49 protein-coding genes, 4 tRNA genes and 1 pseudogene (1 of these 54 running past the window's edge) are annotated in these 56,098 nt (G+C 64.4%); 28 read left to right on the forward strand and 26 right to left on the reverse strand.

Going from position 1 to position 56,098, the window contains the following annotated elements; all coding sequences use genetic code 11:
• A protein-coding gene (locus QWL29_RS13720) for a hybrid sensor histidine kinase/response regulator (protein ID WP_305823441.1) crosses the window boundary here: on the forward strand, positions 1–2,556 show its final stretch. It extends 3,147 nt beyond the left edge of the window; 2,556 of the gene's 5,703 nt are visible here — the last part of the coding sequence; its start codon lies off the left edge, out of view; the stop codon is at positions 2,554–2,556.
• A gap of 95 nt (positions 2,557–2,651) precedes the next feature.
• On the opposite strand, the gene QWL29_RS13725 is transcribed toward QWL29_RS13720, so the two are convergent.
• A complete protein-coding gene (locus QWL29_RS13725; RefSeq protein WP_305823442.1) occupies positions 2,652–4,136 on the reverse strand; it encodes a cryptochrome/photolyase family protein in 1,485 nt (494 codons plus the stop codon).
• Positions 4,137–4,359: 223 nt separating this feature from the next.
• On the opposite strand from QWL29_RS13725, the gene QWL29_RS13730 reads away from it, so the two are divergent.
• From QWL29_RS13730 to QWL29_RS13755, 6 genes and pseudogenes are all read left to right on the forward strand, one after another.
• Complete coding sequence (locus QWL29_RS13730) at positions 4,360–5,013, forward strand: YqgE/AlgH family protein (RefSeq protein WP_305823443.1); 654 nt, start codon at positions 4,360–4,362, stop codon at positions 5,011–5,013.
• A gap of 2 nt (positions 5,014–5,015) precedes the next feature.
• The gene (gene ruvX / locus QWL29_RS13735; protein WP_305823444.1) at positions 5,016–5,408 is read left to right on the forward strand and encodes a Holliday junction resolvase RuvX; all 393 of its coding nucleotides are present in this window, start codon (positions 5,016–5,018) and stop codon (positions 5,406–5,408) included.
• Positions 5,395–5,922 carry a bifunctional pyr operon transcriptional regulator/uracil phosphoribosyltransferase PyrR gene (gene pyrR, locus QWL29_RS13740; protein ID WP_305823445.1) on the forward strand — a complete coding sequence of 176 codons (528 nt, stop codon included), beginning with the start codon at positions 5,395–5,397 and terminating at the stop codon, positions 5,920–5,922. Before ruvX ends, pyrR begins: the two co-directional genes overlap by 14 nt.
• Positions 5,921–6,883 (forward strand): annotated as a pseudogene (locus tag QWL29_RS13745) (aspartate carbamoyltransferase catalytic subunit); the annotation flags it as partial. The gene pyrR and the pseudogene QWL29_RS13745, both read left to right, overlap by 2 nt.
• An 11-nt stretch (positions 6,884–6,894) precedes the next feature.
• Positions 6,895–8,175: a dihydroorotase gene (locus QWL29_RS13750; protein ID WP_305823447.1), complete on the forward strand. Its 1,281-nt coding sequence runs from the start codon at positions 6,895–6,897 to the stop codon at positions 8,173–8,175.
• Positions 8,176–8,239: 64 nt separating this feature from the next.
• Positions 8,240–8,986: a lysophospholipid acyltransferase family protein gene (locus QWL29_RS13755; protein ID WP_370663699.1), complete on the forward strand. Its 747-nt coding sequence runs from the start codon at positions 8,240–8,242 to the stop codon at positions 8,984–8,986.
• Between the two features lie 173 nt (positions 8,987–9,159).
• On the opposite strand, the gene QWL29_RS13760 is transcribed toward QWL29_RS13755, so the two are convergent.
• Positions 9,160–10,005, reverse strand: a complete 846-nt coding sequence (locus QWL29_RS13760) for a symmetrical bis(5'-nucleosyl)-tetraphosphatase (RefSeq protein ID WP_305823449.1) — start codon at positions 10,003–10,005, stop codon at positions 9,160–9,162.
• Between the two features lie 47 nt (positions 10,006–10,052).
• Between QWL29_RS13760 and rfbC the strand changes: the two genes are divergently transcribed.
• From rfbC to QWL29_RS13795, 7 genes are all read left to right on the forward strand, one after another.
• Entirely contained in the window at positions 10,053–10,784 is a 732-nt protein-coding gene (gene rfbC, locus QWL29_RS13765) for a dTDP-4-dehydrorhamnose 3,5-epimerase (protein WP_308635418.1), read from the forward strand.
• A 318-nt stretch (positions 10,785–11,102) separates the two neighbouring features.
• Positions 11,103–12,200 (forward strand): glycosyltransferase family 4 protein, encoded by a 1,098-nt coding sequence (locus QWL29_RS13770; RefSeq protein WP_305823491.1) that lies wholly within the window; start codon positions 11,103–11,105, stop codon positions 12,198–12,200.
• Between the two features lie 76 nt (positions 12,201–12,276).
• Positions 12,277–12,588 (forward strand): H-NS histone family protein, encoded by a 312-nt coding sequence (locus QWL29_RS13775; protein WP_305823450.1) that lies wholly within the window; start codon positions 12,277–12,279, stop codon positions 12,586–12,588.
• Positions 12,589–12,871: 283 nt separating this feature from the next.
• Entirely contained in the window at positions 12,872–14,257 is a 1,386-nt protein-coding gene (locus QWL29_RS13780) for a phosphomannomutase/phosphoglucomutase (RefSeq protein ID WP_305823451.1), read from the forward strand.
• A gap of 11 nt (positions 14,258–14,268) precedes the next feature.
• Positions 14,269–15,249 carry a lipopolysaccharide heptosyltransferase I gene (gene waaC / locus QWL29_RS13785; protein ID WP_305823452.1) on the forward strand — a complete coding sequence of 327 codons (981 nt, stop codon included), beginning with the start codon at positions 14,269–14,271 and terminating at the stop codon, positions 15,247–15,249.
• The gene (waaA, locus tag QWL29_RS13790) at positions 15,246–16,529 is read left to right on the forward strand and encodes a lipid IV(A) 3-deoxy-D-manno-octulosonic acid transferase (protein WP_305823453.1); all 1,284 of its coding nucleotides are present in this window, start codon (positions 15,246–15,248) and stop codon (positions 16,527–16,529) included. The genes waaC and waaA overlap by 4 nt, the downstream gene beginning before the upstream one ends.
• A gap of 91 nt (positions 16,530–16,620) precedes the next feature.
• On the forward strand, positions 16,621–17,121 hold the full coding sequence (locus QWL29_RS13795) for a YcxB family protein (RefSeq protein ID WP_305823454.1): 501 nt from the start codon (positions 16,621–16,623) through the stop codon (positions 17,119–17,121).
• A gap of 216 nt (positions 17,122–17,337) precedes the next feature.
• On the opposite strand, the gene QWL29_RS13800 is transcribed toward QWL29_RS13795, so the two are convergent.
• The 7 genes from QWL29_RS13800 to QWL29_RS13830 form a co-directional block, all read right to left on the reverse strand.
• The gene (locus tag QWL29_RS13800; RefSeq protein WP_305823455.1) at positions 17,338–18,261 is read right to left on the reverse strand and encodes a M48 family metallopeptidase; all 924 of its coding nucleotides are present in this window, start codon (positions 18,259–18,261) and stop codon (positions 17,338–17,340) included.
• A gap of 44 nt (positions 18,262–18,305) precedes the next feature.
• Positions 18,306–18,998: a lysophospholipid acyltransferase family protein gene (locus QWL29_RS13805; protein WP_305823492.1), complete on the reverse strand. Its 693-nt coding sequence runs from the start codon at positions 18,996–18,998 to the stop codon at positions 18,306–18,308.
• A gap of 67 nt (positions 18,999–19,065) precedes the next feature.
• On the reverse strand, positions 19,066–19,623 hold the full coding sequence (gmhB, locus tag QWL29_RS13810; RefSeq protein WP_305823456.1) for a D-glycero-beta-D-manno-heptose 1,7-bisphosphate 7-phosphatase: 558 nt from the start codon (positions 19,621–19,623) through the stop codon (positions 19,066–19,068).
• A gap of 13 nt (positions 19,624–19,636) precedes the next feature.
• Positions 19,637–21,733: a glycine--tRNA ligase subunit beta gene (gene glyS, locus QWL29_RS13815; protein WP_305823457.1), complete on the reverse strand. Its 2,097-nt coding sequence runs from the start codon at positions 21,731–21,733 to the stop codon at positions 19,637–19,639.
• A gap of 18 nt (positions 21,734–21,751) precedes the next feature.
• Positions 21,752–22,678, reverse strand: a complete 927-nt coding sequence (gene glyQ / locus QWL29_RS13820; RefSeq protein WP_305823458.1) for a glycine--tRNA ligase subunit alpha — start codon at positions 22,676–22,678, stop codon at positions 21,752–21,754.
• 103 nt (positions 22,679–22,781) lie between these two features.
• Positions 22,782–24,362: an apolipoprotein N-acyltransferase gene (lnt, locus tag QWL29_RS13825; protein ID WP_305823459.1), complete on the reverse strand. Its 1,581-nt coding sequence runs from the start codon at positions 24,360–24,362 to the stop codon at positions 22,782–22,784.
• Positions 24,362–25,246: a CorC family transporter gene (locus QWL29_RS13830; protein ID WP_305823460.1), complete on the reverse strand. Its 885-nt coding sequence runs from the start codon at positions 25,244–25,246 to the stop codon at positions 24,362–24,364. Before QWL29_RS13830 ends, lnt begins: the two co-directional genes overlap by 1 nt.
• Before the next feature lie 160 nt (positions 25,247–25,406).
• Between QWL29_RS13830 and QWL29_RS13835 the strand changes: the two genes are divergently transcribed.
• Positions 25,407–25,859 (forward strand): (2Fe-2S)-binding protein, encoded by a 453-nt coding sequence (locus tag QWL29_RS13835; RefSeq protein ID WP_305823461.1) that lies wholly within the window; start codon positions 25,407–25,409, stop codon positions 25,857–25,859.
• Positions 25,860–25,868: 9 nt separating this feature from the next.
• The gene (locus tag QWL29_RS13840; RefSeq protein WP_305823462.1) at positions 25,869–28,103 is read left to right on the forward strand and encodes a xanthine dehydrogenase family protein molybdopterin-binding subunit; all 2,235 of its coding nucleotides are present in this window, start codon (positions 25,869–25,871) and stop codon (positions 28,101–28,103) included.
• Between the two features lie 157 nt (positions 28,104–28,260).
• Here the strand turns inward: QWL29_RS13840 and ybeY are convergent, their stop codons facing one another.
• Genes ybeY through miaB form a run of 3 tightly spaced genes read right to left on the reverse strand, consistent with a single transcriptional unit; the run spans position 28,261 to position 31,164 of the window.
• Positions 28,261–28,731 carry an rRNA maturation RNase YbeY gene (ybeY, locus tag QWL29_RS13845; RefSeq protein WP_305823463.1) on the reverse strand — a complete coding sequence of 157 codons (471 nt, stop codon included), beginning with the start codon at positions 28,729–28,731 and terminating at the stop codon, positions 28,261–28,263.
• Complete coding sequence (locus QWL29_RS13850; protein ID WP_305823464.1) at positions 28,712–29,797, reverse strand: PhoH family protein; 1,086 nt, start codon at positions 29,795–29,797, stop codon at positions 28,712–28,714. Before QWL29_RS13850 ends, ybeY begins: the two co-directional genes overlap by 20 nt.
• Entirely contained in the window at positions 29,794–31,164 is a 1,371-nt protein-coding gene (gene miaB, locus QWL29_RS13855) for a tRNA (N6-isopentenyl adenosine(37)-C2)-methylthiotransferase MiaB (RefSeq protein ID WP_305823465.1), read from the reverse strand. The genes QWL29_RS13850 and miaB overlap by 4 nt, the downstream gene beginning before the upstream one ends.
• Positions 31,165–31,790: 626 nt before the next feature.
• Here miaB and QWL29_RS13860 point away from each other — a divergent pair.
• The 3 genes from QWL29_RS13860 (at position 31,791) to QWL29_RS13870 (ending at position 33,719) form a co-directional block, all read left to right on the forward strand.
• The gene (locus QWL29_RS13860; protein WP_305823466.1) at positions 31,791–32,177 is read left to right on the forward strand and encodes a hypothetical protein; all 387 of its coding nucleotides are present in this window, start codon (positions 31,791–31,793) and stop codon (positions 32,175–32,177) included.
• Positions 32,178–32,494: 317 nt separating this feature from the next.
• Positions 32,495–33,103 (forward strand): glutathione transferase GstA, encoded by a 609-nt coding sequence (gene gstA, locus QWL29_RS13865; protein ID WP_305823467.1) that lies wholly within the window; start codon positions 32,495–32,497, stop codon positions 33,101–33,103.
• Between the two features lie 52 nt (positions 33,104–33,155).
• Positions 33,156–33,719: a DUF1697 domain-containing protein gene (locus QWL29_RS13870; RefSeq protein WP_305823468.1), complete on the forward strand. Its 564-nt coding sequence runs from the start codon at positions 33,156–33,158 to the stop codon at positions 33,717–33,719.
• Positions 33,720–33,833: 114 nt separating this feature from the next.
• Here the strand turns inward: QWL29_RS13870 and QWL29_RS13875 are convergent, their stop codons facing one another.
• Complete coding sequence (locus QWL29_RS13875) at positions 33,834–33,938, reverse strand: PEP-CTERM sorting domain-containing protein (protein ID WP_305823469.1); 105 nt, start codon at positions 33,936–33,938, stop codon at positions 33,834–33,836.
• A 24-nt stretch (positions 33,939–33,962) separates the two neighbouring features.
• Positions 33,963–34,226, reverse strand: a complete 264-nt coding sequence (locus QWL29_RS13880) for a PEP-CTERM sorting domain-containing protein (RefSeq protein WP_305823470.1) — start codon at positions 34,224–34,226, stop codon at positions 33,963–33,965.
• Between the two features lie 584 nt (positions 34,227–34,810).
• Between QWL29_RS13880 and QWL29_RS13885 the strand changes: the two genes are divergently transcribed.
• On the forward strand, positions 34,811–36,769 hold the full coding sequence (locus tag QWL29_RS13885; RefSeq protein WP_305823471.1) for an AAA family ATPase: 1,959 nt from the start codon (positions 34,811–34,813) through the stop codon (positions 36,767–36,769).
• 297 nt (positions 36,770–37,066) lie between these two features.
• Here the strand turns inward: QWL29_RS13885 and QWL29_RS13890 are convergent, their stop codons facing one another.
• On the reverse strand, positions 37,067–38,767 hold the full coding sequence (locus tag QWL29_RS13890) for a cation:proton antiporter domain-containing protein (protein WP_305823472.1): 1,701 nt from the start codon (positions 38,765–38,767) through the stop codon (positions 37,067–37,069).
• 173 nt (positions 38,768–38,940) lie between these two features.
• Here QWL29_RS13890 and QWL29_RS13895 point away from each other — a divergent pair, with 173 nt between their 5' ends.
• From QWL29_RS13895 to QWL29_RS13915, 5 genes are all read left to right on the forward strand, one after another.
• Positions 38,941–40,122, forward strand: a complete 1,182-nt coding sequence (locus tag QWL29_RS13895) for a lipid-transfer protein (protein ID WP_305823473.1) — start codon at positions 38,941–38,943, stop codon at positions 40,120–40,122.
• 2 nt (positions 40,123–40,124) lie between these two features.
• Positions 40,125–41,279, forward strand: a complete 1,155-nt coding sequence (locus QWL29_RS13900) for an acyl-CoA dehydrogenase family protein (RefSeq protein ID WP_305823474.1) — start codon at positions 40,125–40,127, stop codon at positions 41,277–41,279.
• A gap of 46 nt (positions 41,280–41,325) precedes the next feature.
• Entirely contained in the window at positions 41,326–42,477 is a 1,152-nt protein-coding gene (locus QWL29_RS13905) for a CaiB/BaiF CoA transferase family protein (RefSeq protein WP_305823475.1), read from the forward strand.
• A 31-nt stretch (positions 42,478–42,508) separates the two neighbouring features.
• Positions 42,509–43,777: a DUF445 domain-containing protein gene (locus QWL29_RS13910; protein WP_305823476.1), complete on the forward strand. Its 1,269-nt coding sequence runs from the start codon at positions 42,509–42,511 to the stop codon at positions 43,775–43,777.
• Between the two features lie 74 nt (positions 43,778–43,851).
• Entirely contained in the window at positions 43,852–44,160 is a 309-nt protein-coding gene (locus QWL29_RS13915; protein ID WP_305823477.1) for a putative signal transducing protein, read from the forward strand.
• Positions 44,161–44,447: 287 nt separating this feature from the next.
• Here the strand turns inward: QWL29_RS13915 and QWL29_RS13920 are convergent.
• The 7 genes from QWL29_RS13920 to QWL29_RS13950 all read right to left on the reverse strand — a co-directional run bounded on the left by QWL29_RS13920 (position 44,448) and on the right by QWL29_RS13950 (position 48,939).
• A tRNA-Met gene (locus QWL29_RS13920) sits at positions 44,448–44,524 on the reverse strand.
• A gap of 85 nt (positions 44,525–44,609) precedes the next feature.
• Positions 44,610–44,686: transfer RNA gene (locus tag QWL29_RS13925), tRNA-Met, on the reverse strand.
• 85 nt (positions 44,687–44,771) lie between these two features.
• A tRNA-Met gene (locus QWL29_RS13930) sits at positions 44,772–44,848 on the reverse strand.
• An 85-nt stretch (positions 44,849–44,933) separates the two neighbouring features.
• Positions 44,934–45,010, reverse strand: a tRNA-Met gene (locus QWL29_RS13935).
• 81 nt (positions 45,011–45,091) lie between these two features.
• Positions 45,092–46,054, reverse strand: a complete 963-nt coding sequence (gene miaA / locus QWL29_RS13940) for a tRNA (adenosine(37)-N6)-dimethylallyltransferase MiaA (RefSeq protein ID WP_305823478.1) — start codon at positions 46,052–46,054, stop codon at positions 45,092–45,094.
• A 1-nt stretch (position 46,055) separates the two neighbouring features.
• On the reverse strand, positions 46,056–47,963 hold the full coding sequence (mutL, locus tag QWL29_RS13945) for a DNA mismatch repair endonuclease MutL (RefSeq protein WP_305823479.1): 1,908 nt from the start codon (positions 47,961–47,963) through the stop codon (positions 46,056–46,058).
• A 58-nt stretch (positions 47,964–48,021) separates the two neighbouring features.
• Entirely contained in the window at positions 48,022–48,939 is a 918-nt protein-coding gene (locus QWL29_RS13950) for a peptidylprolyl isomerase (RefSeq protein WP_305823480.1), read from the reverse strand.
• 183 nt (positions 48,940–49,122) lie between these two features.
• Between QWL29_RS13950 and QWL29_RS13955 the strand changes: the two genes are divergently transcribed.
• Positions 49,123–49,767: a VTT domain-containing protein gene (locus QWL29_RS13955; protein WP_229437262.1), complete on the forward strand. Its 645-nt coding sequence runs from the start codon at positions 49,123–49,125 to the stop codon at positions 49,765–49,767.
• Between the two features lie 188 nt (positions 49,768–49,955).
• Positions 49,956–51,128 (forward strand): carbonic anhydrase, encoded by a 1,173-nt coding sequence (locus QWL29_RS13960; RefSeq protein WP_308635424.1) that lies wholly within the window; start codon positions 49,956–49,958, stop codon positions 51,126–51,128.
• A gap of 157 nt (positions 51,129–51,285) precedes the next feature.
• Here the strand turns inward: QWL29_RS13960 and QWL29_RS13965 are convergent, their stop codons facing one another.
• From QWL29_RS13965 to tsaE, 3 genes are all read right to left on the reverse strand, one after another.
• Positions 51,286–52,080, reverse strand: coding sequence for a D-hexose-6-phosphate mutarotase (locus QWL29_RS13965; RefSeq protein ID WP_305823481.1), 795 nt, complete (start codon positions 52,078–52,080; stop codon positions 51,286–51,288).
• Between the two features lie 335 nt (positions 52,081–52,415).
• Positions 52,416–53,804 (reverse strand): N-acetylmuramoyl-L-alanine amidase, encoded by a 1,389-nt coding sequence (locus tag QWL29_RS13970; RefSeq protein ID WP_305823482.1) that lies wholly within the window; start codon positions 53,802–53,804, stop codon positions 52,416–52,418.
• Complete coding sequence (gene tsaE / locus QWL29_RS13975) at positions 53,771–54,253, reverse strand: tRNA (adenosine(37)-N6)-threonylcarbamoyltransferase complex ATPase subunit type 1 TsaE (RefSeq protein WP_305823483.1); 483 nt, start codon at positions 54,251–54,253, stop codon at positions 53,771–53,773. The genes QWL29_RS13970 and tsaE overlap by 34 nt, the downstream gene beginning before the upstream one ends.
• Positions 54,254–54,310: 57 nt before the next feature.
• Here tsaE and queG point away from each other — a divergent pair, with 57 nt between their 5' ends.
• Positions 54,311–55,396, forward strand: a complete 1,086-nt coding sequence (queG, locus tag QWL29_RS13980) for a tRNA epoxyqueuosine(34) reductase QueG (protein ID WP_305823484.1) — start codon at positions 54,311–54,313, stop codon at positions 55,394–55,396.
• Between the two features lie 6 nt (positions 55,397–55,402).
• Here the strand turns inward: queG and QWL29_RS13985 are convergent, their stop codons facing one another.
• On the reverse strand, positions 55,403–55,756 hold the full coding sequence (locus QWL29_RS13985) for a DUF3052 domain-containing protein (protein WP_305823485.1): 354 nt from the start codon (positions 55,754–55,756) through the stop codon (positions 55,403–55,405).
• Between the last annotated feature and the right edge of the window lie 342 nt (positions 55,757–56,098).

Below are 56,098 nucleotides of genomic sequence, written 5' to 3' on the forward strand. Positions count from 1 at the left end.
GTCAGCGACACCGACACGCTGGCCGCGGCCGAAGCCGACTTCGCCGACAGCATCGAACTGGCCGAACCCGAGCCGATCGAGCTGCCGATCGAATTCGATATCGCTGCGCCGGAGGAACCCGAACCTGCATACGAACCGGAACCGGAACCGGAACCCGCAGTCCAGCCCGAGGCCGAAACCGCCGGTGCACCGGAAACCGCCGCCGACAACCTGGCCGCGCCGGAACTCGAAGCCGTCGCGCTGCCGGTGACCCTGGACGCAGCGGTCGCTGCGCCCCTGGCCGGCGAGCCCGTCCTGCACGACGAACTCGACCCCGACCTGCTGCCGGTCTTCCTGGAAGAAGCCGCCGACTTGCTGCCGCAGATCGGCAATGGCCTGCGCCAGTGGCAGCAGGATCCGAGCGACACGGGGCCGGCGCAAGGACTGCTGCGCACCCTGCACACGGTCAAGGGCAGTGCGCGCATGGCCGGCGCAATGCGCATCGGCCAGCACACCCACGAACTGGAAACCCAGATCGAGAACATGGTCCACGCCGGGACCACGGCGCCGGGCGCCTTCGACGAACTGATGGCCAGCTACGACCAGGTGCTGGTGCTGTTCGAGCAGCTGGTCAAGCCGGCCGCGCTCGAGGCCGAAGGCGCCGAGCCAGCCGCGGCGGCACCTGGCGCCGCGGCCGACGCCCCCATCCTGCCAGCCTTGCCCGCCGCGCCGGCCGACGCCCAGGGCGAGGCGCGCACGCCGCTGGTGCGGGTGCGCGCCGACATCCTCGACCGCCTGGTGACCCAGGCCGGCGAAGTCTCAATCACGCGCTCGCGCCTGGAAAACCAGATGGGCGTGCTGAAGACCGCGCTGAACGACTTCTCGGACAACCTGGGCCGCCTGCGGCGCCAGCTGCGCGAAGTCGAGATGCAGGCCGAATCGCAGATCGCCTCGCGCATGTCGATTGCCGGCGAGCGCGAATTCGATCCGCTCGAATTCGACCGCTTCACGCGCCTGCAGGAACTCACGCGCATGATGGCCGAGAGCGTGAACGACGTCGCCTCGTTCCAGGAGTCGCTGGCGCGCAGTGTCGACGGCGCCAACGAGGAACTGGCGGCGCAGTCGCGCATGACACGCGATCTGCAGCGCGATTTGATGCGGGTGCGCATGGTGCCGTTTGCCAGCCTGTCGGAACGCCTGTTCCGCGTGGCGCGCCAGACCGCCAAGGAAACCGACAAGCGCGTCAACCTGGATATCCGCGGCGGCGGCGTGGAAATCGACCGCAGCGTGCTGGAACAGATGGCCGCGCCTTTCGAACACCTGCTGCGCAACGCCATCGTGCACGGCATCGAGCCGCGCGCCGCGCGCACGGCCGCCGGCAAGAACGAGACCGGCGAGGTGCTGGTGCAGGTCAGCCAGCAGGGCAACGAGGTCGTGCTGCAGTTCAGCGACGACGGCGCCGGCCTCGACCTGGAGCGCATCCGCGCCAAGGCGCGCGCGCAAGGGCTGGCCGAGCCGGATGCCGAGCTGTCGGACAAGGACGCCGCGGAGCTGATCTTCGCGCCGGGCTTCTCGACCGCCGATACCCTGACCGAGCTGGCCGGACGCGGCGTCGGCATGGACGTGGTGCGCTCGGAAGCCCAGGCGCTGGGCGGACGCGTGGTGATCGCATCAAGTGCGGGGCAGGGCACGCGCTTCACCATCCACCTGCCGCTGACCCTGGCGGTAACGCAGGTGGTGCTGGTGGCCAGCGCCGGCAAGACCTACGCCTTGCCCTCGACCCTGGTCGAGCAGGTGATGCCGGTGCGCGAACCCGACCTGCAGGCCGCCGCCGCGGCCGGCGTGCTGGAGGTGCAGGGCCAGGTGCTGCCTTTCCATTACCTGCCGGCGCTGCTGGGCGAAGGCGGGACCTTCGAACCCGGCATGCGTTCGCGCCCGGTGATGCTGCTGCACAGCGGCGGCGAACGCATCGCACTGCAGGTCGACGAGGTGCTGGGCAACCGCGAGGTGGTGATCAAGAATTTGGGTCCGCAGCTGGCGCGCGTGCCGGGCATCGCCGGCGCCACGGTGCTGGGCTCGGGCGACATCGTGCTGATCCTGAACCCGCTGGCGCTGGGCCGCAACGCCGGCACCGCCGTGCCGATGGTCGACGTACCGCAGCACCCGGTGCCGGCGGTGCACAAGCCGATGGTGATGGTGGTCGACGATTCGCTGACCGTGCGCCGCGTGACCCAGCGCCTGCTGGAACGCGAAGGCTACCGCGTGGCCCTGGCCAAGGACGGCGTCGACGCGCTCGAGCAGCTGCCAGAAGTGCGGCCCGACCTGATGCTGGTGGATATCGAGATGCCGCGCATGGACGGCTTCGACCTGGTGCGCCACGTGCGCGGCGATGCGGCAACGCACGCCATCCCGGTCATCATGATCACCTCGCGCACGGCGGACAAGCACCGCAACTACGCGATGGGGCTGGGGGTGAATGCCTACTTCGGCAAGCCGTTCCAGGAGCCGGTGTTATTGGGAGCGATTGCGGGCTTGCTGGGTGGGGAGATGCCGCCGGCGGAAGGCGGCGTGTCGTAACCGCGTGGGCACGAGTGCCTACGCCGGCCGCGCCCACCCTACGGAACCCCGCTCTTGTAGGGTGGGCACTTGTGCCCACGCGGTACTACGGCCGATCAATCGTCCGGCTGCGCGAGAGCCTTCACCACCGCAAACCGCGCCAGCGTCTTCTCGCGCGCCTCATCATGCTTCACCAACCGCTCCGGATAATCCCTCCCCAGCACCACACCGCACGCCGCCAATTCGTCCGCCGGCACCAGCCACGGCGCATGCACATCGCGCGCATCGAGCTTGCCCAACTGCGGCAGATACTGCCGGATGAACTCCCCGCGCGCATCGAACTTCTCCGATTGCCGCACCGGATTGAAGATCCTGAACCAAGGCTGCGCGTCGCACCCCGTCGACGCCGCCCACTGCCAGCCCCCGACATTCGACGCCATGTCGTAATCGTTCAGCTTCAGCGCAAAGTAACGCTCGCCCCAGCGCCAGTCGATCCCCAGGTCCTTCACCAAAAAGCTCGCCGTCACCATGCGCAACCGGTTGTGCATGAAGCCCGTCCGGTTCAGCTGCAGCATGGCCGCATCGACCAGCGGATAGCCGGTCCGTCCCTCGCACCAGGCCGCAAACAGCGCGTCGGCTTCCGCCCCCGCCTCCCACGCCACCGCGTCAAACGCCGGCTTGAACGAGCGCTCCGCCAGGTGCGGATGGTGCGACAGGATCATCGCGTAGAAATCGCGCCACACCAGTTCCGACAGCCACACCGGCGCACCGGCGCCGCCGGCCCCCATCGCCATCATCTGCTGCAGCGTGCGCACCAGGTGGCGCACCGAGGTGGTGCCGAAGCGCAGGTGGATCGACAGCTGCGAGGTGCCGGCCTGCGCCGGGAAATCGCGCGCCGTGCCGTAGTCGGCCAGGCGCGGCAGGAAGCTTTCGAACAGCGCAGTGGCGCCGGACATGCCGGCCGGAGCGGGCAGGGGGCCGTCCTCGAAGCCCAGTTCCGCCAGGCTCGGGATGGCCACCTCGGGCAGCGCTGCCAGGGCCGCCGCATGCGGTTCGATCATCCACGGCGCCACCGCGTCCGGCTCGGCCGCCAGGCGCTTGAGCCAAGCGTTTTTATACGGCGTGAACACGCCATATACCTTGCCCATCTGCGTCAGCACTTCGCTCTTCTCGAACACCACCTGGTCCTTGAAGCCCAGTAGCGTGCGGCCGTTTGCCGCCAGCGCCTCGGCAACGACAGCATCGCGCGCCACCGCACCCGGCTCGTAGTCGGCGTTCGCATACACCGCATCCACCCCCAGCTCGGCCGCCAGGGCGGGAATGATGTCCTGCGCCAGCCCCTGCCTGACGATCAGGCCGCCGCCCAGCCGGCGCAGTTCGGCATCGAGTTCGTGCAGGCTGGCGTGGATGAAACGCACGCGCCGGTCGTCGCGCGGCAGGCCGTCGAGGATGGCGCGATCGAAGACGAACACGCAGTAGACAGACCGTGAATCGGACCGTGAGGCGGCCTGCGAGGCGCGCAGCGCGTGGTGCAGCGCGGCATGGTCGAAAGCGCGCAGGTCGCGCCGGAACCAGACCAAGGACTTGCTTATTGGAATCATTGTGTGTTCAGTCAACGCGGCGTAGAAGGCGACGCGCTATTTTACTGGCTTGTATCCTTCCTCTTGTATCCATCGTCCAGGGCCGCTGTGTTGGCAATCCTGCCGCGCGCAAACCACGCTGCCGGGTGGCTGCCCGGCGTTTCAGTGTAAACTAATGAAAACCTAATGTTGTGGTCTGGATACTAATGGACAATCAGCGCGTCAGCCAAGAGAGAGTCAGCGTATGAAAAAGAGTAAAGTCGTCACCACTCTGCCCATGGCCGGCCTGTCGCAGGGAAGCGAAACCCTGGGAATCATCGGTCCGGCCGCTTCTGGGTTGAATTTAGCTAATCATTTCCTCATTGCCATGCCGTCCATGGAAGATCCGATCTTCGGCGGCGCGGTGGTGTACATCTGCGAACACAACGAAAAAGGCGTGCTCGGGGTCGTCATCAACAAGCCGACCGACATGACCATGGACGTGCTGTTCGACCGCATCGACCTGAAGGTGGCCGATGGCCTGCGTTCCGGCGTGGTGGACGAGCCGATCATGTTCGGCGGCCCGGTCCAGGACGACCGCGGCTTCGTGCTGCACAGCCCGGGCGGCCGCTATTCGTCCTCGCTCAACGTCACCGAGGAAGTGGCGTTCACCACCTCGATCGACGTGCTCGAGGCGGTCGCCGGCGGCACCGGCCCGGAGCGCATGCTGGTCTCGATCGGCTATGCCGGCTGGAGCCCGGGTCAACTGGAAGAAGAGCTCTTGCGCAACGGCTGGCTGACGGTGGGCGCCGACGCCCACGTGCTGTTCGACCTGCCGATCGAGGAGCGCTACAATGCCGCCATCAAACTGCTTGGCATCGACCCGATGATGCTCGCCACCGAGGCCGGCCATGCGTGACAATGCCTGACATCGTTTTTGGATTCGACTTCGGCGTCAAACGCATCGGCATTGCGATGGGCAACACCCTTACCGGGCAAGCCCAGCCGCTTTCCATTGTCGATGCGATCGACAACGCCACCCGCTTCAAGCTGATCGGCGCCCTGATCGACGAATGGCGCCCGGCGCGCCTGGTCGTCGGCGAGCCGCGCCATCCCGACGGCGCCGAGCACGACATGACCCTGCGCGCACGCCGCTTCGCCAACCAATTGCACGGCCGCTTCAACCTGCCCGTCGAGCTGGTCGACGAGCGCTATTCTTCCGTTGTCATTCCCGCCAAGCGCGGCGAGCGCATCGACGCGAAAGCGGCCGCCATTATTTTGCAACAGTACTTTGACGACCATGCCAACAACTAACATCGACTTCGATGCCGAGGCGCTGTACCGCACCTTGCTCGAACAGGTACGCACGGGCCTTGCCGGCGTAACGGATGCCGCCATCGTCGGCATCCATTCGGGCGGCGCCTGGCTGGCCGAACGCCTGGCCGGAGACCTGGATTTGAAGGACCGACTCGGCTTCATCGACGTCTCGTTCTACCGCGACGATTATGCGAAAAAGGGCCTGCATCCCGACGTGAAGCCGACCCACATCGGCTTCAACGTCGACGGCGCCACCATCGTGCTGGTCGACGACGTGCTGTACACCGGCCGCACCACGCGCGCCGCGATCAACGTGCTGTTCGACTACGGCCGCCCGCAGTGCATCCGGCTGGCGGCGCTGGCCGACCGCGGCGGACGCGAACTGCCGGTGGCGCCGGATTTCGTGGGCGTGCGCACCGCGCTGCAAAGCGGCCAATCGCTGTCGCTGGCGCGCGACGGCGCCGGCCAACTCTCGCTCACCATCGAAGACGACAATGCCGAAACTGCATAATCATCCGCAACTCAACAAGAACGGCGAGCTGCAGCACCTGCTGACGATCGAGGGTTTGCCGAAGGCGATCATCCACCACATCCTCGATACGGCCCAGAGTTTTGTGGGCATCTCCGACCGCGAAGTCAAGAAGGTGCCGCTGATGCGCGGCAAAAGCGTGTTCAACCTGTTTTTTGAAAACAGCACACGCACCCGCACCACGTTCGAGATCGCCTCCAAGCGCCTGTCGGCCGACGTCATCAACCTGAACATCCAGGCCTCGTCGACCAGCAAGGGCGAGTCGCTGCTCGACACCATCGACAACCTGGCGGCCATGCATGCCGACATGTTCGTGGTGCGCCACGCGCAGTCCGGCGCGCCCTACCTGATCGCCCAGCACCTGAACCGCATGGGCCAGAACGACATCCACGTCGTGAACGCCGGCGACGGGCGCCATGCGCACCCGACCCAGGGCCTGCTCGACATGTACACGATCCGCCACTACAAGCAGGACTTCACCAAGCTGCGCGTGGCGATCGTCGGCGACATTTTGCATAGCCGCGTGGCGCGCTCGGACATCCATGCGCTGACCACCCTGGGCGTGCCGGAAGTGCGCGCCATCGGCCCGCAGACCCTGCTGCCGGGCGGCCTGGAACACATGGGCGTGCGCGTATTCAACAACATCGAGGAAGGCCTGAAGGACGTCGACGTGATCATTACGCTGCGCCTGCAGAACGAACGCATGTCGGGCGCGCTGCTGCCCTCGGCCCAGGAATACTTCAAGAGCTACGGCCTGACGCCGGAGCGACTGGCGCTGGCGAAACCGGACGCCATCGTGATGCACCCGGGCCCGATGAACCGCGGCGTGGAAATCGATTCGGCGGTGGCCGACGGCAAGCAGGCCGTGATCCTGCCGCAGGTGACCTTCGGCATCGCGGTGCGCATGGCAGTGATGAGTATTTTGGCGGGAGGCAGGGCTTGAACTTCGCACGCATGAAACTTCATATCCAGAACGGGCGCCTGATCGACCCGGCAAACGGCATCGACAAGCTCGCCGACCTGTTCATTGCCGATGGCAAGGTCGCCGCGGTGGGCGAGGCCCCTGGCGGCTTCGTGGCCGACAGCGTCATCGACGCCACCGGCATGGTGGTCGCCCCCGGCCTGGTCGAACTCTCGGCGCGCCTGCGCGAGCCGGGCTACGAATACAAGGCCACGCTCGAATCCGAGATGCAGGCGGCGGTGCAGGGCGGCGTGACCACGCTGGTCTGCCCGCCCGACACCGACCCGGTGCTCGACGAGCCGGGCCTGGTGGAGATGCTCAAGCACCGCGCGCGCAACCTCGATTTGGCCAACGTGCATCCGCTGGGCGCGCTGACCATGGGCCTGAAGGGCCAGGCCCTGACCGAGATGGCGGAACTGACCGAGGCCGGCTGCATCGGCTTTGCCCAGGCCGAGGTGCCGATCCTCGACACCAACGTGCTGCTGCGCGCGCTGCAGTATGCGAAAACCTTCGGTTATACGGTGTGGCTGCGTCCGCAGGATGCGCATATCGGCCGCGGCGGCGTGGCCCACAGCGGCCCGCTGGCCTCGCGCCTCGGCCTGTCGGGCGTGCCGGTGATGGCCGAGACCATCGCCCTGCATACCATCTTCGAGCTGGTGCGCTCGACCGGCGCGCGCGTGCACCTGTGCCGCATCTCGTCGGCCGCCGGCCTGGAGCTGGTGCGTGCCGCGAAAGCCGAGGGCTTGCCGGTCACCTGCGACGTCGGCGTGCACCACCTGCACATGACCGACGCCGACATCGGCTTCTTCGACTCCAACGCGCGCCTGACGCCGCCGCTGCGCACCCAGCGCGACCGCGACGCCATCCGCGCCGCCCTGGTCGACGGCACGGTCGATGCGATCTGCTCGGACCACACGCCGGTCGACGACGACGAGAAGCTGTTGCCGTTCGCCGAGGCCTCGCCCGGCGCCACCGGCCTCGAGCTGCTGCTGTCGCTGACCCTGAAGTGGGCCGAGGAGCTGCACGGCAGCGAGGCGCTGCTGCGCGCGCTGGCCAAGATCACCTCGCAGCCCGCACGCACGGCAGGCCTGGCGGCCGGCCAGCTGGCGATTGGTGCGGCGGCCGACGTGGTCGTGTTCGATCCGGATGCGCGCTGGACGGTCGATGGCGCGGCGCTGGCCAGCCAGGGCAAGCACACGCCTTTCCTCGGCTTCGAAGTCACCGGGCAGGTGCGCGCCACGGTGGTGGGCGGACGCATTGCCTATCAGCGTTGATGACGCCGGCAGGCGCTGCGGCGCCGGGTTCCCGGCGCCGCGTTGAACCTCGGTCGATCCGATGATCCGCCTGCGGCTAGCCTGGCGCCTGATGCGCGTGGTCCTGCACCTGCTGGTGGGGCTGGGCGCCTGCGCGCTCGTCTTCCCGTGGGCGCGGCGCGGCCTGCGCGACGCCATCACGCGGCGCTGGTCGCGCCGCATGCTGGCGATCTGCGGCGTGCGGGTGGAGCAGGCGGCCGGCAGCCCGGTGCTGGAACACGCGCTGCTGGTGTCGAACCATATCTCCTGGCTCGACATCTTCGTCATCAATTCGCTGTATCCCTGCCGGTTTGTCGCCAAGGCCGAGATCCGCGCCTGGCCGGTGCTCGGCTGGCTGGCGGCGGGCGCCGGCACCGTGTTCATCGCACGCGGCAACCGGCGCGAGCTGCGCCACATCTTCAAGGGCATCGTCAGCGTGCTGGAGCAGGGCGAGCGGGTCGGCCTGTTCCCGGAAGGGACGGTGGCGCAGCAGGGCACCGTGCTGCCTTTCCACGCGAATTTGTTCGAGGCGGCGATCGACGCCGGGGTGGCGGTGCAGCCTTGCGCCGTCGCTTACCTGGACGCCGCCGGCGGCTGGCATCCGAACGTCGACTACGTCGGCGATATCAGCTTTGTCGACAGCCTGCTGACCATCCTGCGCGGCGGCCCGATCCGCGCCCGCCTGCAGCTGCTGGCACCGCTCGACGCCGTTGGTGCGCACCGGCGCGAGCTGGCGCAGGCGGCGCATGATGCGGTGGCCACGGCCCTCGGCAGCGGAACGACGGTTTTGTAGGGTGGGCATTTGCAGTGCTGGCATTTAGCCAGCCCTGCTGCCCACGCGGTACGGCACTCGCCAGTCGATACGTCACCGAAGATCACGCGCTGTACCGCGTGGGCACAAGTGCCCACCCTACGAAAATCCAATCATCGGCCGAGTTTCGACATGCATGCGCGGCCCGGTCCGCCCTACGCCTTGCCTGCGTGCGGCCGATACTCCGGACAATCCACCTGCAACAAGGTCCGGTCATCCAGGCACACCGCGGTCAGCTTCCCGCCCCACACGCAGCCGCTGTCCAGTCCCACCAGGTTCGGCCTGAGCACCAGCCCCAGCGCCGACCAGTGACCGAACACCACCGTCACATCGGCAGTGCGCCGCCCCGGCAGATCGAACCAGGGCACCAGTCCCGAACCCTCCGGCCCGCTCTCGCTTTCCTTGTGCGCGAAGTCCATGGTCCCATCCGGCAGGCAGAGGCGCATGCGGGTGAGGGCGTTGACGATGCAGCGCAGGCGCGGAATGCCTTCCAGTTCGTCGTCCCAGCGGTCCGGCTGGTTGCCGTACATCTGGGCCAGGAAATCGATCCAGTGCCCGCTGCGCAGCATCGCCTCGACTTCGCCGGCCAGGGCCATGGTCTGGGCCGCGTCCCATTGCGGGGCGACGCCGGCGTGCACCATCAAATGGGCGTCGACGAACATCGCCAGTGGCCGCTCGCGCAGCCAGGCGATCAACGCATCGCGGTCGGGAGCGGCCAGGATCTCGTCCAGGGTGTCGGACTTGCTCGCCTTCTGGGCGCCGACGGCCACCGCCAGCAAATGCAGGTCGTGGTTGCCGAGCAGGGCCTCGACCCGGCCTTCGCTCGCTTCGGACAGTGCCTTCATGCGCCGCAGCGCCATCAAGGACTCTGGACCGCGGTTGATCAGGTCGCCGACAAACAGGATGCGGGCCTCGCCCCCGGCATCGTCGGCGATCTTGTCGAGCAGGGCCTGGGCCTCGTGGGCGCAACCCTGCAGGTCGCCTATGACATATGTTTTCATCGTGTGTGCTGGTTCCGCGCGGCGGCTGCGCGCCACCGCGCCTGTTCTTGTTCGATAATGCCGGCAGGTGCCGTGCCTGCATACTAAATCATATCAGCGATGGGCGGCTTGCAGCGGTGGCCGAACGCCCCGACAATGACGGCCCCGCCCAATCCGAAAAACCTGTTTCCACATGCCAGACACCCTATCGAATTCCCGCTGCAACCGCCGAATGGATTGGTGCTGACATGAAGGTGCTGGCCACTGCATTTCCTGGCGTCCTGCTGATCGAGCCGGCCGTGCATGCGGACGAACGCGGCGTGTTTTTCGAAACCTTCAATGCGCGCGCCTTTGCGCAGGCCACCGGCTTGCGCGTGGAATTTGTCCAGGATAACCAGTCGGTGTCGCGGCCGAATACCGTACGCGGCCTGCATTACCAGGTCGGACAGGCGCAGGGCAAACTGGTGCGAGTGGTAAAGGGTGCGATATTCGATGTGGTGGTCGACATGCGCCGTGGTTCGCCGCATTTCGGGCAGGCGATGTCGGCCGTGCTCAGCGAGGAAAACCGGCGCCAGTTATGGATACCGCCCGGTTTTGCCCATGGTTTCCTGGCGATGGAAGAAGGCGCCGAATGCGCCTACAAGATTACCGAATACTGGTCGACCGCACATGAGCGGATTCTGTTATGGAATGACCCGGCATTGGGAATCGACTGGCCACTGGCAGGCGCGCCGGTCATCTCGGAAAAAGACCGCAAGGGCCAGCTTTTGCGGGACGCCGACACATATGATTTTTCCTGAGGTTTGCTCCTCGGGCCGAATATTGCTCCCGGAAGCCATTTCCCGTGGCTTCTTTCTGTAATCCACATCTTTCGGCATTTCCGCCACACCCGATCTTGCTCAATCGTGCTTGCTTGCTGCGCGATAAACTGATGTGTTCGGGGATGAGAAAGCTTATCCGGTTACAATGTCAATACGCTTTCTGCAGGAACGACGCAATGCCGCCGCAGGGTGTCCGGCATTGCGGCAGGTGTCCACATGTGTTTTGCATTGCCTTACAACCCGGCCATATTGCGCGCCGCAGGCCGCTGCCTGCCGAGTCGGAACCGCAGGATAACCATGTTCTCTTTCCTGGTGAGCTTTGTCTGTTCCACCCTGCTGACCCTGCTTGTCATCAAGCAGGCGAAATTGTACGAACCTGCGCTCGACAGCGATTTCCAGGGCGTGCAGCGCGCGCATACGCACCTGGTGGCGCGTATCGGCGGCTTGCCGATTTATCTCGGGGTCGTGGTCAGTGCGTCGATTTCGATCTGGCGCGAACCGTCGCTGCTGCACACGATGGCGGCGCTCCTGTTATGCGCCTTTGTCGCTTTCAGCGGCGGCATCGTCGAGGATTACACCGGCACCGTGCGCGCCTCGCGCCGGCTGCTGCTGACCATGGCGGGAGCCTGGCTGGCTTACCTGCTGCTCGACGCGAAGATCGCGCGCCTCGACCTGCCATTCGGCGTGTATGTGCTGTCGGCCTGGATCGTCCTGCCGCTTACGGTATTGGCCGTGGCCGGCATTGCCAACGCAGTGAATATCATCGACGGCTTCAATGGCCTGGCCAGCATGGTCACCATCTGCATGCTGCTCTCGCTCGCCTACGTGGCCTTGCAGGTAGGCGACGTATTCGTGCTGGTGGCGGCATTGACGGTGGCCGGCGCCACTGCCGGCTTCCTGGTCTGGAATTACCCGGTGGGCCTGATATTCCTTGGCGATGGCGGCGCTTACTTTATCGGATTCATGCTCGGCGAGCTGGCTTTGCTGCTGGTGATGCGTAATCCCGAGGTATCGACCTGGTACGCGGCATTGCTGCTGATTTATCCGGCATTTGAAACGGTATTTTCCGCTTATCGGCGCATGTTTGTACGCGGGAAATCTCCCGCCGTTCCCGATGGCATCCACCTGCACAGCCTGATTTTCCGGCGCGTGGTGCGGTGGACGGTGGGCAGAAAAGAAGCGCGCGCACTGCTGAAGCGCAATGCCCGGACTTCGCCGTATTTGTGGCTTTTTTCGCTCATGGCCGTGATTCCGGCGACTTTATTCTGGCAGAATACAATCGTACTGATAATTTTCTGTTTATTGTTCGTTATCAGCTACCTCTGGCTGTATGCGCGTATTGTTCGATTCAGGTCCCCGCGCTGGCTGATTTGGCGCAAGAAGGACTGGCAATAAATCGCCAATGTAGTATATTGCGACATTTGGTGAGAATTCACCTGAATTGGATTAACCCAACTCTCGAGGAACGAAGATGGATCTGTCAAATATGTCGGTAGGTGATTTGCGCAATCTGCAGGAGCAAATCAAACAGGAAATGAAAAAGCGCGAAGTGCAAGACCTGCAGAAAGCGCGCGAACAAATCCTGGCAATTGCCCAGAGCGTGGGCGTACCGCTGAAAGATCTGATCGCCACCAATGCCCGCGGTGCGAAAACCGGTTCGGTCGCCGTGCGTTACCGTCACCCGGATAACCAGTCCCAGCAATGGACCGGCCGTGGCCGTCAACCGAAATGGGTCAAGGAATGGGTCGAAGGCGGCAAGTCGCTCGACAAGCTGCGCGTTTGATGCAATTCGATGCGTATCCGGTTTGCGCTTGATGCATCGCCTGATGCACATTCGAGCGCATTCGACGCGTATTTGATTTGCATTTGATTCGCATGTAACGCTTCCGTTCGCCGGCGCTCGCCGGCGAATGCACCGCGCAGGCGGCCAATGGCTTACCTATTGGCCGCGCTTGCCGCTACAATACTCCCTGTTTTGTCATCCCTCTAACATTTGGCGAAGCTGCGCGCTTTCCGCATGAGCGGTGGCCTGTGCATGCTCGACGCCGGACTCATCAAGGTAAAACATGGTTGCTCTCTCCAAGACGATTTTCAAGGCATATGACATCCGCGGCGTGATCGACAGCACGCTCGACGCCGGCGTGGCGCGCAGCATCGGCCAGGCCTTCGGCAAGGCCGCGCTGGCCAAGGGCGAGCGCAAGGTCGTGATCGGCCGCGACGGCCGCCTGTCGGGCCCGAGCCTGTCGGCCGCGCTGGCAGAAGGCCTGCAGGCCGCCGGCGTCGACGTTGTCGACCTCGGCATGGTCGCCACCCCGATGGTCTATTTCGCCACCAACGTCCTCGAGGGCACGCGCTCGGGCATCATGGTCACCGGCAGCCACAACCCGCCTGACTACAACGGCTTCAAGATGGTGCTGGCCGGCGAAGCGATCTACGGCGACGCCATTACCGGCCTGTACGAAAGCATCCAGGCGCATGACGGCAAGGACGCCGAACAACAGGGCAGCTACTCCACCCACGACATCCGCGCCGCCTACATCGAGCGCATCGTCGGCGACGTGAAAGTGGCGCGCCCGATCAAGATCGCGGTCGACTGCGGCAACGGCGTGGCAGGCGCCTTTGCGGGCGACCTGTATCGCGGCATGGGCTGCGAAGTCGTCGAGCTGTTCTGCGAAGTCGACGGCCACTTCCCGAACCACCACCCGGACCCGGCGCACCCGGAAAACCTGCAGGACCTGATCCGCGCGCTGCAGAGCACCGACGCCGAGATCGGCCTGGCCTTCGACGGCGACGGCGACCGCCTCGGCATCGTCACCAAGGATGGCCACATCATCTATCCGGACCGCCAGATGATGCTGTTCGCGGCCGACGTTTTGGAACGTAATCCGGGCGCCGAGATTCTGTACGACGTGAAGTGCACGCGCCACCTGGGCCCGTGGATCGAGCAGCACGGCGGCCGTCCGCTGATGTACAAGACCGGCCACTCGCTGGTGAAGGCCAAGCTGAAGGAAACCGGTTCCCCATTGGGTGGCGAAATGAGCGGCCATATCTTCTTCAAGGACCGCTGGTACGGCTTCGACGACGGCCTGTATTCGGGCGCGCGCATGCTGGAACTGCTGACCCGCCACGCCGACCCGTCGAGCGTGCTGAATGCGCTGCCGATCGCCACCAGCACCCCGGAACTGCACCTGCACCTGCAGGAAGGCGAGAACTTCGCGCTGATGGACAAGCTGCGTGCGGATGCGAAGTTCCCGAGCTCCGAGAAGATCAACGACATCGACGGCCTGCGCGTCGAGTACGCCGACGGCTTCGGCCTGGCGCGCTCCTCGAACACCACGCCGGTGATCGTGCTGCGCTTCGAAGGCGAGAGCCCGGAAGCCCTGGCGCGCATCCAGGACGAGTTCCGCAGCGTGATCCTGGCTGCGAAACCGGACGCCGAACTGCCGTTCTGAAGCGAGCCTGCATGAAGATTTTGCTGGTGCGGGTATCGTCGCTGGGGGATGTCCTGCATAACCTGCCGATGGTGGCCGATTTGCTGAGCCACCATCCGCATGCGACGATCGACTGGGTGGTCGAAGAGGGCTACGTCAGCCTGGTGCGCCTGAACCCGCACGTGCGCAAGATCATCCCGTTCGCGCTGCGGCGCTGGCGCAAGGGCCTCGGCAAACCCGGGACCCGCGCCGAAATGAAAGCCTTCTGGCGCAGCCTGCGCGAGGAGGAATACGACCTCGTGTTCGATACCCAGGGCCTGCTGAAGACCGGCGCCATCATGGGAGCCGCGCGCGTCAAGCCGGGCGGGCGCAAGATCGGCCTGGCCAACGGCAGCGAAGGCTCGGGCTACGAGGGTATCTCGCGCTTCTTCCACACCGAGAGCATTCCGCTCGACCCGCGCACCCATGCGGTGGCGCGCGGGCGCCTGGTGGCCGGCAATGCGCTCGGCTATGCGGTCGACACGCCGCCGGACTTCGGCTTGCCGGCGCCGCAGGCTTCTAACCGCCCCGACTGGCTGCCGCAAGAAGGCTATGCCGTGTTCTTCCACGGGACCGCACGCGACGCCAAGAAGTGGGCGCCGCCAAACTGGATCGCGCTCGGGAATGCGCTGGCGCCGATGCCGGTGCTGCTGCCCTGGGGCTCGGACAAGGAGCGGCAGGAGGCCGAGGCGCTCGCCGCCGGTATCCCGAACGCGCGCGTGCTGCCGAAACTGTCGATGATGGATGCCGTGACGCTGGCCCAGCAGGCGGCGCTGGCGGTGGGTGTCGACACCGGCCTGACCCACATCGCCGCGGCGTTTTATCGGCCGACGGTGGAAATCTATGCCGACTCGCCGAAGTGGAAGACCGAGGGCAACTGGTCGCCGCGCATCGTCAACCTGGGCGAGATGGGCGCGCCGCCGTCGAGCACCGACGTCATCGCCGCGGCTCGCGCCTTGCTGCAAACCGTATGAACCGTTCCCTGTATTCGCTGCTCTGGTGGCTGGCGCTGCCGCTGGTGCTGGGGCGCCTGTGGTGGCGTGGGCGCAAGGAGCCGGGCTACCGCCAGCACATCGGCGAGCGCCTGGGCTTCTACGGTCCTGCGCTACCGCCACGACAGACCTTCATGGTGCACGCCGTCTCGGTGGGCGAAACACGCGCGGCCGAACCACTGGTGGAAGCACTGCTGGCGCGCTGGCCCGACTGCCGCATCCTGCTGACCCACATGACGCCGACCGGCCGCGCCACCGGGCGCGCACTGTTCGGCAAGCACGGCGAGCGCGTCGTGCAATCCTTCCTGCCCTACGATACCGGCCTTCTGGTGCGGCGTTTCCTGCGCCACTTCCGGCCCCGGGCCTGCATCCTGATGGAGACCGAGGTCTGGCCGAACCTGATCGCCGGCTGCGCGCTTAAAAAGGTGCCGGTGGCGCTGGTGAATGCGCGCCTGTCCGAGCGCTCGCTGCGCCGCGGCCAGCGCTTCGGCGGCATCATGATGGATGCGGCGCGCGCGATCACGACCGTCGCGGCCCAGACCGACGCCGATGCGCAGCGCATCCGCTCGCTGGGTGCGCCGCAGGTGGCGGTCACCGGCAGCATCAAGTTCGACGTACTGCCGCCCGAGGCGGCGCTGGAGAAGGGCGCCTGGCTGCGTGCGCGCTTCAAGGGGCGGCCGACCTTCCTGTGCGCCAGCACGCGCGACGGCGAGGAAAGCCTGGTGCTGGATGCCTGGCAGCGCCTGGCGGATAAACCGGCGCATGCGCTGTTGGCGATCGTGCCGCGTCATCCGCAGCGCTTCGACGAGGTGGCGCAACTGGTGGCGGCGCGTGGGATGTCGCTGCAGCGGCGTTCTCAACTCATGGACGCAACAGCGGACAAGGCCGATGTCGACGCCGATGTGCTGCTTGGCGACTCGATGGGCGAGATGTTCGCCTATTACGCCGCCTGCGACTGCGCCTTCATTGGCGGCAGCCTGCTGCCCCTCGGCGGGCAGAACCTGATCGAAGCCTGCGCGCTGGGTAAACCGGTGCTGGTGGGCGAGCACACGTTCAACTTCCTGGATGCGACGAACGAGGCGGTGGCAGCCGGCGGCGCCGTGCGCGTGGCGGATGCCGATGCATTGGTGGCGCAGGCGGCGCACCTGCTGAAGGACGCCGCGGCACGTGCGGCAATGGGCGCGTCGGCCGCGGCCTGGGCTGGCCGCCACCGCGGCGCGACCCTGCGCACTGTTGAACTCTTGCAACGAATTATTGCCTAGCTTTTGATACCATTGCTTTTTGAGTTCGGTAGAAAAGGGGATGCGCATGTTGTCGTCAAATCACCCGGGACCGGCACGCAAGGGACAACCAATGGCCATGATGGCTCATCAACCTGCCGATGGCAGCGACGAAGGTTTCTACAGCGCTGCCACCACCTCTGGGGCGCCATCCAACCCCGCTGCGGCAGTCTTATGCGACCTGCATTTCTTTGTCCGCTACACGCTGCGCGAGTACATCGGATTCATGTGGCAGCATGGCGGCTTCCTGATTCGCCGCCGCCGCATCCGCTGGCCAGCCAGCTTCTACCTGCGCCTCAAGAGCACCCTGAGCGCGGCCATGCATTTCGTGCTGCTCGGGCGCGGCAAGCGCACCTATGAATTCACCATCGACCAGCACGGCATCGTGCGCACCAGCGGCGGCGTGACCCTGATCGACTGGTCCGACGTGACCGCGGTGCGTACCTATTCGCGCGGGTTCATGATGGTCCTGAAGCGCGGCACGCTGCCGATTCCGTTCCGCTGCCTGAACGAGGCGCAGCAGCGGGGGATGCGGGTGCTGGCGGAGGCTCGGCGTGAAAGTGCTTTGCGCTGAAGGCCGGAACAGCTTCGTGGTCGTGTAAGGTTCTATACCGCGTGGGCTCGAGAGCCCACCCTACGAAGACAGGTAGCGTGGGCACTTGTGCCCACGCGGTACAAGGCGCGATCAATCGAAAGATTTTGGTAGGGTGGGCCGCGCAGCGCAAGGCTCTCGAGCCCACGCGGTACAACATACGATCAATCGAAACGGCGCGCGAAAAACGCGCCCGCATCACTCCACAAACAACACCGGCATCTCATGCGACCGCCGCCTCAGCTCCAGCCGCGCGCCGTCGTAATCCCTGTACACCGACCCCACCACCGCCCAGAACGCCGGGCTGTGGTTCATCTCGCGCAGGTGGGCCAGTTCGTGCACCACCACGTAGTCGATCAGCGCCAGCGGATAGTGAATCAAACGCCAGCTCAGGCGGATATTCCCCGCCACCGTGCACGAACCCCAGCGCGTGCCGGCCGACGACAAGGTCATCGAGCGGTAATGCACATCCAGCTGCGGCGCATGGAAGTCCAGCCGTTCGGTGAACAGGCGCTTGGCCTCGGCATGGAACCACAGCTTCACACGCTCCTTCAGCTGCCACTCCGACAGCCCTGCCGTGACGCCGATGCGCAGCTCGCGCGACTCGGGATCGAACACGCAGTGGCTGCGCGCCGCCGGTTCCAGACGCAGCACGATCTCGCCACCCAGATAAGGCAGGCGCGCACCGTCTTCCCAGCGCAAGGGCTCGCGCTGGGCCTGGCGCGCACGCCGCTCGCCGCGTTCGTGCAGCTTGGTCAGGATCCAGCGCTGCTTGGCGCGGATCGCTTCTTCGATGGAGGGCTGGGTGGCGCGGCGCGGCGCCGTTACGTGCAGGCCGCCGTCGTCGATCATGAAGCCGATCGAACGGCGCGTGGAGCGTTTCAGTTCATAGTCGACCGCGTACTGGCCCAGCACGATGCGTTTCAAGGGCGGATCGTCGGCCGTGCGTGGCGGGGAGGGAAGCGTGATGCGGGGCGGCGCGGGCGGCGCCTTGAACAAGGGCAGGGGAGGCGGAGGCGGCGCCGGCTTCTCGGCCGGCGGCGCAGGCGCTCTCCATGGATCGAGGCGCGGGTCGCGTGCGAACAGGTCCAGCTGGGACCCGTCCGGCTTTTGGGAATGCATGCTTTGCTGCGAAGAAGAGGCGGTGATCAGGTTCCCGACTTCGTTCAGCCACCGGTGTAGACGTGGGGCGAAATGACGCGCATTTCTGATTCTATCCAATTTTCGACCTCTTGCATCAGGCTGTCGGGAGTGTGATTCAGCGGCGATATCGGCTTGCCGATCGAGACGGTCACCAAACCAGGACGCTTGATGAACGAATTCTTCGGCCAGCACTCACCTGAATTATGCGCGATCGGCACGACAACTGCGCCAGTTTCGATCGCCAGGCGGGTGCCGCCGCTCTTGTACTTTCCCTTTTTTCCAACAGGGATGCGCGTCCCCTCGGGGAACATGATGATCCACTGGCCGTCGGCCAGGCGCCGCTTGCCGTGGCGGACCACATGCGAGAAGGCGTTCTTGCCTTCCTTGCGGTCGATCGGGATCATGCGCAGCAGCGCCATGGCCCAGCCGAAGAAGGGAATGTACAGGATCTCCTTCTTGAAGACGAAGACCAGCGGGCGCGTGAGGTTCGGCAGCAGGGCGATGGTTTCCCAGGCCGACTGGTGCTTCGACAGGACCACGGCCGGCGCGTCCGGCAGGTTGTCGTAGCCCTTGAATTCGTAGCGGATGCCGCAAATGACTTTCGCGCACCAGATGATGAAGACGTTCCAGCGCGAGGTCACCCAGAAGCGCTTGTTGTAGGGCAGGGGCGCGGCCAGGAAGCAGACGCAGGCCCACACCACGGTAGCAAGCACCATCACGACGGTAAACAGCAGGGAACGCAGGAACGGGACGACGGTACGCAAGAACGATCTCTCTTTCGGATCAGGTGGAAGAAGTGCTGGACAGGGATTTCAACAAGGCGGTCACCATGGACGCCAGGTCGGGGAAGATCTGGGTGCCGGGTGGCAGGCCGCCGGTCTGGTGGGTCTTTTCGCCCTTGCCAGTCAAGACGAGATAGGGCACGCAGCCCTTGATATAGCCGGCCTGCAAATCGCGCAGCGAATCGCCGACGGTCGGCACGCCCTTCAGGCTGACCTTGAAGCGCTTGCTGATCTCCTCGAACATGCCGGCCTTCGGCTTCCGGCAGTCGCAGTTGTCGATGGCCGCATGCGGGCAAAAGAACACCGCATCGATGTCGGCGCCGACCAGCTGGGCGGCGCTGTGCATCTTCTGGTGGATCGCGTTCAGGGTCGGCATGTCGAACAGCTCGCGCGCGATGCCCGACTGGTTCGAGGCGATGATGACCCGGTAGCCGGCCTGGTTCAGGCGCGCGATCGCCTCGAGCGAGCCGGGAATCGGCACCCACTCGGCCGGACTCTTGATGAAGTCCGGCGAGTCGTGGTTGATGACGCCGTCGCGGTCGAGGATGATCAGCTTCACGATGCCAGCTTTCTCAGGCGGCCAGCTTCGAGATGTCGGCCACGCGGTTCATCATGCCGTGCAGTTCGGCCAGCAGGGCCAGGCGGTTGTTACGCAGCGCCAGGTCCTCAGCCATCACCATCACGTCGTTGAAGAACGCGTCGACTTCGTCGCGCATCCGGGCCAGGGTTTGCAGGGCGCCGGCGAAATCGCTGTTGGCGAAGGCGCTGGTAACGCTCGACTCCAGGCTTTGCATTTTTGCGGCCAGCGCGCTTTCGGCCGGTTCGACCAGCAGTTCAGCCTTGATGGCGGCGTCCTGCGGCATCGCTTCCTCGTTCTTCTTGAGGATGTTGGTGATGCGCTTGTTGGCGGCGGCCAGCGAGGCGCTTTCCGGCAGGGCGGCAAAGGCCTGCACCGCTTCCAGGCGCTGCACCACGTCGTCGACGCGGTCCGGATTCTGGGCCAGCACGGCTTCGACTTCGTTCGGCGTGAAGCCGCGCTCGCGCAGCATGCCGCGCAGGCGGTCGAGCATGAAGGCTTTCACTTCGACGGTCGGGTCCTTGAATGCGGCCTGGCCTTCGAAGACGCTTGCAGCATCGGCCAGCAGGCTTGAGAGCGACAGCGGCAGGCGTTTTTCCACCAGCATGCGCATCACGCCCAGGGCATGGCGGCGCAGCGCGAACGGGTCCTTCTCGCCGGTCGGCTGCAGGCCGATGGCCCAGATGCCGACCAGGGTTTCCAGCTTGTCGGCCAGGGCCACTGCCAGGCCCGTGTTCGTGGTCGGCAGGGCGTCGCCGGCAAAGCGCGGCTGGTAGTGTTCGGACGCGGCCAGGGCGACTTCCTCGTGCTCGCCGTCGTGGCGCGCGTAATAGGTGCCCATGATGCCTTGCAGCTCGGGGAACTCGCCGACCATGTCGGTCAGCAGGTCGGCCTTGGCCAGCTGGGCGCCGCGTTCGGCCAGGGCCACATCAAAGCCGAGGCGCTTGGCGATGGCGCCGGCCAGGCGCGTGACGCGCTGCGTGCGTTCGGCCTGGGTGCCCAGCTTGTTGTGGTAGACCACGTTCGCCAGTTGCGGCAGGCGCGATTCCAGGTTTTTCTTCTTGTCCTGCTCGAAGAAGAACTTGGCGTCCGACAGGCGCGGGCGCACCACGCGCTCGTTGCCGCCGACGATGGCCGTCGGATCGTCGGTCGCGATGTTCGAGACGATCAGGAAGCGCGAGCGCAGCTTGCCGTTCGCATCGGTCAGCGCGAAGTACTTCTGGTTCGTTTGCATGGTGAGGATGAGGCATTCCTGCGGCACGGCCAGGAATTCGTCCTCGAAGCGGCATTCGTACACGACCGGCCATTCGACCAGGGCCGCCACTTCGTCCAGCAGCGATTCCGGCATCAAGACCTGGTCGGCGCCGGCTTTTTCCAGCAGTTGCGAGCGGATGCTTTCCTTGCGCGCCTCGGCGGAGGACAGGACCTTGCCTTCGTTTTCCAGCACGGCAGCATATTGATCGGCATGCGGCACCGTGATCGCGCCGCCATGCGACAGGAAGCGGTGGCCCATGGTGATGCGGCCGGCTTGCAGGCCAAGCAGCGACAGGGGCAGTACCGCGTCGCCGTGCAAGGCCAGCAGCAGGTGCACCGGGCGGACGAACTGCACGGTGGCGCCGTCCGGGCGCTGGTAGCTCATGAGCTTAGGGATCGGCAGCTTGGTGACGGTTTCCTGCAGCACGTCCTGCAGGGCGCCGGCCAATGCGCTGCCGGCTGCGGTATAGGTGTAGAAGAAGGATTCGGTCTTGCCGTCCTGGGCGCGTTCGAGGTCGCTGATCTGCAGGTCGGGGAAGCCGAGGGCGGCCAGCTTCTTGCCAAGGGGCGCGCTCGGATTGCCTTCCTTGTCCAGGGCCACGGTCACCGGCAGCACTTTTTCGCGGATCGATTTGTCCGGCGAGGTGGCGCGCACGTTGGTGATGCTGACGGCCAGGCGGCGCGGGGTGGCGTGGGTGGTGACGGTGCTGTCGGCTTCAAGGAAGTCGCGCGCCTTCAGGCCGTTCGCGATGCCGTTGGCAAAGGCGGCGCCGAGCTTGACGAGCGCCTTCGGCGGCAGTTCTTCGGTCTGGATTTCGACGAGGAGAGTCTGGTTCATGGTCTGTTCTTGTTCTGTTCAGGCGGCGGCTTTGGCGTTGGCTTCAGGAGAAGCAGGAGCCATGGGGAAGCCGAGCTTCTCGCGCGAATCGTAATAGGCTTGCGCCACCAGGCGCGACAGGGTACGCACGCGGCCGATGTAGGCGGCGCGTTCAGTCACCGAGATGGCGCCGCGCGCGTCGAGCATGTTGAAGCTGTGCGAGGCCTTCATGATCTGCTCGTAGGCCGGCAGCGTCAGCTCCAGTTCGATCAGGCGCTTGGCTTCGGATTCGTGGTTCGCGAAGGCCTGGAACAGCAGCTCGGTGTTCGCGTATTCGAAGTTGTAGGTCGACTGCTCGACTTCGTTCTGGTGGAAGACGTCGCCGTACGACAGCGTCTTTTTAACGCCGTTTTCTTCCCACTCGGTCCAGACCAGGTCGTAGACGTTTTCCACGCCCTGCAGGTACATCGCCAGGCGTTCGATGCCATAGGTGATTTCGCCCAGCACCGGCTTGCAATCGAGGCCGCCCACTTGCTGGAAGTAGGTGAACTGCGTCACTTCCATGCCGTTCAGCCAGACTTCCCAGCCCAGGCCCCAGGCGCCCAGGGTCGGGCTTTCCCAGTCGTCCTCGACGAAGCGCACGTCGTTCTTCTTCAGGTCCAGGCCCAGTGCTTCGAGCGAACCGAGGTAAAGGTCGAGGATGTTTTCCGGCGCCGGCTTCAGGACCACCTGGTACTGGTAGTAGTGCTGCAGGCGGTTCGGGTTTTCGCCGTAGCGGCCGTCTTTCGGGCGGCGCGAGGGCTGCACGTAGGCGGCGCGCCAAGGCTCGGGGCCAATCGCACGCAGGAAGGTGCCGGTGTGGAAGGTGCCGGCGCCAACCTCCATGTCATACGGCTGGAGCAGGGCGCAACCTTGCTTGTCCCAGTAGGTTTGCAAGGTCAGGATGATTTGTTGGAATGTGAGCATCTCGAGGGGGCGCCGCAGGCGTGGAAGCCGCGGTCACGGTAAGTTTGCCAAATGACCAATTCTAGCGGGTTTTACCGGCCTTCTGGGGCCGGATTCAACTCATCTATACGGGATTGGCCTTTTTCTGTTTGTATTTGCGTCCAGCGAACCAGGCGCCGGCCAGGGCCAGTGCGCCGAGGAACAGGAAGCCCAGGTTGCCGAAGCGGATGAATGGCGTCATGCCGGTCGTGCCGCGCACGGTGGCGCTCAGGATGCCCTCGGTATAGAAGGGCAGCAGGTGCGTCACCTGGCCGCGGTGGTCGATCACGGCGGTGGCGCCGTCGTTGGTCGCGCGCAGCATCGGGCGCCCGGTTTCCAAGGTGCGCATGCGCGAAATCTGCAGGTGCTGGGGCACCGCGCTCGACTGGCCGTACCAGGACAGGTTCGACATGTTCAGCAGCATCGTCGCCGGACGCGGCGCAGCGCGCAATTGATACGCGATCTCTTCGCCGAACACGTCTTCGTAGCAGATGTTCGGCAGAACCAGCTGGTCTTTCACCGCGAACGGCGCCTGCAGCGCCTTGCCGCGGGTGGCGTCGTTCAGCGGCAGGTTCAGCATGTCGGTGAACCAGCGGAAGCCCGGCGGAATGAATTCGCCGAAGGGAACCAGGTGGGCCTTGTCGTAGCGGTAAGCCTGGGCTTGCGGCTGCGGCGTGATGGTGACCACGCTGTTGGCATACTGTTGCGGGCCGTCCAGCAGCGGCATGCCGACCGCGAGCGTGCTGCCGCTCGTGCTGGCAAAGCCTTGCAGGCTGTTCAGGTAGCTCGGGTCGAGCTGGTGGCGGAACACGGGCACCGCGGTTTCCGGCGTCGCGATCAAATCGGCCGGCGCGGCCGTGATCATGCCGTGGTAACGCGTGAGGATGCTGGTGAGGAAGGCGTAGTCGAACTTCTGGTCTTGCGGGATATTCCCTTGCAGCAGGCGCACCGTGATCGGCTTGCCGGTTTCCTGGGTCCATGCCACGCTGCGCAGGCCGAAGCCGGCCGCCAGCACCACGGCGAGCAAGCCGATGGCCGGCAGGCGTGCGCGCTGGGTCAGCATCACCAGGCAGCCGGCGCACACCGCCACCAGCACGCCGATGCCGTACACGCCGACCAGCGGTGCATAACCCGCCAGCGGCGAGGTATCGTGGGCATAGCCCGACACCGACCAGGGGAAACCGGTAAACACCCAGCCGCGCATCCATTCCGACATGCCCCAGGCCACCGGCAGAACCAGCAGCACGAAGGCGGCGATCGGCAGCGACCAGCGCTGGCGCAGCCAGGCCGATACCCCGGTGGCAAAGGCGCCGAACAGGCCCATGTACAAGCCGAGCAGCACCACGCCGATCACGCCGAGGATGCCCGGCAGGTGGGCAAAGCGCGTCATGAAGGTGTACAGCCAGAACATGGCGCCGACCGACCAGCCGAAGCCGAAGGCCCAGCCGAGCAGGGTGGCGCGCTTGACCGAGCTGCCCAGGCCAACCTGGTAGAACAGCCAGCCTAGCAGGACGAACTGGATCGGCCACCAGCCGAAGGGTTCGAAGGAAAACAGCGAAGCGCCGCCGGCGAGGGCGGCAACGACCAGGGATGCGGCGGATGGCCGCGACCCACGCGAGGCGGGATCAGCGACCGGAGCGGACGTGGAACGGCGACGCAACAGCATCAGTCGTCGTCGTCTTTGTGCAGGGACGGCGGCAATTTTTCGACCAGCAGCACGTGGATCTGGCGGGCGTCGGCGCGCAGCACTTCGAATTGCAAATTGCCCAGGGTGAATTCCTCACCCTTGTGCGGCATGCGGCCGAGGTGGCTGGCCACAAAACCGCCGATGGTGTCGGCGTCGCCGGCCGGCAGGTCGGCGCCGATTTCGTCGTTGAACTGCTCGATCTCGGTCAGCGCCTTTACGCGCCAGCGCGGGCCTTGCTGGCCTTCCTTGATCGACAGGACATTGTCTTCTTCCTCGTCGAAATCGTATTCGTCCTCGATATCGCCGACGATCTGCTCCAGCACATCTTCGATGGTGATCAGGCCGGCCACGCCGCTGTACTCGTCGACGACGATGGCCATGTGGTTGTGATTCGCGCGGAAGTCGCGCAGCAGCACGTTCAGGCGCTTCGACTCGGGAATGAAGATCGCGGGGCGCAGCATGGCGCGCACGTCGAAGGTTTTCTCGGTGTAATACCGCAGCAAATCCTTGGCCAGCAGGATGCCGGCGACCTTGTCGCGCTCGCCTTCGATGGCGGGGAAGCGCGAGTGCTGGGTTTCCAGCACGATCGGCAGCCATTCCTCGATCGGATCGGTGATGTCGATCACGTCCATTTGGGAACGGGGCACCATGATGTCGCGCGCCGACAGGTCCGAGACCTGGAACACGCCTTCGATCATCGACAGGGCGTCGGCGTCGATCAGCTTGCGCTCGTGTGCTTCGTGCAGCACTTCGAGCAGCTCGGTGCGATTTTCTGGCTCAGGGGAGATGAATGCGGTCAGTCGTTCGAAGAGCGACCGGTGGGGTTTGGCGTCCGATCGGACGTCAGTGGGATACTCGGGCATAGTTGGCGTGAAGCCGTTGTTGCGATGAGCATAAGCATACACCAAAAGCGGGCTTGCCTGAATTTTGCGCAGCCGTGCGCTTTCATTGCGCTTGCTGGCGCGGTCCTGCAGCGGGGTGCCACTTACATTATAGTGATTGCTCAATTATAAAGGAGCGCCCATGCCCGCCCTCACCATCAACGGCAACACCACCACCCTCGACGTGCCCGACGACATGCCCCTGCTGTGGGCCCTGCGCGACGTCGCCGGTCTCACTGGCACCAAGTTCGGCTGCGGCGTGGCCATGTGCGGCGCCTGCACCGTCCACCTCGACGGCCAGGCGATCCGTTCCTGCGTGACGCCGGTATCGAGCGCGGTGGGCAAGCAGATCGTTACCATCGAGGCGGTCGGCAACGACCCGGTCGGCGCCAAGGTGCAGGACGCCTGGCGCCAGATCGACGTGGTGCAGTGCGGCTATTGCCAGTCGGGCCAGATCATGTCGGCCACGGCCTTGCTGAAAGCCACGCCGAAGCCGAGCGACGGCGACATCGACAACGCCATGAGCGGAAACATCTGTCGCTGCGGCACCTATGGACGCATCCGTCACGCGATCAAGATCGCGGCCGCGAAATAAGGAGTACACATGAGCCAAGTCAAAAAAGAGCAACGCGCCGTTGCAAACTCGCGCCGCCGCTTCATGCAGCTCGGCGCCACCGCCGGCGGCGGGCTGCTGTTCGGCTTTTCCCTGTTCGGCTGCAGCAAGGAAGACGACCGCAAGGAGGCGCCGCCGGAAAAAGCCGTCGGCCAGGCCTCGACCGAGCATTCCGATACCCCGGCCGGACTGGCGCGCGACGCCTTTATCCGCATCGACCGCGACGGCATCGTGACGCTTGTCATCCACAAGGTGGAAATGGGGCAGGGCACCTTTACCTCGATGCCGATGCTGCTGGCCGAGGAACTCGGCGCCGATCTGTCGAAAGTGAAGCTGGAACAGGCGCCGGCCAACAACGAACTGTATGCCGACCCGCTGCTGGGCGGCCAGGTGACCGGCGGCTCGACCTCGGTGCGCGGCGCCTGGCGCCCGCTGCGCGAAGCCGGCGCCATGGTGCGCGCGGTGCTGGTGCAGGCCGCGGCCAAGCAGTGGGATGTCGATACCGCCGATTTGCAGGTGGTGGCCGGCACCGTGCGCCACCAGGCCTCGGGCCGCTCGGCCCACTTCGGCGAACTGGTCGATGCGGCCTCGACGCTGACGCTGCCGAAAAACGTCAAGTTGAAGGACCCGGAACAGTTCGTCCTGATCGGCAAGGCCATGCGCCGCCTGGATGCGCCGGCCAAGGTGAATGGCACGGCCCAGTTCGGCATCGACGCGCGCCTGCCGAACATGGGGATTGCCGCCGTCGCCGCCTCGCCGGTCACCGGCGGCAAGCTGGTAGCGGTGGACGAGCAGAGGGCGCTGGCCGTGAAAGGCGTGCGCCAGGTGCTGCGCCTGGAGGGGGCGGTGGCCGTGGTGGCGGATCATTTCTGGGCCGCGAAACAGGGTCTGGCGGCAGCTGCCCCGCGCTTCGAGGATGGCGCCAATGCCAACGTGAGCTCTGGCGGCATCGTCGCCGACATGCTGAAGCTGTCGCAGGGTACCGGCGCCGTGGCGCGCGACGATGGCAATGCGCTGAAGGTGCTGGGCGAGGAAGGCGGACGCAAGATCGAGGCCGTGTACGAGCTGCCTTTCCTGGCGCACGCCACCATGGAGCCGATCAATTGCACCGTGGACCTTCGCGCCGATGGCTGCGACCTCTGGGTCGGGACCCAGGTGCCGGCCCTGGCGCAAGGGGCGGCGGCCAAGGTGTCCGGGCTGCCGGTCGAGAAAGTAAAAGTGCACAACTTTTATATTGGCGGCGGTTTCGGGCGGCGGCTGGAGGTCGATTACGTAATCCAGGCGGTGTCGTTCGCCAGGCTGGCCAAGGGACCGATCAAGTTCATCTGGACCCGCGAGGAAGATATCCAGCACGACATGTACCGTCCTTATTATGTGGACCGCCTGGCGGCGCGCCTGGACGACAAGGGTAAACCTGCGGCCTGGTTCCACCGCGTCACCGGTTCCTCGATCATGGCGCGTTTTGCGCCGCCGGCAGTCAAGAACGGCGTCGACCCGGATGCGGTGGAAGGCGCGGCCGATTTGCAGTATGCGATTCCGGCCATGCGCGTGGAATATGTGCGCCACGAACCGCCGGGCGTGCCGACCGCCTTCTGGCGCGGCGTGGGGCCGACCCATAACGTGTTCGTGGTCGAAAGTTTCATCGACGAATTGGCTGCGGCGGCCAAGCAGGACCCGGTGGCATTCCGCCGTGCCTTGCTGGAGAAGTCGCCGCGCACGCTGGGCGTGCTGAACCTGGCGGCGGAGAAGGCGGGCTGGGGCAAGCCTTTGAAACCCGTTGCCGGGCGCAAGGTGGGGCGCGGGGTGTCGACGCAGTTTGCGTTCGGCAGCTACATGGCGCAGGTGGCCGAGGTGTCGGTCGGGCCGGACGGCGACGTACGCGTGCACCGGGTGGTGTGCGCGGTCGATTGCGGGCAGGCGATCAACCCGGACGGGATCATTGCGCAGATGGAAGGCGGGATCGTGTTCGGCGCCTCGGCAGCGCTGTGGAACGAGATCACGCTCGACAAGGGGCGGGTGCAGCAGTCGAACTTTGGCGATTACCGCATGATGCGCATCCACGAGGCGCCGGTGGTGGAGGTGCACATCGTGAACAGCCGCGATGAGCCGGGCGGGATTGGCGAACCGGGGACGGCGGGGATTGCGCCGGCGTTGACGAATGCCGTGTTTGCGGCGACCGGGAAGCGGGTGCGCAAGTTGCCGATTGGGGAGCAGTTAAAAACATAAAGCGGCGTGATGTTGCCGTTGTAGGGTGGGCTCTTGAGCCCACGCGGTCTCATCGCTTGCCGGGTGATGCGTATGACAATGGACCGCTAACGTTGCGTCCGCGTGGGCACAAGTGCCCACCCTACGAACCCCGATACGCCAACAAATTTATTGGCGATCACTTCTCGGCATACGGATCCGGATACCCCAGCGCTTCCATCACGTCACGCTCGAACTGTTCCATTTCCTCGGCTTCCTCGTCATGCTCGTGGTCGTAGCCCTGGGCATGCAGCACGCCGTGCACCACCAGGTGGGCGGCGTGTTCTTCCAGCGTCTTCTTCTGCTCGTCGGCCTCGCGCTGCAGCACGTCGGTGCACAGCACGATGTCGGCCTGCACCGGGTCGTCCTCGCCCAGTTCCTCGCCTTCGTTGTAGGCAAAGGTCAGCACGTTGGTGGCGTAGTCCTTGCCGCGGTAGTCGCGGTTCAGGGTAAGGCCCTCGGCGGCGTCGACGAAGCGGATCGCCAGTTCGGCCGGGCCCAGCAGGGCCGAGCGTACCCAGCGTTCCACCAGCTCCGGGGTGATGGTGGCTTCCAGGCGCGTGTCCGGGTACTGGACGTCGAGTTCGAGATTATGGTTTTTTTCTTGCATTGCGGGCAGTCGTGGGTTTAGGAAGCGCGCCCAGTTCCTGGACTTCGCTGGCTTTTTCGTAAGCGTCGACAATGCGGCCCACCAGCGGGTGGCGCACCACGTCGGCACTCGAGAATTGCGTAAACGCGATGCCGCGCACGTCGCGCAGGACATGCATGGCGTCGACCAGGCCCGAGCGCTGGGTCTTGTGCAGATCGACCTGGGTCACGTCGCCGGTGACCACGGCCTTGCTGCCGAAGCCGATACGCGTGAGGAACATCTTCATCTGCTCCACCGTCGTGTTCTGGGCTTCGTCCAGGATCACGAAGGCGTGGTTCAGCGTGCGGCCGCGCATGTAGGCCAGCGGCGCGATCTCGATCACCTGCTTTTCGAACAGCTTTTGCGTGCGGTCGAAACCGAGCAGGTCATACAAAGCGTCGTACAGCGGACGCAGGTAAGGGTCGACCTTCTGGCTCATGTCGCCGGGCAGGAAGCCGAGGCGTTCGCCGGCTTCCACCGCCGGACGCGTCAGGATGATGCGTTTCACGGCGTCGCGTTCCAGCGCATCGACCGCGCAGGCCACGGCCAGATAGGTCTTGCCGGTGCCGGCCGGGCCGATGCCGAAGCTGATGTCGTGCTCGAGCACGGCGCGCAGGTACTGGATCTGGTGCGGCGTGCGTCCGCGCAAGTCGCTGCGGCGCGTCTTCAGGGTCGGGCTGACCAGCTCCGCGTTGTCTTCGCCGTCTTCTTCGTGCGTGGTCCCGGTGCTGGCAGCGGCGGCTTCGGCTGGCTTGGCGCTGTCGGCTGTCGGGCGCAGGCCGGCGCGCTGTTCCACCAGGGCCAGCTGCACTTCCTCGATCGGCACGACCTTGTTGGCCACTGCATAGAAGCGTTCGAGCAGTTCGACCGCGCGCTCGGCATTCGTGCCGGTGACGATGAATTTCTCGCCGCGGCGGAAGATGGTCACGTCGAGGGCCGCACCGATCTGGCGCAGGTTTTCGTCGAGCGGACCACACAGGTGGGCAAGCCGCGTGTTATCGAGCGGCTCGGGAATGAAGTACGAAGGCTGGGTAGGAGTGGTTTTCAACTGGCTTTGGCAATCGTATCGAGATTGGCGACGAGTTCGCCGCGCAGGGAATAATCCAGGGTTTCCGTGACGCGTACGTCGACCAGCTGGCCGACCAGTGCGTTGCCGGAAGCGCCTGGGGCGAAATAAATGACGCGGTTGTTTTCGGCGCGGCCCTGGAGCTCATTCGGATCGCGCTTGGATGGGCCTTCGACCAGGATGCGCTGGACGGTGCCGACCATGGCCGCGCTGAGCTTGCGGGTATTCGCGTCGATCTGGGCCTGCAGGCGCTGCAGGCGCGCCAGCTTGACCTCGTGCGGGGTGTCGTCTTCGAGATTCGCGGCCGGGGTGCCCGGACGCTTGCTGAAGATAAAGGAGAAGCTGTTGTCGAAGCCGACGTCCTGCACCAGTTTCATCATGGCTTCGAAATCGGCATCGGTTTCGCCAGGGAAGCCGACGATGAAGTCCGAGGAAATCGTGATGTCCGGGCGCACCGCGCGGATGCGGCGGATGATGCTTTTATATTCCAGTCCGGTATAGCCGCGCTTCATGGCTTGCAAAATACGGTCGGAACCGTGCTGCACCGGCAGATACAGGTGATTCACCAGCTGCGGAATCCTGGCAAAGGCGTCGATCAGGCGCTGGGTGAATTCCTTCGGGTGGCTGGTAACGAAGCGCAGGCGCTCGATACCGGGAATATCGGCAATGTATTCGAGCAGCAGCGCAAAGTCAGCAAATTCACCAACTGCGCCACCCTCCATCGCGCCGCGGTAAGCATTCACATTCTGGCCCAGCAACATGATTTCCTTTACGCCCTGGGCGGCCAGGCCGGCGACTTCGGTCAGCACATCCTCGAAGCGGCGCGAGACTTCCTCGCCGCGGGTGTAGGGCACGACGCAATAACTGCAATATTTGCTGCAGCCTTCCATGATCGATACATAGGCGACCGGGCCGTCGACCTTGGCCGGGGGCAGGTGATCGAACTTTTCGATTTCCGGGAAGCTGATGTCGACCTGGGCCGTGCCGCTGCTGCGCCGCTCGCGGATCATCTGCGGCAGGCGGTGCAGGGTTTGCGGGCCGAACACCATGTCGACGTGCGGGGCGCGCTTGACGATGGCCTGGCCTTCCTGCGACGCCACGCAGCCGCCGACGCCGATGATCAGGTCGGGGCGCTGGCGTTTCAGTTCGCGCAGGCGGCCCAAGTCGGAAAACACTTTCTCCTGCGCTTTTTCGCGCACCGAGCAGGTATTGAACAGGATGACGTCGGCGTCGTCCGGTTTATCGGTGCGCACCAGACCATCGGATGCGCCAAGCACGTCCGCCATTTTGTCCGAGTCGTACTCGTTCATCTGGCAACCGAAGGTCTTGATAAATACTTTTTTCTGCATGGAATGCTTCGTTAAAAGAAATGCTAACGCTTTGACAAAGCGTCAAGCGAGTTTACCGTAAATCCCTGTTTGAAGCCGAAAAGCGGCGTGCGGGAGGGGCGAATGAATGCTACCAAGAATCACTTATTGCCTGAATAAATCACGTTGTTAATCTATTCAGATTGTTAAATTGCGTTGAGGAATCAAAACGCGCTAGCCAAGGCAGAGTCAGGGTTTGCTCAGGATATTTCCTGTTGTAAATCAATACGTTCGGCTCGAATTCTTTCACACAAATTAACGGAAGAAATCTCTTGCGTGCGCCACAAATTATCCCCATGTGTTGAAATGCTTATGTGACAAGCTTTCCGCACGATAGCTTGATTTCCAACAATGACTCATGTGCTCAGGACGGATGTTCAAATACTGTGTGGGTCTGATAATTTGTTTGAAAGACAAGTGCGTTTGGGGGAGTGTTAAGCAGAGAGCATGCAAGCCGGCATGTTTCTTAAGTAAAGATTCAGATTGGGTCGGCAGACTTGTTCTGAATGTTGGCTCAAGAGCGTGTTCGGGAACTTATGTTGACAGAAGCACAGTCTTTACAAAGTTCGTAAAGAACTATTTTAAACTACACTCACGAGGTAAAAATCATGGCACATCATGCTTTGTCTTCACAGGAAAGCTACAACCCTAACCATCTGCTCGACATTCTGCTGGGCAAGATGCAACTGAAAAACGACGCCGCGCTGTCGCGCATGCTGGAAGTGGCCCCGCCGGTCATCAGCAAGATCCGTCACCACCGCCTGCCAGTCGGCGCCTCGCTGCTGATCCGCATGCACGAAGTTACCGGCATGAGCATTCGCGACCTGCGCGACCTGATGGGCGACCGCCGCACCAAATACCGCCTGTCCGACGCCCAGGGCCGCCCGAAACCAGAAGAGAAGGCAGCACAGGCCGCAGCGGCAGCCCAGCAGCAGCAACAGCAGCAATCGCAAGGCAACGAAGCTTCGCCGTCGACCGGTAATTATGCGCACTGATACCGGCGGCATGGCAGATTCTACTGCCGTGCCACCGGTGATGCGCGGCAGCTGCCCGGCGCGCTAAGCGCCGCGCACGCTGTCGGTTTTCCTTCCTCGTCCTTCCGGACGCACGTTTTCCCAGTCCTGCATTTTCCGGCGCCCTCCAGGGCAGGCCGGTATTTTTTTGCGTCCAGCGCGTGAACCGGGCGGATTGAGCGGCCCCAAGCAGGCAGGTCCCGGATACGGTATTCTCGCGCTGCCTCGGCGCGGCGTTTGCTGCCCGCCCGGGCGGCCTGGCTATTCGCCATGCCCTTCACCCAGACAAAGGACCCTACATGAAACTGTATTTCAGCCCCGGCGCCTGCTCGCTGTCCCCGCACATCGTCCTGCTCGAAACGGGCCTGCCCTTCAGCACCGAGCGCGTCGACCTCGGCAAGAAACGCACGGCCGGCGGCGCGGACTTCCGCAGCATCAATCCGAACGGGTACGTGCCGGCGCTCGAACTGGAGAATGGTACCGTGCTGACCGAAGGCCCGGCTATCGTCCAGTACCTGGCCGATCTCGCGCCGCAAACCGGCCTGCTGCCTGCCGTCGGCCAGGTCGAGCGCTACCAGGCCCTGGGCTGGCTGAACTACATTTCCACCGAGCTGCACAAGAACTACAGCCCGCTGTTCAAGCCGGACGCAAGCGACGACATGCGCGCCAACGCGCGCAAGATGCTGGCACTGCGCTTCTCGCACGTTGCAAGCCACCTGGAAGGCCGCGACTTCCTGGCGGGCAGCCAGTTCGGCGTGGCCGATGCCTACCTGTTCACCGTGCTGGGCTGGGCCGACGTGGTCAAGTTCAGCCTGGCCGACTGGCCGCAACTGCAAGTCTTCCGCGAGCGCATCGGTGCACGCCCGGCCGTACAGGCCGCCCTGCGCGCCGAAGGCTTGTTGAAATAAGTTGCATAAATAAAATGATGCTGCCCAGCTCCATGGGCGGTAACATGGCCGCATGACCAGCAAACGCTATATTGCCCTGTTACGCGGCATCAACGTGGGCCGCGCCAAGCGCGTGGCCATGGCCGACCTGCGCACCCTGGTGGCCGAACTCGGCCATACCGACGTGCGCAGCCTGCTCAACAGCGGGAACATCGTGTTCGGCGCGGGTGACATCAATCCGCTTGGCGCCGCCAAGGCTATCGAAGAAGCCATGGTGCTGAAACTCGGCGTGGCGGCGCGCGTGATGGTGCTGGACGATGCAGTCCTGGCCGCTGTGCTGGCAGAAAACACCTTGTTGCCGCTGTCGACCGACCATGCGCGCCTGCTGGTCTTCCTGCTGCCGGACGCGGCTGCGCGCGCGGCGATTGCGCCGCTGTGCGAACGCGACTGGGGCGAGGGCGCCCTGGCCGTTGGCCAGCATGCCGCCTATGTCTGGTGCCCGGATGGCGTGCTCGACAGCCCTGCGGCGGCCGCGCTCGGCAAGCAGCTGGGCGACACGACCACTTCGCGCAACTGGAATACCCTGTGCAAGCTGTATGCGCTCTGCACGGAAGCGCCGCGCATTACGAGGATGTGAAAAAATCGCCATGGCTGCGTTGCCTCGTCTCGCCGTACGCTCGTACTGTCTTCGACTCGGCGCCTTGCCCTGACAATTTTTTCACATCCTCTACGTGACGCGGTACTTAACGCGTCATTTGAACTTTTCGCTGCTGTCGCGCCGGCGTGCCCGGTAACCGAGCAGCACCAGGCCAACCAGCATCATCGCAAACACTTCCGGCTCCGGCAATTCCGACATGTGGCNGACGCGGTACTTAACGCGTCATTTGAACTTTTCGCTGCTGTCGCGCCGGCGTGCCCGGTAACCGAGCAGCACCAGGCCAACCAGCATCATCGCAAACACTTCCGGCTCCGGCAATTCCGACATGTGGCGCGGCGGGCCGACGACGTCGAGACGGGGTGTGGGGGCCAGGTCGGCGACCCGGGGCGGGGCGGCGGCATGCGGCGCCGACAGGTCGATGACGGTTGCCTGCGCCGCACCGCCCGCCAGCAGCCCCAGCGCCAGGGCGATAAAGAATCTGTTCACGATTGTTCCCTTCCTTGCAGATAGTGCTGGGTACAAACGCCTTTCGAAAAACCGGGGCGATCGTGCTGATGCCGCCGGCTATTCGAAAAGCATAACAAAAACCGCTGACCGAGTTGCGTTCGATTTGCGTGCGATGGGTGTGCACATCGCAGGCAGCAGCGCAGCGCCGCACGAACGTACTCCTTCGCCATGTTAAAGAAATGCGACAGGCATCAAGGCCGTGCATATCAATGAACCAAGATTTCGGTCTTCATTTATTGTCAAAAGGTCAAGCTCTTGCCGCTATGAATAGACGCTTTACCGATACTTTTGACAGGCTCACAACGAATTCCCTTGTCAGCCTTTCTACCTATGCTACCGATCAAGAAAATTTAAGCCTGGCGTATACATCTGGGTTTTCTTTACGGGTATAGTCTCCCTATCGCTGTTGCCTACCGGCATCAAAAAGATGTCGAATGCTTATCTGTTCGACTCCATGCGGCCTTTGAATACGCCGCCGCCATTCCGACAAGCGCACCCGGAAGGCCGCCTCCGCTTCACGCACTGTTGCATCACGCGCACCATACATTCGTAGAGTACCGAACATGCCCAACTTTGCCCGACTCCAGATCGCTTTCAAGAACGTGTACGTGCGCATTGCCGCAGCCGTGATGCTGGGTGCGATGACTGGCGTGGCGATCTGGTCGGCGGACAAGCCGCAAGACACGAGCCCGGTCGTCCACTCGCAGGACATTTCCGAAATCACGCGCCTGGCCACGCAAAAGGACAAGCTCGATTACCTGATGGTGGCCAAGCCGCTGTCGGAGTCGCCGCGCTATGTGTTCAAGTTCAAGGGTGCGCCGGAACTGCACGTGGTCAAGGTGCCGAGCACCTCGCACCTGAGCCTGGAACGCGAAGTCCTTCTGAAGAACGCCATTCCCTACTCGATCGCCAAGGACGACTACCTGGCTTCGCACAAGGCCGTGCTGGAAGAAGAAGGTTCGGCCGGCGACCACGCCGTCGACTTCATGAAGCGCCACGCCTTCGAGATCGTGCTGCTGCTCCTGATCGTGTATTGCCTGAAGTTCGGCATCCCGGGCATGGGTGCGAGCTCGACCATGATCACCCCGGACAAGCTGAAGGGCAGCATGGACGATTTGATCGGCATGGAAGACATCAAGCAGGAAGTGCTGCACCTGGAAGACATGATCCGCAACCGCGACGAATATGCGTCGCACAACATCGACAAGCCGTTCAACGTGATGCTGACCGGTCCTGCCGGCACGGGTAAAACCAAGCTGGTCGGCTATTTGGCCAAGCGCCTGAATTTGCCGCTGATCTCGGCCTCGGGCTCGGCCCTGGAATCGGGTTACGTCGGCGGCGGCTCGAAAGCCCTGAACGCCCTGTACCGCAAGGCTTGCGCCAAGGGCAAGTGCATCATCTTCCTCGACGAAGGCCAGAGCCTGTTCATGCCGCGCGGCCGCAGCGAAAAGAAATGGGAAGACGATACCGCCAACACCCTGCTCGGCCTGCTGGACGGCGTGAAGAGCGACAAGGGATCGGGCGTGATCTGGATCATCGCCTCGAACTTCGACGATGCCTCGACCGAGATGGACGAAGCGATGCTGCGCCGCTTCTCGGTGAAGATCAACTTCCGCCTGCCGAACAAGACTGAACGCCGCGAACTGCTGCGCAGCTTCCTGTCGCGTAAAAAAGAAGGCCTGGTCGACTACGACGACCTCGACCTGGACCAGGTGGCGGAAATCACCCAGAACCTGAGCCCGGCGCTGCTGGAAACCGTGGTCGAACGCGCTTCGATGCTGTCGATCCAGGAAAAGGCGATCATCAACACCGATTTGCTGTTCCGTGCCTACGAGCGCGCCACCATCGGCCTGACCGACCGCGCCACCACGGCTGAAAAACACAAGCAGCGCGAACGCATCGCCCTGCACGAACTGGGCCACTTCTTCATGCAGATCGACCCGCACCTGCGCGCCGGCCTGTCGCTCGACGAAGTGAAGGAAAAGTCGCACCTGCTCAAAATCTCGACCGAAGCCGTCTCGAAGATCGGCGCCCTCGGCTACGTGCTGCAGTCCGGTGACGACATGTCGCTGCGCACGCTGGAAGAACTCGAACGCGACGTGATCGGCCTGTACGGCGGCATGGCGGCCGAGGAGCTGTTCTACGGCGCCCGCGGTATCTCGGTCGGCGCCCAGAACGACATCGAGAAAGTGACCAAGATGCTGAACCTGATGGTCAATCGCCTGTCGATGTACTCGCGCTCGAAGATCGACTACAGCCAGCTGAAGAACGACGCCAGCGGCGAGCACACCCTGCGCCAGATGGAAGACAAGGCCGACGAACTGTACAGCTATACCCTGGGCGCCATGCGCGACTACCGCGCCATGATCGAGTCGATCAAGGACACGCTGCTCGACCAGTACGTGCTCTCAAAAGACGCCGTGTTCGCGCTGCTCGAAGAGCGCAAGGAACTGCTGCAGTTCGCACCGAAGCATGCGAACCTGAAGCTGTGCTCGGAGACGGGCGAGATGGTTGCCGCGTAATTCAGCTTCCCGCGTAAAAAAGCCCGCTGCGCGCAATGCGCCGGCGGGCTTTTTTTATTCGGGATAGTCGACCGTACGGTGGCACTCCGTGCCCACGCGGTTACGTGTTCATCCTTGCACACGCGGCAGGGATAATTCGCCCGCTGACGTTTCCGACGACGGTGCAAGATGCGAGGCAGGTTTTTCAGGCCGTCGCATGCATCGCGAGCGACGCGTCGCCGCAGCCGTCCATCGGATACGTACGTATCCGCGTGGGCACGGAGTGCCCACCGTACAGGATATGCCGCAATCCGCGCTTTAATGCGCGTGCTGCGCATCCTTCAAGGTATCGAGCACATAGCGCGTCATGCTCCCCGCCAGCTCGTGCTCGCCCAGGAACACCTTGCCGCCGGTATCCTCGCGCAGCAGCTCGGCTTCCTGCTCGTTATGCGTGCGCACCACCACGCGCACCGTCGGATTGAGCGCCTTGGCGGTCTCGATCATGGTACGCACGTGGAAGGTATCCGGCGTGGCGATCACCAGCACCGCCGCGCGCGCGATGTGCGCCTGGATCAGCACCGCCGGTTCCGCCGCATTGCCCACCACCGCCGGCTGGTCGCGCTTGCGCAGGGCGTCGACGATCTCGCGGTTCTGCTCGGCCACCACGTAATGGATGCCCTGCGCGATGAGGGCGTCGGCGATGCGCCGGCCCACGCGGCCGTAGCCGACCAGCACCACCTGGCCGCTGAGGCGCTCGTGCGGCACCGTCATCGGCAGCTCGGCCAGCGGATCGGGCGAGGATTCGAGCTTGCGCACCGCAGCGGAATTGGCGCGCAGCCAGCGCTGCAGCGGCTCGATCGCCGTGAACAGCAGCGGGTTCACCGCAATCGAGATGATCGCGCCGGCCAGGATCAGGCTTTGCCCTTCCTGCGGCATCAGGCCCAGCGAAATGCCGAGCGCGGCCAGGATGAAGGAGAACTCGCCGATCTGCGCCAGGCTGGCCGAGACGGTGATCGCGGTATTGAGCGGATAGCGCAGCGCCAGCACCAGCAGCATCGCCGCGATCGACTTGCCGAAGATGATGACGGCGACCACGCCCAGTACTTTCAGCGGGCTGTCGACCAGCACCATCGGATCGAACAGCATGCCGACCGATACAAAGAACAGCACCGAGAACGCGTCGCGCAGCGGCAGCGATTCTTCGGCCGCGCGGTGCGACAGATCGGACTCGCGCAGCACCATGCCGGCAAAGAAGGCGCCCAGCGCGAACGACACGCCGAACAGTTCCGACGAACCGTAGGCGATGCCGACGGCGGCGGCGATCACCGCCAGCGTGAACAGCTCGCGCGAATTGGTCTTGGCCACGCGCCACAGGAACCAGGGGAACAGCTTGCGCCCGACCAGCAGCATGAAGGCGATAAAGGCGCCGACCTGCAGCAGGGTCTTGCCGAGCGCGTACCAGATCGACACGTCGGCATCGGCGCCCTTGCCGCCGAGCGGGCCGGCAATCGCCGGCAGCAGCACCAGCACCAGCACCGTCACCAGGTCTTCAACCACCAGCCAGCCGACCGCAATACGGCCGTTCATGGAGTCGAGGATGCCGCGGCTTTCCAGCGCGCGCAGCAGCACCACGGTACTGGCCACCGACAGCGCCAGGCCGAACACCAGGCCGGCGCCCAGGCTCCAGCCCCACAGGTGGGCCATGCCGATGCCCATCGCAGTCGCTACCGCAATCTGCAGGATGGCGCCGGGCAGGGCGATCCGGCGCACGTCGAGCAGGTCGCGCAGGGAGAAGTGCAGGCCCACGCCAAACATCAGCAGCATCACCCCGATCTCGGCCAGTTGCGAGGCCAGCGACACATCGGCAACGAAGCCGGGTGTGGCTGGGCCGATGACGATACCGGCGGCCAGGTAGCCAACCAGCGCGGGCAACTTCAGGCGCACGGCGAGCATCCCGAAGAGGAGGCCGAAGCCCAGCGCGGCGGCAATGGTGGTGATCAGACTGAGTTCGTGATGCATGCAGTACAGCTCCTTATCAAGGTGGAATCGGAGCAGTATAAGCGACGTAGCAACATTGCTGATAAAAAAATAGAGCAGGGCTTCGGGCACCTGCGGCTTCCAGCGCGGCTGTATCTGTCTATAATCGAACGATAAAAAAGGACCACAGGTCCATACACAATCAGGAGACGAGCATGAACAAGGTTTATGTGACCGGCGTCGGGATGATCCCGTTCGCCAAGCCCGGCGCCAGCGCGCCGTATCACGAGATGGGCGCGCAGGCCGCCCGCGCCGCGTTGCAGGACGCCGGCATAGCCTACGCCGACATCGAGCAGGCCTACGCCGGCTACGTCTACGGCGACTCGACCTGCGGCCAGAAGGCCTTGTACGGCGTCGGCATGACCGGCATCCCCATCGTCAACGTCAACAACAACTGCTCGACCGGCTCCACGGCCCTGTTCCTGGCGCGCCAGGCCATCGCCAGCGGCGCCGCCGAGTGCGTACTGGTGCTGGGCTTCGAGCAGATGAGCCCCGGGGCCCTTGGCTCGGTGTTCACTGACCGCCCGGCGCCTTTCGACGACTTCGACGCCGTCACCGACCGCCTGGTCGGCAAACCCGAGATTCCGCTGGCGCTGCGCTACTTCGGCGGCGCGGGCCTCGCGCACATGGAAAAGTACGGCACGCCTTTGGAAGCATTCGCCCGCATCCGGGCCAAGGCCAGCCGCCACGCCGTGAACAATCCGCTGGCGCTGCTGCGCAAGGAGGTGTCGGCCCAGGACGTGCTCGACGCCCCCGCCATCTGGCCCGGCGTAATGACGCGCCTGATGGCTTGCCCACCGACCTGCGGCGCGGCCGCCGCCGTGCTGGTGTCCGAGGAGTTCGCGAAGAAGCGCGGCCTGCGCGCCGGCGTCCATATCGCCGCCCAGGCCATGACCACCGACCGCGCCAGCACCTTCGACGCGGGCGACATGATGCGCCTGGTCGGCTACGACATGAGCCGCGAAGCCGCCGCCAAGGTCTACGAACAGGCCGGCATCGGCCCAAACGATATCGACGTGATCGAGCTGCACGACTGCTTCGCCCACAATGAATTGATCACCTACGAAGCCCTGGGCCTGTGCCCGGAAGGCGGCGCCGACAAGTTCATCCGCGACGGCAACAATACTTACGGCGGCAAGGTCGTCACCAATCCTTCGGGCGGACTGCTGTCGAAGGGCCACCCGCTCGGCGCCACCGGCCTGGCCCAATGCTTCGAGCTGACCCACCAGCTGCGCGGCAGCGCCGGTGCGCGCCAGGTCGAGGGTGCGCGCACGGCCTTGCAGCACAACCTGGGCCTGGGCGGGGCCTGTGTCGTGACCATGTACTGCGCAGGCTGAACATGGAGATCACGCCTTCCTGGACCAATCCGGAACTCGATGGTTTCCGCGACGCCGTGCGCCGCTTCGTGGCCAGCGAAATCGCCCCGCACGGCGAGCGCTGGCGCCAGCAACAGCACGTCGACCGCGACCTGTGGAACAAGGCGGGCGAGATGGGCCTGCTCGCCGCCGACATCCCCGAGGAATACAGCGGCAGCGGCGGCAGCTTCGCCCACATGGCCGTGGTGTTCGAGGAACTCGGCTACGCCGGCGACATGGCCTTCGGCCTGCACGTGCACGCCATCGTCGCCCACTACCTGCTGAACCAGGGCACCGAGGAGCAGAAGCGCCACTACCTGCCCAAGCTGGCCAGCGGCGAGATGGTGGCGGCGATCGCCATGTCGGAACCGGGCGCCGGCTCGGACCTGAAGGGCATCCGCACCACGGCCACGAGGCCCACCCCCGGCGCCGAAGGCGGCTACCGCCTGAATGGCTCGAAGACCTTCATCTCGAACGGCTACCTTGCCGATTTGATCCTGGTGGTGGCCAAGACCGACCCGGCCGGCGGCGCCAAAGGCATCTCGCTGATGCTGCTGGAAACCCGCGACAATCCCGGTTTCCGCGTCGGCCGCATCCTGGAAAAGGTCGGCCAGAAGGGGCAGGATACCTGCGAGCTGTTCTTCGACGACGCGCACGTGCCGCTGGCGAACGTGCTCGGCGGCGAGGAGGGCAGGGGCTTCGTCCAGCTGATGACCGAGCTGCCCTACGAGCGCACCATCATCGGCGTGGCCGGCGTGGCCGCCATCGAGCGCGCATTGCACCTGACCGTGGAACACGCAAAGGAACGCCGCGCCTTCGGCCAGGCCCTGATCGAGATGCAGAACACCCGCTTCGTGCTGGCCGAAATCAAGACCGAAGCCACGGTGGCGCGCATCTTCATCGACCGCTGCGTCGAAGACATGCTGGCGGGCCGCATGGACACCGTACGCGCCTCGATGGCGAAATACTGGATCTCCGACCTGCAATGCAAGGTGGTCGACGGATGCGTGCAGCTGTTCGGCGGCTACGGCTACATGCTCGAATATCCGATCGCGCAAATGTACGTCGACGCCCGCGTCCAGCGCATCTATGGCGGCGCCAACGAGATCATGAAAGAGATCATCGCCCGCTCCCTGTGATGTCGGATGGGCGGTAGCGCCGTTGAACACTCGAAAACGAAAACACATGCCCGGACCCCTCACCGGTATCAAAATCATCGAACTGGTCGGCATCGGCCCCTGTCCCTTCGCCGCCATGATGCTGGCCGACATGGGCGCCGAGGTCATCCGCATCGACCGCAAACCCAGGCCCGGCGCCGAAACGCCTTTCCCCTCGCTCGGCACCAAATACGACGTCATGGCCCGCGGCCGCCGCTCCCTCGCCCTCGACCTGAAACACCCCGAAGCCAGGGAAGTCGTCCTGAAGCTCACAGAACAAGCCGACATCCTGCTCGAAGGTTTCCGCCCCGGCGTCATGGAGCGCCTTGGCCTCGGCCCCGACGCCTGCCACGCGCGCAACCCAAGGCTGGTCTATGGCCGCATCACCGGCTGGGGCCAGACCGGCCCCTTGTCGCAAGCCGCCGGCCACGACCTGAACTACATCGCCCTGTCCGGCATGCTGCACGCCATGGGCCGCGCCGACACCCCGCCCACCCCGCTCCTGAACCTGGTCGGCGACTTCGGCGGCGGCGCCATGATGCTGGCTTTTGGCGTGGTCTGCGCCGCACTGGAAGCGCGCAATTCGGGCAAGGGCCAGGTGGTCGACGCCGCCATGAGCGACGGTTCCGCCCTGCTCGGCGCCATGCTGTACGGCCTGCGCGCACACGGCTCCTGGCTTGATGCCCGCGGGGCCAACATGCTCGATGGCGGCGCCCCGTTCTACGACACCTATGCCTGCCGCGACGGCAAATTCCTGGCGCTCGGCGCGATCGAGCCGCAGTTCTACGCCCGGCTGCTGGCACTCACCGGCGCCACCGACCCGGACTTCGGCAAGCAGTGGAACCAGGGGCGCTGGCCCGAACTGAAGGCGAAATTCGCCACCCTGTTCGCCACCCGCACGCGCGACGAATGGTGCGCACTGCTCGAAGGGAGCGACGCCTGCGTGGCCCCCGTGCTCGACATGGCGGAAGCCCCTCGACACGCGCACAACCGCGCACGCGGCGCCTTCGTCGACATCGACGGCGTCACCCAGCCCGCCCCGGCGCCACGCTTCAGCCGCACCGTGCCCGAAGCCGGCGCCGCGCCCGCCACGCCCGGCCAGCACAGCGCCGAGGTGCTGGCCGACTGGGGCTGGCCGCCTGAAGCAATCGAAAAGCTGAAAACCTTTCAAGTCATATAGGATTGCTACGGAATAAACACTTACCGTACCCATGACGAAAGAACGCGAACTCGACCAATCGAAACGGCTGGCGCTGGCCTTCTTCATCGGCGCCGCCGCCCTATTCGTCCTCAGCTTTTTCCTGCCCCAGACCTGGTGGACGGGATTATTGAAAGCCTTTTCCGAAGCGGCGATGGTCGGCGCGCTGGCCGACTGGTTTGCCGTGGTGGCGCTGTTCAAGCGCGTGCCGATTCCGGTTGTCTCGCGCCACACCAACATCATCCCGAACAACAAGGCCAAGATCGCCGATAACCTGGCGCTGTTCGTGCGCGAGAAATTCCTCGATACCGAATCCATCGTCGGCCTGATCCGCAAGCACGACCCGGCGCAAAAAGTGGCCGACTGGCTGGTAAAACCGGCGAACACCGAGCGCATGGGCCACTACCTGGTGAAAGTCGCGTCCTGGATGCTCGACTTCACCGAAGACACGGCGATACAGAACTTCCTGCGCAAGGCCGTGCACTCGATGGTGAAAAGCGTCGATTTGTCGAAATCGGCCGGCACTATCCTGGAAAGCCTGACGCGGGGAGGGCGGCACCAGGAACTGCTGAACGAGGGCATTCACCAGTTGGCGACGCTGCTGGATAACGAGGAAACGCAATCCTATATTGCGCAGGGCATCGTCGACTGGCTGAAGGAAGAATATGCCTTTATCGAAAAGATGCTGCCTTCGGAGCTGATTGGCCGCAAAGGCGCGGATATCGCCGTGCGCCTGGCATCGGGCATCCTGAACAAGGTGAGCGAAGACCCGCACCACCCGCTGCGCCAGCGCTTCGATGTGTTCACGGCCGAATTCATCGCGCGCCTGAAAGCCGACCCGGCATTCAGTGAGCGCAGCGAGGAAATCAAGAACTACCTGCTGAACGACGAAGCGCTGAACAATTACCTGGCCTCGCTCTGGAACGAATTGCGCGCGTGGCTGAAACGCGATCTGCACAGCGAGAACTCGATGCTGCGCGGGCGCATCGAATCGGTGGGCGCCTGGCTCGGCCAGACCCTGGCCGAAGACCCGCAACTGCGCCAGTCACTGAACGAGAACCTGGAGCTGGCCTCGCGTGCGGCGGCGCCGGAATTCGCGGTCTTCCTGACCCACCACATCGCCGACACCGTGAAGAACTGGGACAGCGCCGAGATGTCAGAACAAATCGAACTGAATATCGGCAAGGATTTACAATTTATTCGCATAAATGGCACGATCGTCGGCGGCTTGATCGGGGTGATCCTGTACCTGCTGTCTTCCTTGCCGGGCATGATGCATTGACATCCAATCCGGCGTCGCACCAGCGCTGGGACAGGTAGTATTCGCTCATCCATCACCACGGCAGGGGGAAGCTCATGGATCAAGCACTCGACGCATGGCTGGCCGCACACCCGGAGATCGAAGCCATACCCGGACGCGATTTGTTCATCATTGCGCGTTACATGATTCCGATGGATGCCGCACTGATGCGCGGTTGCCTGGAAGCCGCCGGCATTCCGGCGGTATTGGCGGATGCACATTTGATGCAGGCGGACCTGTTACTGGCGCCCGCGCTGGGCGGCGTGCGCATTCTGGTGCCGGCCGATTACCTGCAGCAGGCGCAGGAAGTGATCGAGGCGTTTGGGCGGGGTGAATTCGAGTTGGATGAGGATGCCGAGGTATAAAGCTTATCGCCGACGTTTCTCGTACGGTGGGCACGCCGTGCCCACGCGGAACGATGAGCATGGTTGGCAGGGTTTCACCCCGTGACCCAAGCCCATCGAAACGTATCGGGATGATCATTTGGAAGCGCCAACAAATGGCATCCGTACGATTCAAATATCGCTGGCATGGTGCAGGCTTCCGCGTGGGCACAGAGTGCCCACCGTACGGTCGGCGTGGCGTGAACAAAAACCGCCGTATGAACAAAAAAAGCCGCCGATTCTTGCGAACCGGCGGCTTTTCTATCTTCTGGTGGTGATAGGTGGACTTGAACCACCGACCCCAGCATTATGAGTGCTGTGCTCTAACCAACTGAGCTATATCACCGAAACTGAGCACCGAAACTGAACAACGATACTGCTTAAAGCAAAATGGCCCGACTCGCGTGAGCCAAGCCATTTGCCTTGAATCCTGGTGGTGATAGGTGGACTTGAACCACCGACCCCAGCATTATGAGTGCTGTGCTCTAACCAACTGAGCTATATCACCGAAACTGAGCACCGAAACTGAACAACGATACTGCTTAAAGCAAAATGGCCCGACTCGCGTGAGCCAAGCCATTTGCCTTGAATCCTGGTGGTGATAGGTGGACTTGAACCACCGACCCCAGCATTATGAGTGCTGTGCTCTAACCAACTGAGCTATATCACCGAAACTGAGCACCGAAACTGAACAACGATACTGCTTAAAGCAAAATGGCCCGACTCGCGTGAGCCAAGCCATTTGCCTTGAATCCTGGTGGTGATAGGTGGACTTGAACCACCGACCCCAGCATTATGAGTGCTGTGCTCTAACCAACTGAGCTATATCACCAAAGAGAACGATATTATCCAAGGCGGAACGCGCTCTGTCAAGGCTGCTTCAGCGAAACAGTGCGCGTTTTTCTTGGCAGTGCTAATCCGACAAGCCGTCCAGGTGGCGCAGGATCTCGCCGGCCGGGTCGCGCCCCATGAAGTCGACCACGATCCGCTCCGGCATCGCGCGCAGCCAGGTCAGCTGGCGCTTGGCCAGCTGGCGCGTGGCGATGATGCCGGTCTCGAGCAGGCCGGCGCGGTCGATCTTGCCGTCGAGGTAATCCCAGCTCTGGCGATAGCCGACGCAGCGCATCGACGGCAGATTCGGCGACAGATCGCCGCGTGCACGCAGGCGCGCCACCTCGGCCACGATGCCGGTGTCGTCGGACGTGCCCAGCATCTGCTCGAAACGCAGCGCGATGCGCTTGTGCAGGATGCTGCGGTCCGGCGTCTCCAGCGCAAACGACACCAGCTCGAACGGCAGCACCGGTTTTGCGCGCCGCGCCAGCAGTTCCGACATCGGCTTGCCGGACAGTTCGATGATCTCCAGCGCGCGGTTGATGCGCTGGGCGTCGGCTGGCGCCAGGCGGTCCGCCGTCACCGGATCGAGCAAGCGCAGTCTGGCGTGCATGCCGGGCCAGCCGATTTGCGCGGCTTCCGCATCGAGGCGCGCGCGCACGGCGGCATCGGCGGTCGGCAAGTCGTCCAGGCCCTCGGTCAGCCCCTTGAAATACATCATCGTGCCGCCGACGAGCAGCGGCAAGGCGTCGCGTGCGCTGATCTCGGCCACCAGGCGCAGCGTGTCGTTCCTGAACTGGGCCACCGAATAGGCGTCGAGCGGGTCGATGATGTCGATCAGGTGGTGCGGCACGGCGGCCAATTCCTCGGCGGTCGGCTTGGCGGTGCCGATGTCCATCTCGCGGTACACCAGGGCCGAGTCGACCGAGATGATTTCCACCGGACGCGCGCGCGCAATGGCCAGCGCGGTCGCAGTCTTGCCCGACGCGGTCGGGCCCATGATCGCCACGGCCAGCGGCCGGGCGTTGTCTACTTCGTTGAACATGTTATTGACCGCGCAGGAACAGTTTGTCGAGGGCCGCGATGTCGAGCTGGACCCAGGTCGGACGGCCATGATTGCACTGGTCGGCGCGCTCGGTGCTTTCCATCTGGCGCAGCAGCGCGTTCATCTCTGGGATGGTGAGGATGCGGTTGGCGCGCACCGCCGTGTGGCAGGCGAGTGTGCCGAGCAGCTCGTTGCGGCGCTCGATCAGCACACGCGAGCCGCCGAATTCGCGCACGTCGCGCAGCACGTCGCGCGCCAGCGTCTGGGCGTCGGCGTTCTTCAGCAGCGTCGGCACCGCGCGCACGGCCAGCGTGGTCGGCGACAGGGCGGCGATGTCGAAGCCGAGGGCTTTGAGCGTGTCCTGGTGGTCGTTGGCGGTGGCCACCTCGATGGCGTCGGCAAAGAAGGTCACCGGAATCAGGAGCGACTGCACCTGCATGTCCTGGCCGTCGACCTGGGCGTCGAGTGCATTCTTCAACTGCTCGTACAGGATGCGCTCGTGCGCCGCGTGCATGTCCACCAGCACCAGGCCGCGCGTGTTCTGGGCCAGGATGTAGATGCCGTGCAGCTGGGCCAGCGCGAAGCCGAGCGGGAAGTCGTCGTTGCTGGGCGCGTTCGATACGGCCGGCATCGGCGCCACCTGCAGCGGCGCCGATGAAGCCGACCGTTCAGGATCGGCAAACAGCGCGCCGTAACTGGCAGTGGATTGCGCCACACCCTGCGTTGCCGGCGCATCCCAGCGGCTGCCCGGCGGGTAGGGCGATGGCGAGAAGGTCGGCGCCAACTGCGCGCCGAACGAGGTCTGTTCATGCGGACGGCGCCAGTTTGCAGTCACATTCGCGTTCGAGGACGTCGGCGTGATCTCGGCCGCGCTCAGGGGCGGCGGCACGCTGCCGTGCGCCGTGGCCGAGGTCTGCGCCAGCGCGCGCTGCACCGCGTGGAATACGAACTGGTGCACGGCGCGGCTGTCGCGAAAGCGCACTTCGGTCTTCGATGGGTGGACGTTGACGTCGACCAGCGCCGGGTCGAGGTCCAGCGCCAGCACGTACGAGGGGAAGCGGTCGCCGTGCAGCACGTCCTGGTAGGCGGCGCGCACCGCGTGCACCAGCACCTTGTCGCGGACAAACCGTCCGTTCACGTAGAAGAACTGGCCGTCGGCGCGCGCCTTGGAGGCGGTCGGCAAACCGGCATAGCCGAACAGGCGCAGCGGCCCGGCCGACTCGTCGATGGCGATGCGCGCCTCGGCGAAATCGCTGCCGAGGATCTGGCTGCTGCGCCGGGCCATTTCGCCCACGGTCCAGTGGTCGATGGTGCGGCCGTTATGCGTGAGGCTGAACGAGACGTCGGGGCGCGCCAGCGCGATGCGGCGCACGACTTCGGCGCAGTGGCCGTATTCGGTCTGCTCGGATTTTAAAAACTTGCGGCGCGCCGGCGTATTGAAATACAAATCCTGCACGTCGATGGTGGTGCCTAGCGGGCCGGAGGAGGGCACGACCTGGCCCAGGTGCGAGCCGACGATTTCCCAGGCATGCGGCGCGTCCTTGGTGCGCGAGGTGATCGACACCGCCGCCACCGAGGCAATCGAAGCCAGCGCCTCGCCGCGAAAGCCCAGCGTCGCCACGTTCTCGAGGTCGGTCAGCGAGGCGATCTTCGACGTGGCGTGGCGCGCCAGGGCGAGCGGCATCTGGTCGGGCTCGATGCCGCGGCCGTTGTCGGTGATCGCGATGCGCTTGACGCCGCCTTCCTCCAGGCGCACCGTGATCTGGGTGGCGCCGGCGTCCAGCGCATTTTCCAGCAACTCCTTGACGACGGCCGAGGGCCTCTCGACCACCTCGCCAGCGGCGATCTGCGAGATCAGCTGGTCGGGAAGTTGCTGGATGGGACGATGGGTAGGGACGGGCGCGTTCATCGTTCGGATTATATCGCGCGCCGAAATCGCCGGCCCATCCTCCGGCCCCAAGGCTGTCTTATTTTTGTGCGTTGCCCTGCTCACGCACCGGAATCGGCGCATTGCACAAGTCGACATGCCCGGCCGCCACCACGTTCCACGGGCCGCCGCGGTTGCGCTGGGCTTCCACCACTTTCTGATACGTCGCGCTGTCGGTGCGCATCACTTCGAAGTTGCTGCGCTCCGAGGCCGGCACGTCCGCCGCCACGCGGAAGGCGGTAATCGGCACCTGCATCTCCGGCTTGTCATAGAAACCCATCGGCGCCGGGCCGCGCGGCATGCTCGACAACAAGGGCATGCCGGACACCACGCGTCCGACCACGGTAATATTCCGGTCCAGGTGGCGCGGCGCCTGGCCGGTGACCACGTACAGCGCGGTGCCGCCGCCGCTGTCGGCTTCGTTGTCGCGGCCCACGCCGACCATGGCGTAGCAGTGCGCAAGCCAGGTTTCACCCTTCTTCGGATCGCGCCCGACCGGGAAGCCGTTCGAGTGGCCGACCTGCGGCGCGTAGCCGTCGACGTCCTTCAGGCGCGTGAAGTGGCGGTCGTTCTTTATCGGCGCGGTGAACTCGGCCTTCAGCTTCATCTTCGCGTCTTTTGTTGGGCGCGGATTCTTTTCGTCCGGATCGCCCCACTGGACCACGAAGTTGTCTTGCGAGCGCAGGATCACGAGGCCGTCGAAATAATGCTCGCGCGCCAGGGCCTTGATGTTGGCGGCATGGTTCGGCGCAAAGGGCGGCGCCAGTTCGATCACTACGCGGCCGCCGGGCAAGTCCATGTAGAGCGTGTTCTCGAGGTCGAGCGGGCGCCAGTCGGACGCCTTCGATTCCTTGACGATTTCGCCCACGCTCGCCTTCAGCGGCAAGGGTTTCGGCTCGGCTGCCTGCGCGAGTGCGCTGGCAAACGCACCGGCCAACACCAGCGCACCGATAGTCATCGTTCCAACATTCATCTCCACCACCTTTGTTGTTTGTATAAGGTAATTGTAGACCTGAATTTGGGTGTTTCGGAAACTTAACAGACCCTTAAAAACCGCGAGCGGCGGGAGGTCTGCTTGTCCGGCCAGAGGTTTTGGCGGGCTCACTAATGGTATGATGCGTCGTTACCGTTTAGGAAAATTATGGATCTGATGCAATTTTTCGACATGATTCTTCATGTCGATAAGACGTTGGGCGTCCTGCTGGCCCAGTACGGCGTGTATGTCTACATCGTCCTGTTTGCCATCGTGTTCTGCGAGACCGGTCTCGTGGTCCTGTTTTTCTTCCCGGGCGACACCTTGCTCTTCATCGCCGGCGCCTTCTGCGCCACCGGCGAGATGAGTTATCCGCTGTTGATGGCGCTGTTGATCATCGCGGCCGTCACAGGCAATACCCTGAATTACTACATCGGCGAAGCCGTCGGTCAGCGCATGTTCACCCATGATTACCGCTGGATCAACAAGGACGCGCTGCACCGCACCCACGACTTCTTCGAAAAGCACGGCGGCAAGACCATCATCCTGGCGCGCTTTGTGCCGGTGGTGCGCACCTTCGCTCCGTTCGTGGCCGGCGTGTCGGACATGACCCATACCCGCTTCCAGCTGTACAACATCACCGGCGCCGTGCTGTGGGTCGCCAGCCTGGTGACCGCAGGCTACTTCTTCGGCAACATTCCTATCATCCGCGACCACCTGACCGAGATCGTGCTGGTGGGCGTGAGCGCGGCGATCGTGCCGCTGATGCTGGGCGGTTTGTGGAAGTTCGGCCGCAGGATGCTGAGCCGATAAGCCGGATCGACAACTCTCTTGCTCGAATGATCAAAGCGCCGGATTTATCTGGCGCTTTTTCTTTTGGCAGGGCGCTTAAATCGGCAAAAACACTCAAGTTTCCGTACGGAAGCGTCGTTAAAGGAGGGTAGATAACTTCCACCAACCCCATGCGCCACTTCATTGCCCTGTTTGCTTGCAGCCTCGTCATGCTTCACGCAAGCGCCAACGAACCTGCCCACGCCGCCAAGCCGGAAGCGGACGCGGCCAAGAAGCTGGCGGCCGATATCGCCAAGCCGGCCAGCGCCAAACCGGTCGAGAAGCCTGCCGACAAGGCCGCGCCCGCTGCCGACAAAGCCGCCGCCGACAAGGCCGCCGCACTGGCGATTGCCCGCGCCGCCGACAAGACGGTCGCCGACAAGGCCGCTGCCGACAAGGAGCCGAAGGGCGAGAAAGCCGCTGACAAGACGGGCAAGACCAGCGCCGCCAGCGCCGACAAGGCCGCCTCGGCCATCTCCGCCGCCAGCGAAGAAGATGCCGAGGTCGATTTGTCGGTGCGCATCGCCGAGCGCCTGGCCGAGATGCGCGCCAAGCAGGCCGCGCGCGTGGCCGCCGCCGCCAAGGCGAAGAAAGCTGCCGATGCCAGGCGCAAGAAGGAAGCCGCCGCAGCCGCTGTTGTCGCCGTGGCCGCCGCCGCGCCGAAGATCAGCAATCACTGGGATTACGAAGGCGAGTTCGGCCCCGAGAACTGGGGCAAGATCAATCCCGCCTGGTCGCAGTGCGGCGCCGGCAAGCGCCAGTCGCCGATCGACATCCGCGACGGCATGAAGGTGAGCCTGGACGAGATTGACTTCAACTACCGTTTCTCGGACTACACCGAGGTCGACAACGGCAAAACCGTGCAGGTCAACCTCGCGCGCGGCAACTTCATGACGATCGGGAACCAGAGCTACGAACTGGTGCAGTTCCACTTCCACCGTCCGTCGGAAGAAAAAATCAACGGCAAGGGCACCGAGATGGTGATCCACCTGGAACACCGCGGCCCGGGCGGCAAGCTGGCCATCGTCGCCGTGCTGCTCGAACGCGGCAGGGCCAACGACGCCATACAGACCGTGTGGAACAACATCCCGCTGGAGAAGAACCAGCAGGTGGCGTCGGGCGAGCCGCTGGACCCGATGGAACTGCTGCCGGAGCGCCGCGAGTATTACACCTACATGGGTTCGCAGACCACGCCGCCGTGCACCGAGAACGTGCTGTGGATCGTGATGAAGCAGCCGATGACGGCGTCGCCGGCGCAGATGGCCCTGTTCTCGCGCCTGTATCCGCTGAATGCGCGGCCGCTGCAGGAGAGCGAAGGGCGGATGGTGAAGGAGTCGCATTGAACGAAAGCCGGCGCGAGCCGGCTTTTTTATGCGCTGATTGATTCTGTGACGTGATCAACAAACGTGTGCGTTCGTAGGGTGGGCGCCCCGTGCCCACGCGTAAACGCTGCGTCCACGCGGCTCAATAACGCCAACATGGTGCATGCGTCTACGGCCATCAACTGACGTGGTACTCGCCCACCCAGTGCTCGCCCGGCTGCAGCACCGGCCCATTCAACAAGGCCGGCTCGATGCACACGAAACGCCGGTACTCCTCGTCCGCCATGTCCGACAGCGCCGCCGCATCTTCCGCGCCCGGATTCCACACCACCGCATCGGTAAACCCTTCCTGGCGCACGGTCAGTACGAGACCGCCGTCGACCAGCGCCAGCGGCGGCGCCACATCCTCGTACACCTGGTCGAACTTGCCCGTGATCGCCAGCTCCTCGCGCTCGACGCCGTTGATGCGCACGGTCCCGATATCGCCCACCAGGTGATAGGTGTGCAGCGCCGCCGCGAACGGAAACGCATCCTGCCCGGCATTGCGTACCTCTAAGCGCATCCTCAGTTCGTTGGCGTGGATGGCGACCCGCAGCGCCAGCGCAAAGCCATGCGGCCAGGCCGCGGCATGCGCCGGCGCCAGGTCGCCTGGCTCCAGCGCGAAGACGGCAAACGCCCAGCCCTGCTCGACGCCGCTGTCGGCCACGCGCCAGTTGCTCACGCGCGCAAAGCCGTGGCGCATGCCGTCGCCGCGTTCGGCGAACTGGGGAAAGATCACCGGCACGCCGCCGCGGATCGCACGGCTGCCGTCGAGCGCCGACTGGGCGCTGCAGAACAGGCGCTCGCGCCCGTCGGCGCCGCGCCAGGAAATCAGGTGGGCGCCGTACAGGGTGACGCAGGCTTGCGCGCCGTCGGGTGCGGTGAGGAGCAGGGCCGGCAGCTGGCCGTAGGTGGTCTGGATTGCGGCTTCCATATCGATGAGTTGTCGAATCGTTACGTGGGCGCGTAGTATGCCATGTCCATCGGACCGATGCGCCGGGACGACACCAACCCAATTTCTCGAATGGGCGGCCGAGCGCTAGCAGTCGGTCTTTGGTTTCGGCGCTGCCGGCAGGGGGGCATCACAGCACTGCCTCCTCTACGGCCGTCTCGTGCGACGCGCGCGGCCACTTCGCCGATGCTCTGGTACCCGGCGCGCCGGTACCGGTGCCGAGGAACTGGCAGCCTCGCTAACCTGAGCCAGATGCGCCAAATTAAGCCAGGCTTAGCTAAACTTCACATGGTTAAGTTGAGCTAAAGTGCCTTGGACTAAAGTGCGCGGCTCTTGGCCATCGGCGGATTCGCCGAGAAGTAGCGCTTGATGCCCTTGGCAATCGCATTCGCCAGTTGATCCTGGTAGCCGTCGTCCTTCAGCTTGGCTTCCTCTTCCGGGTTCGAGATAAAGGCCGTCTCGACCAGGATCGATGGGATATCCGGCGCCTTGAGCACCGCAAAGCCGGCCTGCTCGACCGCCGCCTTGTGCAGGCGGTTGATGCCGCCGATCTCGCCCAGCACGGCCTTGCCGAGCTTCAGGCTGTCGTTGATCTGGGCCGTGGTCGAGAGGTCGAACAGGACGCTGGCGAGCTGCTTGTCATGCTTGCCGAGGTTGACGCCGCCGATCATGTCGGCCTTGTTCTGGTCGTTCGCCAGCCAGCGCGCGGCGGTGGAGGTGGCGCCTTTTTCCGACAGCACGAACACCGAGGACCCGCGCGCGGTCGGCACCGTGAACGCATCGGCGTGGATCGAGACGAACAAATCGGCCTGCACCTTGCGCGCCTTTTCCACACGGGTGCCGAGCGGGACGAAATAATCGCCGTCGCGGGTCAGCATCACGCGCGTGTTGGGCAGCGCTTCCAATTTGGTTTTCAGGCGCTTGGCCACGGCCAGCACGATGTCCTTTTCGCGGCTGCCGGTGGCGCCGATGGCGCCCGGGTCTTCGCCGCCATGGCCGGGGTCGAGCGCAATCGTCACCATGCGCACCACGTTATTCACGGGCGGCTTCGGCTTGATCAGCGACTTGCCGGGCGCCGGTGGCGGCGCCACCTGCGGCGTGCCGCCCAGGGCCGCGATCTCGGCCTCGATGCGGCCTACCGGATCGGGCACCGGCGGCTGGGCTGGCGCGGGCTGGGCCGGTACCGCGGTCGGGGTACCGTCGCCGGGCGACCATTCGCCTTTTTCGATCAGGGCCGCAATCGGATCCGCCTCGCGCACCGGATACAAATCAAAAATCAGGCGGTGTTTATACGTGCCGACCGGGGCCAGCGTGAACACTTGCGGCTTGATCTCTTCCTTCAAATCGAACACCAGGCGCACCACTTTCGGGCGGTTCTGGCCCACGCGTACCTGCTTGATGTAGGGGTCGTTCGGCTCGACCTTGGCCACCAGGCTTTTCAGCGTGCTGTTCAGGTCCAGGCCGTCGATGTCGACCACCAGGCGCGGCGGATCGGGCACCAGGAAGTGTTCGGTCTTCAGGTCGCTGTCGTTTTCCAGCGTGACGCGGGTGTAGTCGTCGGCCGGCCAGACGCGCACCGCCAGGATCTGGGCGGCCCCGGCGGGCAGCGGGGCGACCACCGACAGCAGCAGGGTACCGCCGGCCTTGAGCAGGGTGCGGCGGGAGCTGGACGTCAGGGGAGCGGGAAGGAGAGGCGGTCGAGGCATAGCAGGCCTAATTCGGACAACGCCTGCAATTCTACAGTACGCCCGAGGCCGCTAACATTAAGCAAGACTTTAACGTCGGGCAATGGCAACACGGGTTCGCCTTTTTCCGGCCATTCGACGATGCAGATATTCTTGCCGTCGAAATCGTCGCGAAAGCCCGCGTCCAGGAATTCTTCCGGGCTCGACATGCGGTACAAATCGTAGTGGATGACGTTGACCGGCTGGCCGTCGAGCTGCACGCGGTAGGGCTCCGACAGGGTGTAGGTCGGGCTTTTCACGGTGCCCTTGTGACCGGCCGCCTGGATCAGGGAACGGGTGAGCGCGGTCTTGCCGGCGCCAAGGTCGCCGTGCAGGTAGATGACCAGGCCGGGAACGACGGCGCGCGCCAGGGCGGCGCCCAGGGCGGCGGTGGCTGCTTCGTCCGGCAGGTAGGCTGTGAAGTGCTGCATCAATTAAAATGGTAGGTTTCGCGGCGCGCCGGCGCCGTCAGTGTGATTCTTCTTGCCATGATTCCAACTTCCCCCGACCTGCACGAACTCGCGCGCGCCATCAAGGCGTGGGGGCGAGAGCTCGGCTTTGCCGACGTGCGCATTGCCGACGTCGACCTCGCGCATGCCGAGGCAGGCTTGCAGGCCTGGCTGGCGGCCGGGCACCATGGCGAGATGGATTATATGGCAAGCCACGGCATGAAGCGCGCCCGGCCGGCCGAACTGGTGCCGGGTACGGTGCGCGCGATCGTGGCGCGCATGGATTACCTGCCGAGGGATGGGGGCGATTGGCGCGCGCACGAGGCGGCCCGCCAGCTTGACCCCGGCGCGGCCGTGGTCTCGGTGTACGCCCGCGGCCGCGACTACCACAAGGTGCTGCGCAACCGCCTGGCCCAGCTGGCCGAGCGTGTAAAACGCGAGATCGGCGAGTACGGCTACCGCGTGTTCACCGATTCGGCGCCGGTGATGGAACTGCCGCTCGCAGCCAAGGCTGGCCTCGGCTGGCGCGGCAAGCATACGCTGCTGCTGTCGCGCGACGCCGGCTCGACCTTTTTCATCGGCGAGATCCTGGTCGACTTGCCGCTGCCCGTGGATGAAGCGACCAGCGGCCACTGCGGGCAGTGCAGCAACTGCATCGATCTCTGCCCCACGCAGGCCATCCTCGGCCCGGGGCGGCTGGATGCGCGGCGCTGCATTTCCTATCTCACCATCGAGCTGAAGGGCAGCATTCCGCTGGAGTTGCGGCCGCTGATCGGCAACCGTATCTACGGCTGCGACGATTGCCAGCTGGCTTGCCCATGGAACAAGTTTGCCCAGCGCGCGGTGTTGCCGGATTTCGACGAGCGCAATGGTTTGGGGGATTCTTCATTAGTGGAACTCTTTGCCTGGGAAGAGGAAGAGTTCAACCGCCGCACCGAGGGCAGTCCGATCCGGCGTATCGGCCACGAACGCTGGCTGCGTAACCTGGCGGTGGGGCTGGGCAATGCGGCGGCTGGGCGCGCCGGCGATCCGGCTATCGTGGCAGCGCTGCGTGCGCGTGCGCAGCACCCGTCCGAGCTGGTGCGCGAGCACGTTGCCTGGGCGCTGGAACGGCATGGCGTCTAGGACGCGTCATGCCTCGATGCGTTTTGCGCGCAGGGCCGACCAGTCCAAGTCGATGGAGATCATGGCGACCGAGGTGATGCCTTGTTCCTTCAGGTAGGCGCTGATGGAATCGCGATTGATGTCGGTGGCTTTCGAGGCGGTCTGTTTCAGGTAGGCGATCCAGAGCGAGCCCTTGTCGCCCAGGAGTTCCTTGGCAGCGGGCACGATTTCCTCGAGCTCCTTGCGGTTCAGGCAAAAGGCCATGATTACGTCGAAGGGGCCGTCGCCTTCTTTCATGAGTTCTTGCGGAAATTGCGCTACGACCGAGGGGTGGGTGGCGCCGTTGATGACCTGCATCGATTTCGCGTTTCGCAAAAACATCCTGTCTGCAACTGTCTTTTCGTTCATCTGCTTTTCCTAAAAGAAGTTGGCGTCGCGTGGCGGGAAGGGGCGACGCGTTCAAATTGATTTTACAAGCGATTGGGGAAAGGGGAGGAGGGGAGGGTGTCCGGTGCGCGTGCTCCGGTGACCGGGAGTTGTGGCTGGGTTCGGGAGGGTTTTTCGGGGGTTGGTGGCGCTGTTGCGTGCGCTGTTCGTGGTGGGTTGAATCCGCGTGGGCACGAGTGCCCACCCTACGGGACGCGCTGCGTATCGGGTTTCGCATGATCTCGCTGATAACGGTAACCGTATCTATGGACTCCACCCGTTTTGCAAGAAGAAGAT

The sequence above is a fragment of the Massilia brevitalea genome, assembly GCF_030711405.1.
In the GTDB taxonomy this organism is placed as follows: Bacteria; Pseudomonadota; Gammaproteobacteria; order Burkholderiales; family Burkholderiaceae_D; genus Telluria; species Telluria brevitalea.

What these genes read in the sequence shown, in the direction of transcription:
- QWL29_RS13875 (WP_305823469.1), bottom strand. Translation starts at nt 33,938, where the DNA reads ATGTCGGAATTGCCGGAGCCGGAAGTGTTTGCGATGATGCTGGTTGGC.
- mutL (WP_305823479.1), bottom strand. Translation starts at nt 47,963, where the DNA reads ATGAACGCGCCCGTCCCTACCCATCGTCCCATCCAGCAACTTCCCGAC.
- QWL29_RS13870 (WP_305823468.1), top strand. Translation starts at nt 33,156, where the DNA reads ATGACCAGCAAACGCTATATTGCCCTGTTACGCGGCATCAACGTGGGC.
- tsaE (WP_305823483.1), bottom strand. Translation starts at nt 54,253, where the DNA reads ATGCAGCACTTCACAGCCTACCTGCCGGACGAAGCAGCCACCGCCGCC.
- QWL29_RS13985 (WP_305823485.1), bottom strand. Translation starts at nt 55,756, where the DNA reads ATGTTTTTGCGAAACGCGAAATCGATGCAGGTCATCAACGGCGCCACC.
- miaB (WP_305823465.1), bottom strand. Translation starts at nt 31,164, where the DNA reads ATGCAGAAAAAAGTATTTATCAAGACCTTCGGTTGCCAGATGAACGAG.
- QWL29_RS13960 (WP_308635424.1), top strand. Translation starts at nt 49,956, where the DNA reads ATGCTTCACGCAAGCGCCAACGAACCTGCCCACGCCGCCAAGCCGGAA.
- lnt (WP_305823459.1), bottom strand. Translation starts at nt 24,362, where the DNA reads ATGCTGTTGCGTCGCCGTTCCACGTCCGCTCCGGTCGCTGATCCCGCC.
- QWL29_RS13800 (WP_305823455.1), bottom strand. Translation starts at nt 18,261, where the DNA reads ATGCATTCCCAAAAGCCGGACGGGTCCCAGCTGGACCTGTTCGCACGC.
- QWL29_RS13835 (WP_305823461.1), top strand. Translation starts at nt 25,407, where the DNA reads ATGCCCGCCCTCACCATCAACGGCAACACCACCACCCTCGACGTGCCC.
- QWL29_RS13760 (WP_305823449.1), bottom strand. Translation starts at nt 10,005, where the DNA reads ATGAAAACATATGTCATAGGCGACCTGCAGGGTTGCGCCCACGAGGCC.
- QWL29_RS13805 (WP_305823492.1), bottom strand. Translation starts at nt 18,998, where the DNA reads ATGGTGCTTGCTACCGTGGTGTGGGCCTGCGTCTGCTTCCTGGCCGCG.
- QWL29_RS13830 (WP_305823460.1), bottom strand. Translation starts at nt 25,246, where the DNA reads ATGCCCGAGTATCCCACTGACGTCCGATCGGACGCCAAACCCCACCGG.
- miaA (WP_305823478.1), bottom strand. Translation starts at nt 46,054, where the DNA reads ATGTTCAACGAAGTAGACAACGCCCGGCCGCTGGCCGTGGCGATCATG.
- QWL29_RS13915 (WP_305823477.1), top strand. Translation starts at nt 43,852, where the DNA reads ATGGATCAAGCACTCGACGCATGGCTGGCCGCACACCCGGAGATCGAA.
- QWL29_RS13795 (WP_305823454.1), top strand. Translation starts at nt 16,621, where the DNA reads ATGGCCATGATGGCTCATCAACCTGCCGATGGCAGCGACGAAGGTTTC.
- waaC (WP_305823452.1), top strand. Translation starts at nt 14,269, where the DNA reads ATGAAGATTTTGCTGGTGCGGGTATCGTCGCTGGGGGATGTCCTGCAT.
- QWL29_RS13950 (WP_305823480.1), bottom strand. Translation starts at nt 48,939, where the DNA reads ATGACTATCGGTGCGCTGGTGTTGGCCGGTGCGTTTGCCAGCGCACTC.
- QWL29_RS13750 (WP_305823447.1), top strand. Translation starts at nt 6,895, where the DNA reads ATGAAACTTCATATCCAGAACGGGCGCCTGATCGACCCGGCAAACGGC.
- ybeY (WP_305823463.1), bottom strand. Translation starts at nt 28,731, where the DNA reads ATGCAAGAAAAAAACCATAATCTCGAACTCGACGTCCAGTACCCGGAC.
- QWL29_RS13780 (WP_305823451.1), top strand. Translation starts at nt 12,872, where the DNA reads ATGGTTGCTCTCTCCAAGACGATTTTCAAGGCATATGACATCCGCGGC.
- glyQ (WP_305823458.1), bottom strand. Translation starts at nt 22,678, where the DNA reads ATGCTCACATTCCAACAAATCATCCTGACCTTGCAAACCTACTGGGAC.
- QWL29_RS13970 (WP_305823482.1), bottom strand. Translation starts at nt 53,804, where the DNA reads ATGCCTCGACCGCCTCTCCTTCCCGCTCCCCTGACGTCCAGCTCCCGC.
- QWL29_RS13890 (WP_305823472.1), bottom strand. Translation starts at nt 38,767, where the DNA reads ATGCATCACGAACTCAGTCTGATCACCACCATTGCCGCCGCGCTGGGC.
- QWL29_RS13885 (WP_305823471.1), top strand. Translation starts at nt 34,811, where the DNA reads ATGCCCAACTTTGCCCGACTCCAGATCGCTTTCAAGAACGTGTACGTG.
- QWL29_RS13725 (WP_305823442.1), bottom strand. Translation starts at nt 4,136, where the DNA reads ATGATTCCAATAAGCAAGTCCTTGGTCTGGTTCCGGCGCGACCTGCGC.
- QWL29_RS13895 (WP_305823473.1), top strand. Translation starts at nt 38,941, where the DNA reads ATGAACAAGGTTTATGTGACCGGCGTCGGGATGATCCCGTTCGCCAAG.
- QWL29_RS13730 (WP_305823443.1), top strand. Translation starts at nt 4,360, where the DNA reads ATGAAAAAGAGTAAAGTCGTCACCACTCTGCCCATGGCCGGCCTGTCG.
- QWL29_RS13860 (WP_305823466.1), top strand. Translation starts at nt 31,791, where the DNA reads ATGGCACATCATGCTTTGTCTTCACAGGAAAGCTACAACCCTAACCAT.
- QWL29_RS13955 (WP_229437262.1), top strand. Translation starts at nt 49,123, where the DNA reads ATGGATCTGATGCAATTTTTCGACATGATTCTTCATGTCGATAAGACG.
- QWL29_RS13900 (WP_305823474.1), top strand. Translation starts at nt 40,125, where the DNA reads ATGGAGATCACGCCTTCCTGGACCAATCCGGAACTCGATGGTTTCCGC.
- ruvX (WP_305823444.1), top strand. Translation starts at nt 5,016, where the DNA reads ATGCCTGACATCGTTTTTGGATTCGACTTCGGCGTCAAACGCATCGGC.
- QWL29_RS13965 (WP_305823481.1), bottom strand. Translation starts at nt 52,080, where the DNA reads ATGGAAGCCGCAATCCAGACCACCTACGGCCAGCTGCCGGCCCTGCTC.
- gstA (WP_305823467.1), top strand. Translation starts at nt 32,495, where the DNA reads ATGAAACTGTATTTCAGCCCCGGCGCCTGCTCGCTGTCCCCGCACATC.
- waaA (WP_305823453.1), top strand. Translation starts at nt 15,246, where the DNA reads ATGAACCGTTCCCTGTATTCGCTGCTCTGGTGGCTGGCGCTGCCGCTG.
- QWL29_RS13840 (WP_305823462.1), top strand. Translation starts at nt 25,869, where the DNA reads ATGAGCCAAGTCAAAAAAGAGCAACGCGCCGTTGCAAACTCGCGCCGC.
- pyrR (WP_305823445.1), top strand. Translation starts at nt 5,395, where the DNA reads ATGCCAACAACTAACATCGACTTCGATGCCGAGGCGCTGTACCGCACC.
- QWL29_RS13905 (WP_305823475.1), top strand. Translation starts at nt 41,326, where the DNA reads ATGCCCGGACCCCTCACCGGTATCAAAATCATCGAACTGGTCGGCATC.
- QWL29_RS13910 (WP_305823476.1), top strand. Translation starts at nt 42,509, where the DNA reads ATGACGAAAGAACGCGAACTCGACCAATCGAAACGGCTGGCGCTGGCC.
- QWL29_RS13775 (WP_305823450.1), top strand. Translation starts at nt 12,277, where the DNA reads ATGGATCTGTCAAATATGTCGGTAGGTGATTTGCGCAATCTGCAGGAG.
- queG (WP_305823484.1), top strand. Translation starts at nt 54,311, where the DNA reads ATGATTCCAACTTCCCCCGACCTGCACGAACTCGCGCGCGCCATCAAG.
- glyS (WP_305823457.1), bottom strand. Translation starts at nt 21,733, where the DNA reads ATGAACCAGACTCTCCTCGTCGAAATCCAGACCGAAGAACTGCCGCCG.
- QWL29_RS13770 (WP_305823491.1), top strand. Translation starts at nt 11,103, where the DNA reads ATGTTCTCTTTCCTGGTGAGCTTTGTCTGTTCCACCCTGCTGACCCTG.